This is a genomic window from Tardiphaga sp. OK245, from assembly GCF_900108575.1.
In the GTDB taxonomy this organism is placed as follows: Bacteria; Pseudomonadota; Alphaproteobacteria; order Rhizobiales; family Xanthobacteraceae; genus Tardiphaga; species Tardiphaga robiniae.
In genome coordinates this window covers 141,975-198,096 of the sequence record NZ_FNWZ01000004.1, presented here as the reverse complement: position 1 = coordinate 198,096, position 56,122 = coordinate 141,975, and the positions used below count along the sequence as shown (strand labels likewise).

Annotated in this window: 54 protein-coding genes (1 of these 54 running past the window's edge); 22 read left to right on the top strand and 32 right to left on the bottom strand. The window is 62.3% G+C overall.

The annotated features are described in order from the left end of the window. From BLW80_RS19515 to BLW80_RS19500, 4 genes are all read right to left on the bottom strand, one after another. On the bottom strand, window positions 1–35 hold the 5' portion of the coding sequence (locus tag BLW80_RS19515; RefSeq protein WP_231077883.1) for a response regulator. The gene continues 358 nt to the left of window position 1, outside the view; only the first 35 of its 393 coding nucleotides appear in the window; it begins with the start codon at window positions 33–35; its stop codon lies off the left edge, out of view. 11 nt (window positions 36–46) lie between these two features. Further along, a complete protein-coding gene (locus BLW80_RS19510) occupies window positions 47–1,399 on the bottom strand; it encodes an HWE histidine kinase domain-containing protein (protein ID WP_139285863.1) in 1,353 nt (450 codons plus the stop codon). Window positions 1,400–1,600: 201 nt separating this feature from the next. After that, window positions 1,601–3,490, bottom strand: coding sequence for a CHASE2 domain-containing protein (locus BLW80_RS19505; protein ID WP_349633109.1), 1,890 nt, complete (start codon window positions 3,488–3,490; stop codon window positions 1,601–1,603). A 37-nt stretch (window positions 3,491–3,527) separates the two neighbouring features. Next, complete coding sequence (locus BLW80_RS19500) at window positions 3,528–4,049, bottom strand: FecR domain-containing protein (RefSeq protein WP_093759273.1); 522 nt, start codon at window positions 4,047–4,049, stop codon at window positions 3,528–3,530. Between the two features lie 473 nt (window positions 4,050–4,522). Between BLW80_RS19500 and BLW80_RS19495 the strand changes: the two genes are divergently transcribed. Next, window positions 4,523–5,815 carry an adenylosuccinate synthase gene (locus tag BLW80_RS19495; RefSeq protein WP_089261652.1) on the top strand — a complete coding sequence of 431 codons (1,293 nt, stop codon included), beginning with the start codon at window positions 4,523–4,525 and terminating at the stop codon, window positions 5,813–5,815. Window positions 5,816–5,868: 53 nt separating this feature from the next. After that, the gene (locus BLW80_RS19490; protein WP_093759272.1) at window positions 5,869–7,488 is read left to right on the top strand and encodes a hypothetical protein; all 1,620 of its coding nucleotides are present in this window, start codon (window positions 5,869–5,871) and stop codon (window positions 7,486–7,488) included. Between the two features lie 256 nt (window positions 7,489–7,744). Here the strand turns inward: BLW80_RS19490 and BLW80_RS19485 are convergent, their stop codons facing one another. Both BLW80_RS19485 and BLW80_RS19480 read right to left on the bottom strand, forming a co-directional pair. Continuing rightward, entirely contained in the window at window positions 7,745–9,940 is a 2,196-nt protein-coding gene (locus BLW80_RS19485) for a TonB-dependent siderophore receptor (protein ID WP_170849739.1), read from the bottom strand. Window positions 9,941–10,263: 323 nt separating this feature from the next. Next, the gene (locus BLW80_RS19480) at window positions 10,264–12,126 is read right to left on the bottom strand and encodes a tannase/feruloyl esterase family alpha/beta hydrolase (protein ID WP_170849738.1); all 1,863 of its coding nucleotides are present in this window, start codon (window positions 12,124–12,126) and stop codon (window positions 10,264–10,266) included. Between the two features lie 209 nt (window positions 12,127–12,335). Here BLW80_RS19480 and BLW80_RS19475 point away from each other — a divergent pair, with 209 nt between their 5' ends. After that, complete coding sequence (locus BLW80_RS19475) at window positions 12,336–13,310, top strand: VOC family protein (protein WP_093759965.1); 975 nt, start codon at window positions 12,336–12,338, stop codon at window positions 13,308–13,310. A gap of 67 nt (window positions 13,311–13,377) precedes the next feature. Here the strand turns inward: BLW80_RS19475 and BLW80_RS19470 are convergent, their stop codons facing one another. From BLW80_RS19470 to BLW80_RS19455, 4 genes are all read right to left on the bottom strand, one after another. Next, window positions 13,378–13,566 (bottom strand): hypothetical protein, encoded by a 189-nt coding sequence (locus tag BLW80_RS19470; RefSeq protein ID WP_068731284.1) that lies wholly within the window; start codon window positions 13,564–13,566, stop codon window positions 13,378–13,380. Window positions 13,567–13,688: 122 nt separating this feature from the next. Next, window positions 13,689–13,907 carry a hypothetical protein gene (locus BLW80_RS19465; protein ID WP_068731389.1) on the bottom strand — a complete coding sequence of 73 codons (219 nt, stop codon included), beginning with the start codon at window positions 13,905–13,907 and terminating at the stop codon, window positions 13,689–13,691. A 324-nt stretch (window positions 13,908–14,231) separates the two neighbouring features. Then, complete coding sequence (locus BLW80_RS19460) at window positions 14,232–14,936, bottom strand: sensor histidine kinase (protein WP_093759269.1); 705 nt, start codon at window positions 14,934–14,936, stop codon at window positions 14,232–14,234. Window positions 14,937–15,236: 300 nt separating this feature from the next. Further along, window positions 15,237–15,674: a lipid-binding SYLF domain-containing protein gene (locus tag BLW80_RS19455; RefSeq protein ID WP_068731288.1), complete on the bottom strand. Its 438-nt coding sequence runs from the start codon at window positions 15,672–15,674 to the stop codon at window positions 15,237–15,239. A 150-nt stretch (window positions 15,675–15,824) separates the two neighbouring features. On the opposite strand from BLW80_RS19455, the gene BLW80_RS19450 reads away from it, so the two are divergent. Next, entirely contained in the window at window positions 15,825–16,844 is a 1,020-nt protein-coding gene (locus tag BLW80_RS19450; protein WP_093759268.1) for an arsenate reductase/protein-tyrosine-phosphatase family protein, read from the top strand. A gap of 29 nt (window positions 16,845–16,873) precedes the next feature. On the opposite strand, the gene BLW80_RS19445 is transcribed toward BLW80_RS19450, so the two are convergent. Next, entirely contained in the window at window positions 16,874–17,107 is a 234-nt protein-coding gene (locus BLW80_RS19445; protein ID WP_139285861.1) for a hypothetical protein, read from the bottom strand. Between the two features lie 189 nt (window positions 17,108–17,296). On the opposite strand from BLW80_RS19445, the gene BLW80_RS19440 reads away from it, so the two are divergent. Further along, entirely contained in the window at window positions 17,297–17,671 is a 375-nt protein-coding gene (locus tag BLW80_RS19440; protein ID WP_093759266.1) for an Imm63 family immunity protein, read from the top strand. A 115-nt stretch (window positions 17,672–17,786) separates the two neighbouring features. On the opposite strand, the gene BLW80_RS19435 is transcribed toward BLW80_RS19440, so the two are convergent. Then, window positions 17,787–18,263 carry a hypothetical protein gene (locus BLW80_RS19435; protein ID WP_139285860.1) on the bottom strand — a complete coding sequence of 159 codons (477 nt, stop codon included), beginning with the start codon at window positions 18,261–18,263 and terminating at the stop codon, window positions 17,787–17,789. Between the two features lie 40 nt (window positions 18,264–18,303). Further along, entirely contained in the window at window positions 18,304–19,149 is an 846-nt protein-coding gene (locus BLW80_RS19430; protein ID WP_093759264.1) for a tetratricopeptide repeat protein, read from the bottom strand. A gap of 479 nt (window positions 19,150–19,628) precedes the next feature. Between BLW80_RS19430 and BLW80_RS19425 the strand changes: the two genes are divergently transcribed. The 5 genes from BLW80_RS19425 to BLW80_RS19405 all read left to right on the top strand — a co-directional run bounded on the left by BLW80_RS19425 (window position 19,629) and on the right by BLW80_RS19405 (window position 24,286). Next, a complete protein-coding gene (locus BLW80_RS19425) occupies window positions 19,629–20,573 on the top strand; it encodes a helix-turn-helix domain-containing protein (RefSeq protein ID WP_093759263.1) in 945 nt (314 codons plus the stop codon). Between the two features lie 101 nt (window positions 20,574–20,674). Continuing rightward, window positions 20,675–21,004, top strand: a complete 330-nt coding sequence (locus BLW80_RS29950) for a hypothetical protein (protein WP_139285859.1) — start codon at window positions 20,675–20,677, stop codon at window positions 21,002–21,004. 122 nt (window positions 21,005–21,126) lie between these two features. Beyond that, window positions 21,127–22,332 (top strand): NAD(P)/FAD-dependent oxidoreductase, encoded by a 1,206-nt coding sequence (locus BLW80_RS19415; protein WP_093759261.1) that lies wholly within the window; start codon window positions 21,127–21,129, stop codon window positions 22,330–22,332. A gap of 155 nt (window positions 22,333–22,487) precedes the next feature. After that, window positions 22,488–23,405, top strand: a complete 918-nt coding sequence (locus BLW80_RS19410; RefSeq protein ID WP_093759260.1) for an MBL fold metallo-hydrolase — start codon at window positions 22,488–22,490, stop codon at window positions 23,403–23,405. Between the two features lie 134 nt (window positions 23,406–23,539). After that, window positions 23,540–24,286 carry an SDR family NAD(P)-dependent oxidoreductase gene (locus BLW80_RS19405; RefSeq protein WP_093759259.1) on the top strand — a complete coding sequence of 249 codons (747 nt, stop codon included), beginning with the start codon at window positions 23,540–23,542 and terminating at the stop codon, window positions 24,284–24,286. Between the two features lie 125 nt (window positions 24,287–24,411). Here the strand turns inward: BLW80_RS19405 and BLW80_RS19400 are convergent, their stop codons facing one another. The 8 genes from BLW80_RS19400 to BLW80_RS19365 all read right to left on the bottom strand — a co-directional run bounded on the left by BLW80_RS19400 (window position 24,412) and on the right by BLW80_RS19365 (window position 30,358). Further along, a complete protein-coding gene (locus BLW80_RS19400) occupies window positions 24,412–25,467 on the bottom strand; it encodes an ABC transporter substrate-binding protein (RefSeq protein ID WP_093759258.1) in 1,056 nt (351 codons plus the stop codon). Between the two features lie 2 nt (window positions 25,468–25,469). After that, the gene (locus BLW80_RS19395) at window positions 25,470–25,802 is read right to left on the bottom strand and encodes a hypothetical protein (RefSeq protein ID WP_093759257.1); all 333 of its coding nucleotides are present in this window, start codon (window positions 25,800–25,802) and stop codon (window positions 25,470–25,472) included. After that, on the bottom strand, window positions 25,799–26,557 hold the full coding sequence (locus BLW80_RS19390) for an ABC transporter ATP-binding protein (protein ID WP_092138834.1): 759 nt from the start codon (window positions 26,555–26,557) through the stop codon (window positions 25,799–25,801). The genes BLW80_RS19395 and BLW80_RS19390 overlap by 4 nt, the downstream gene beginning before the upstream one ends. Beyond that, window positions 26,554–27,360, bottom strand: a complete 807-nt coding sequence (locus BLW80_RS19385; protein ID WP_093759256.1) for an ABC transporter permease — start codon at window positions 27,358–27,360, stop codon at window positions 26,554–26,556. Before BLW80_RS19385 ends, BLW80_RS19390 begins: the two co-directional genes overlap by 4 nt. Further along, complete coding sequence (locus tag BLW80_RS19380) at window positions 27,357–28,178, bottom strand: ABC transporter permease (protein ID WP_244528345.1); 822 nt, start codon at window positions 28,176–28,178, stop codon at window positions 27,357–27,359. Before BLW80_RS19380 ends, BLW80_RS19385 begins: the two co-directional genes overlap by 4 nt. Window positions 28,179–28,294: 116 nt before the next feature. Beyond that, on the bottom strand, window positions 28,295–29,053 hold the full coding sequence (locus BLW80_RS19375; protein WP_093759962.1) for an SDR family NAD(P)-dependent oxidoreductase: 759 nt from the start codon (window positions 29,051–29,053) through the stop codon (window positions 28,295–28,297). Between the two features lie 17 nt (window positions 29,054–29,070). Further along, on the bottom strand, window positions 29,071–29,568 hold the full coding sequence (locus BLW80_RS19370; protein ID WP_231077871.1) for a 2,4'-dihydroxyacetophenone dioxygenase family protein: 498 nt from the start codon (window positions 29,566–29,568) through the stop codon (window positions 29,071–29,073). Beyond that, the gene (locus BLW80_RS19365) at window positions 29,558–30,358 is read right to left on the bottom strand and encodes a FadR/GntR family transcriptional regulator (RefSeq protein WP_244528344.1); all 801 of its coding nucleotides are present in this window, start codon (window positions 30,356–30,358) and stop codon (window positions 29,558–29,560) included. The genes BLW80_RS19370 and BLW80_RS19365 overlap by 11 nt, the downstream gene beginning before the upstream one ends. 270 nt (window positions 30,359–30,628) lie before the next feature. On the opposite strand from BLW80_RS19365, the gene BLW80_RS19360 reads away from it, so the two are divergent. After that, window positions 30,629–30,814 carry a hypothetical protein gene (locus tag BLW80_RS19360; RefSeq protein ID WP_170849737.1) on the top strand — a complete coding sequence of 62 codons (186 nt, stop codon included), beginning with the start codon at window positions 30,629–30,631 and terminating at the stop codon, window positions 30,812–30,814. Between the two features lie 119 nt (window positions 30,815–30,933). Here BLW80_RS19360 and BLW80_RS19355 read toward each other — a convergent pair whose 3' ends face one another. Further along, on the bottom strand, window positions 30,934–31,851 hold the full coding sequence (locus BLW80_RS19355) for an alpha/beta hydrolase (RefSeq protein WP_093759254.1): 918 nt from the start codon (window positions 31,849–31,851) through the stop codon (window positions 30,934–30,936). 212 nt (window positions 31,852–32,063) lie between these two features. Here BLW80_RS19355 and BLW80_RS19350 point away from each other — a divergent pair, with 212 nt between their 5' ends. Beyond that, on the top strand, window positions 32,064–33,125 hold the full coding sequence (locus tag BLW80_RS19350; protein ID WP_093759253.1) for a class I SAM-dependent methyltransferase: 1,062 nt from the start codon (window positions 32,064–32,066) through the stop codon (window positions 33,123–33,125). Between the two features lie 329 nt (window positions 33,126–33,454). On the opposite strand, the gene BLW80_RS19345 is transcribed toward BLW80_RS19350, so the two are convergent. Next, entirely contained in the window at window positions 33,455–33,946 is a 492-nt protein-coding gene (locus tag BLW80_RS19345; protein WP_139285858.1) for a hypothetical protein, read from the bottom strand. 220 nt (window positions 33,947–34,166) lie between these two features. Beyond that, complete coding sequence (locus BLW80_RS19340; RefSeq protein WP_093759251.1) at window positions 34,167–34,445, bottom strand: GlsB/YeaQ/YmgE family stress response membrane protein; 279 nt, start codon at window positions 34,443–34,445, stop codon at window positions 34,167–34,169. A 719-nt stretch (window positions 34,446–35,164) separates the two neighbouring features. Here BLW80_RS19340 and BLW80_RS19335 point away from each other — a divergent pair. Both BLW80_RS19335 and BLW80_RS19330 read left to right on the top strand, forming a co-directional pair. Then, window positions 35,165–35,482 (top strand): hypothetical protein, encoded by a 318-nt coding sequence (locus BLW80_RS19335; RefSeq protein WP_093759250.1) that lies wholly within the window; start codon window positions 35,165–35,167, stop codon window positions 35,480–35,482. A 135-nt stretch (window positions 35,483–35,617) separates the two neighbouring features. Further along, complete coding sequence (locus BLW80_RS19330; protein WP_210185341.1) at window positions 35,618–36,085, top strand: hypothetical protein; 468 nt, start codon at window positions 35,618–35,620, stop codon at window positions 36,083–36,085. 59 nt (window positions 36,086–36,144) lie between these two features. Here the strand turns inward: BLW80_RS19330 and BLW80_RS19325 are convergent, their stop codons facing one another. The 7 genes from BLW80_RS19325 to BLW80_RS19295 all read right to left on the bottom strand — a co-directional run bounded on the left by BLW80_RS19325 (window position 36,145) and on the right by BLW80_RS19295 (window position 43,274). Next, window positions 36,145–37,350 (bottom strand): ABC transporter substrate-binding protein, encoded by a 1,206-nt coding sequence (locus tag BLW80_RS19325; RefSeq protein WP_231081190.1) that lies wholly within the window; start codon window positions 37,348–37,350, stop codon window positions 36,145–36,147. Between the two features lie 315 nt (window positions 37,351–37,665). Then, the gene (locus BLW80_RS19320) at window positions 37,666–38,895 is read right to left on the bottom strand and encodes an ABC transporter substrate-binding protein (RefSeq protein ID WP_093759248.1); all 1,230 of its coding nucleotides are present in this window, start codon (window positions 38,893–38,895) and stop codon (window positions 37,666–37,668) included. Window positions 38,896–38,901: 6 nt separating this feature from the next. Beyond that, a complete protein-coding gene (locus tag BLW80_RS19315) occupies window positions 38,902–39,930 on the bottom strand; it encodes a branched-chain amino acid ABC transporter permease (protein WP_093759247.1) in 1,029 nt (342 codons plus the stop codon). Window positions 39,931–39,932: 2 nt separating this feature from the next. Then, window positions 39,933–40,811: a branched-chain amino acid ABC transporter permease gene (locus tag BLW80_RS19310; RefSeq protein WP_089261600.1), complete on the bottom strand. Its 879-nt coding sequence runs from the start codon at window positions 40,809–40,811 to the stop codon at window positions 39,933–39,935. 10 nt (window positions 40,812–40,821) lie between these two features. Next, window positions 40,822–41,535 (bottom strand): ABC transporter ATP-binding protein, encoded by a 714-nt coding sequence (locus BLW80_RS19305; protein ID WP_089261598.1) that lies wholly within the window; start codon window positions 41,533–41,535, stop codon window positions 40,822–40,824. Then, window positions 41,532–42,344 carry an ABC transporter ATP-binding protein gene (locus tag BLW80_RS19300; protein WP_093759246.1) on the bottom strand — a complete coding sequence of 271 codons (813 nt, stop codon included), beginning with the start codon at window positions 42,342–42,344 and terminating at the stop codon, window positions 41,532–41,534. The genes BLW80_RS19305 and BLW80_RS19300 overlap by 4 nt, the downstream gene beginning before the upstream one ends. 63 nt (window positions 42,345–42,407) lie before the next feature. Next, window positions 42,408–43,274: an IclR family transcriptional regulator gene (locus BLW80_RS19295; RefSeq protein ID WP_093759245.1), complete on the bottom strand. Its 867-nt coding sequence runs from the start codon at window positions 43,272–43,274 to the stop codon at window positions 42,408–42,410. A gap of 161 nt (window positions 43,275–43,435) precedes the next feature. On the opposite strand from BLW80_RS19295, the gene BLW80_RS19290 reads away from it, so the two are divergent. From BLW80_RS19290 to glpK, 8 genes are all read left to right on the top strand, one after another. Beyond that, the gene (locus BLW80_RS19290; RefSeq protein ID WP_093759244.1) at window positions 43,436–45,520 is read left to right on the top strand and encodes a 3-hydroxyacyl-CoA dehydrogenase NAD-binding domain-containing protein; all 2,085 of its coding nucleotides are present in this window, start codon (window positions 43,436–43,438) and stop codon (window positions 45,518–45,520) included. Between the two features lie 166 nt (window positions 45,521–45,686). Continuing rightward, window positions 45,687–47,390, top strand: a complete 1,704-nt coding sequence (gene pimA / locus BLW80_RS19285; RefSeq protein WP_093759243.1) for a dicarboxylate--CoA ligase PimA — start codon at window positions 45,687–45,689, stop codon at window positions 47,388–47,390. Beyond that, window positions 47,387–48,574 (top strand): acetyl-CoA C-acyltransferase, encoded by a 1,188-nt coding sequence (locus BLW80_RS19280; protein ID WP_092138786.1) that lies wholly within the window; start codon window positions 47,387–47,389, stop codon window positions 48,572–48,574. Before pimA ends, BLW80_RS19280 begins: the two co-directional genes overlap by 4 nt. A gap of 28 nt (window positions 48,575–48,602) precedes the next feature. Beyond that, window positions 48,603–49,790: a pimeloyl-CoA dehydrogenase large subunit gene (pimC, locus tag BLW80_RS19275; RefSeq protein WP_089261586.1), complete on the top strand. Its 1,188-nt coding sequence runs from the start codon at window positions 48,603–48,605 to the stop codon at window positions 49,788–49,790. Between the two features lie 222 nt (window positions 49,791–50,012). Then, window positions 50,013–51,155: a pimeloyl-CoA dehydrogenase small subunit gene (gene pimD / locus BLW80_RS19270; protein WP_089261584.1), complete on the top strand. Its 1,143-nt coding sequence runs from the start codon at window positions 50,013–50,015 to the stop codon at window positions 51,153–51,155. A gap of 191 nt (window positions 51,156–51,346) precedes the next feature. Next, window positions 51,347–52,117: an SDR family NAD(P)-dependent oxidoreductase gene (locus BLW80_RS19265; RefSeq protein WP_089261580.1), complete on the top strand. Its 771-nt coding sequence runs from the start codon at window positions 51,347–51,349 to the stop codon at window positions 52,115–52,117. 297 nt (window positions 52,118–52,414) lie between these two features. Further along, window positions 52,415–53,617 (top strand): FAD-dependent oxidoreductase, encoded by a 1,203-nt coding sequence (locus BLW80_RS19260; RefSeq protein ID WP_093759242.1) that lies wholly within the window; start codon window positions 52,415–52,417, stop codon window positions 53,615–53,617. Window positions 53,618–53,708: 91 nt separating this feature from the next. Beyond that, the gene (glpK, locus tag BLW80_RS19255) at window positions 53,709–55,208 is read left to right on the top strand and encodes a glycerol kinase GlpK (protein ID WP_093759241.1); all 1,500 of its coding nucleotides are present in this window, start codon (window positions 53,709–53,711) and stop codon (window positions 55,206–55,208) included. An 86-nt stretch (window positions 55,209–55,294) separates the two neighbouring features. On the opposite strand, the gene BLW80_RS19250 is transcribed toward glpK, so the two are convergent. Continuing rightward, window positions 55,295–55,543: a hypothetical protein gene (locus BLW80_RS19250; RefSeq protein ID WP_089261574.1), complete on the bottom strand. Its 249-nt coding sequence runs from the start codon at window positions 55,541–55,543 to the stop codon at window positions 55,295–55,297. Window positions 55,544–56,122 lie beyond the last annotated feature (579 nt).

Below are 56,122 nucleotides of genomic sequence, written 5' to 3'. Positions count from 1 at the left end.
ATGTCACGTGCATTGAGTTCCTGGAGTGATGCCATAAAAATTGGTGTCACCTTTCGTCGGGCACCGAAGCCAGATCGCTCAATCTGGTTTCGAACCGACATGTGAGCCCTTCGGGCAAAAATTCGATTTTGACGGAACTGCCGAAGTCGGCAGACAGCGTACCTTCGATCAGTCGTGAGCCAAATCCACGTCGCGTCGGCGGCGCCACGACGGGGCCGCCGGATTCGCGCCACACGAAACCTAACGCCGGCCCGTCGCTGCCGGTGTGACAAGCCCAGTCGATAGTGATCGTTCCGTCTGGAACGGACAATGCACCATACTTTGTGGCATTGGTTGCGAGTTCATGCAGCGCGAGTGCCAGCGACAGCGCCTGCTTGGCCGTCAGTTCCACCTCGGGGCCCGAGACGCGAATGCGCTTTTCGCCCGTTCGATGCGGCGCGAGCGCGCCAGCGATCACCGTGGGCATCGACGCGCTGGTCCAGCTCGATTGCGTGAGGATGTCATGCGCCTGGTTGAGCGCGGCCAGACGCGCATCGAAGATCGTGCGCGCCTCTTCCTTGGTCGCGGCAGTCCGGAACGTCTGACTGGCGATGGCGCCGACCATCGCCATGGTGTTCTTCATGCGATGTTCGAGTTCCCGCGTCAGTAATTGCTGCTGTGTCTCGGCACGTTTCAGTTTACCGACGTCGCGAATAGTGCCGATGAAGCGCGTAACGACGTCGTTCTCGAATTCAGCCCTGCCTTTGGCGGAACACCAGCGCTCGATGCCGTCATCGAGACCGATGGTGCGGTATTCGATGTCATAGGCCTGTGGTCCGTCCAGCTTCATGGCGTTCAGGCACGCCTTCTCCGTGACGTCGCGATCGTCGGGATGAAGCCCTTGCAGGAAGACGTCGAACGAGATCGGCTTGCCGAAGGTGAGGCCGAACAATTCGTAGCAGCGCCGGTCCCATTGCAGCACGCCGGTACGCGGGTCGAGATCCCAGGTTCCAGTGTCGGCGGCGTCGAGTGCAAGTCGTAGCTGGCTTTCGCTGGCCTGCAGCGCCACATCCACGGCACGCGATGCAGTGATATCGCGCGACACCGAAAGCAGCTGATGCGGTTTTCCATCGGGGCCGGGAATGGCGGTGACGGTGACATCCCACCATTTCGGCGTGCCGGCCATTGTGGTGGCGAAACCCTGGAAGTGTCCGGTACGCCCAAGCTGAGCGGCTCTTACAGCCGCCTTCGCGTCGATATTGCCCTGATCCTGCCAGAAGTCAGGCCATGGGCAGCCCTTGATCGCGCCGAAGTCCGTGACCTCCATGATGCGCTGGCCGCCCTCGGTCATGAAGATGAGGTTGCCGTCGAAATCGAGAACCTTGATGCAGTCGCCCGATGCTGCGAGCAAACTTCGCAAGAATGAATTGGCGTCCTGAATAGGTCCTAACGATTGATCCACGAATACCCCGGGAGCTGCGGCTCCGATCGCAAAAATACGCTGCAATGAAATACGGCCGCAAACAGATACGGTTGCGGATGTACGCTAACAGGTCTTCGAGCAAACGTGCCAGACCAGACCGGGTTCCGGCTCAATCGCGGCGATGCCGCGTGCGTCGATTTACGCTGAGGTCGATATAGCCTCCGCCGCGCTGCCGTCGTGCCAGAGCCACGCGCTGACCGCGCCGCTGCGGCCGCGGATCTGGACTTCGGTCGGGCCGCTCAGCGCCCCGGTCGCGCGCACCGCACAGTTCGCTCCCGCGGCGCGCAGCAGGTCGTCGCTTAGGGCCACCTTGGCGCCGTGGCTCGCGGCCACCTCCATGAGCCGGCTGGCGACATTGACGGTATCGCCGGTCGCGGTGATGTGCTGGTAGCTGGCGCCGCCGAGACGCGATGCGACGATATCGCCGAAATGTGCGCCGATCTTGAATCCGATCTGGCCGGCGATCTCAGGCGGAAGACCGGCGATCCATGTGCCGGTGCGCGTCGTCAGTTCGATACAGCAGCGCACGGCACGGGCGGCATCGTCATCGGCGACCACAGGCAATCCGAACAGGATCATCGCGCCGTCGCCCATGAAGGTTGTCACCACACCGCCATGGGCGAGGGTCACCTGATCGATCATGGCGTGGAAGGACTTCAGCAATTCGCGCACCGCATCTGCGTCGCGTGTCTCACTGAGTGCGGTGAAGCGCGAGATATCGATGAAGATGACGGCGGCATGCTGATGCACCGGCTGCAACAGATAGTCCGGATCCTTGATCAGCCATTCGCGCAGGCCCGGCGCCTGAAACTGGCGCAGCAGATCGCTGCGGGCGGCGAAATGCTGCACGCTGCGCCGGCTGCTCCAGATCTGCAGCGCGCCGAACGCCATGGCCGGCGGCACAGCCGCGGCCAGCGGCAATGCAGCGCTCATCCAGATGCCATGGGCATAGGCGACGGTGTTGATCACGGCCCACAATGCGACGACGGCGACGATCGCAATGAGGCCGACGGCATTGCGCCGCCAGGCGAGCAGGGCGATGCACAGCATCGCCAGGACGATCGCAAAGCCGGCATCGAACAGCCGGATGGATGTATTGCGCAGCAAGGTGTCCTTGGCGAGCAGATGCGTGATTGCGGTGGACACGACTTCGACGCCGGGCATCACCGGATCGAACGGCGTCGAGAAGAAATCGCCGCCGCCGCTGACGGTGACGCCGATGGCGACGACGCGATCCTCGACATCGGCGCGGCGGAGCTTGCCCGCCAGAACCTCCGATGCGCTGATCGTCCTGATCGTGCCGTGCGGCCCATAGAAAGACATCGGCAGCAAATGGCCGACATCGGTCGGGACATGGGTGCCGGCGAGGGAGAAATTATACTCGCCAATCTGGGCATCGTCGCGCGAGGCGGCGGATGCGACGCGCAGCGGCATCGACACCATCACGCGGTCGGCCGAGCGCATCAGCATCGGCATCGAGCGCGGTACGCCGCTGCTGTCGGTGTTGAGATTGACCACGCCGACCGTGGCCTGATCGGCGAAGACTTTCAGCGGCAGCAGAAATCCCGACGCCACCGGCAGATCCGCAAGCGGCCCGGACTCCTTGGTGGCCACGGTCTGTTTGGACTCGCTGAACAGCGCCGCCGCGGCAATGACGGTGTTGGTCTTGCCGAGCGCCTGTGCCAGTGCGGCATCGCTCTCTGCTGCGCCGGCATCGACCAGCAGCAGATCGAGAGCGAGCACTTTCGGTTTGTAGCGTGCGATTTCCTCGATGATTGTCGTCAGCGTGGCGCGGGGCAGCGGATAGCTACCTTGTTCGCGTGCGACCCGATCGTCGATGGCGATGATGGTGACGAGATCGGGCGGTTTCTTCACGCCGCGGATCTGGATGCGCAGGTCGGTCAGCGTCGCCTCTAACCGGTCGAGAAAGCCGACATCGCCGCGGTTATGTCCAAAGGCCAGCGCCGCCGCCCACACGCCCGCAAGGACCATGGCGAGCGGTGTCTGCAATCTGCTGGCCTTCATCATCGTCGCGTATCCAGGCCTCTTTAACGTCCAAGCCTTGCTAACGACCAAGCCTTGCCATCAATGCGGCGACGCGCGGCGCGGGCCAACGCTTGATGTCGAGTGGTGTCGCTGATGCATCCACATCGACGCCTTCACCGGGGCCGAGGCTCACGCTGCCGGGGCCGGTCACACGCCTGACGCCGACACGACCGGTCTCGACGAAGACGGAGGTCTTGCTGCCCTCGGCGTCCACCGCCCATTTGGTGCCACGCACCGCGGCGATTGCTTGCGGTGTCATCACCTCGAAGGTTTTGCCGGCCTTCTGTTTGGGGGCCTCGATGAAAATGGCCTTGCTTTGCAGGTCGACGCCGTCGATACGGCCGTTGCGGTCGCGATCGAGCAGCGTGAAACGCGCGCCGTTTTCAGCAATGATCGTCACGCCGCCGCAGTGCAGGGTTTGTGGGCCGCCGACCGGTTGGCTCGATGTGCAGCCGGGGCCGGCCTGCTGCGCCGATGCAGCACTGCCATACAGGCACGCCGCAGCGACGATAGCCGCCGCCAGCCTGATTGAATGGGTCATGTTGGTTACTCCTGAACGCCACATCGGTAAGGCGGGCGGCGGGCGATTCCGTTCAACGTCAGCGGGCGAGCGTCGCGATTAACGCTTGGAGGTACCCATATAGGGCGACGCAGCGGCACAACGAGGGCAGATCCAACCGGGATGGCCGATCTCACGACCATGTGAGATTGAGAGGCATTCTCAGTAATCGGGCCGCGAGCGCTGCCGCAATCTCGCCACAACGCCCCGGATTTTCAGGGGATATCAAAGGTTTGCATGAGGCTAACGAGGCCATTTTCGGGGCGTTCGTGCTTGTTTTCCCCCCGCGCTTCCTTTATTCCCGTTTTGCATCGCAGACAGCGTCCTGGAAGACTTGGGTAACCAAGATCATTGGCCGCGTTTAGGCGGATGCCTGGGCGTGATCCGGCAAACGGCAGACCGTTTTCCGCGCTGATCACGCTTCGACGCGTGTATTTTCAGAGGACTAGCGCCAAATGGCCAATGTTGTCGTCGTCGGCGCCCAGTGGGGCGACGAGGGTAAGGGCAAGATCGTTGACTGGTTGTCGGATCAGGCTGATGTCGTCGCCCGCTATCAGGGCGGCCACAATGCCGGTCATACGCTGGTCATCAATGGTCAGACCTACAAGCTGGCGCTGCTGCCGTCGGGCGTCGTGCGCCAGTCCAAGCTCTCGGTGATCGGCAATGGCGTGGTGTTTGACCCGCAGGCCTTTGTCGATGAAGTCGCCAAGCTCCGCGGCCAGGGCGTTGATGTCGGCCCGCACAATCTGCGCGTTGCCGAAAACGTCACGCTGATCCTGCCGCTGCACCGCGAACTCGATGCACTGCGCGAGAATGCCAACAAGGCTACGGCCATCGGCACCACCCAGCGCGGCATCGGCCCGGCCTATGAAGACAAGGTCGGCCGCCGTGCGATCCGTCTGATGGATCTCGCCGATCTCGCCACCCTGCCGCACAAGGTCGATCGCCTGCTGACGCATCACAATGCGCTGCGCCGCGGCCTCGGCCTCGCAGAATTCAACACGGCTGACATCGTGAAGGAGCTCTCCGCATTCGCGCCGGTGCTGCTGCCCTACGCTGAGGCCGTCTGGCGGCTGCTGGACAGCAAGCGCCGCGAAGGCAAGCGCATCCTGTTCGAGGGCGCGCAGGGCGCGCTGCTCGACGTCGATCACGGCACCTATCCCTATGTCACCTCGTCCAACACGGTTGCTGCGCAGGCGGCGACGGGCACCGGCATGGGCCCGGGCGCGGTCGGCTATGTGCTCGGCATCTGCAAGGCCTACACCACGCGCGTCGGCCAGGGTCCGTTCCCGACCGAACTGCTCAACGAGATCGGCGAAGAGATCGGCCGTCGCGGCAAGGAATTCGGCGTCAATACCGGGCGCAAGCGTCGCTGTGGCTGGTTCGATGCGGTGCTGGTGCGACAGACTGTCCGCACCTGCGGCATCAATGGCCTGGCGCTGACCAAGCTCGACATCCTCGACGGCTTCGACACCATCGAGGTCTGCGTCGGTTATAAGCTCGACGGCAAGGAGATCGACTATCTGCCGGCCGGCGAAGGCGCCCAGGCCCGGATCGAGCCGATCTACGAGACCATCGAGGGTTGGAAAGAGCCGACCGCGAATGCGCGCTCCTGGGCCGATCTGCCGGCGCAGGCGATTAAATACGTGCGCCGGATCGAGGAACTGGTGGGCTGTCCGATTGCTTTGCTTTCCACGAGCCCGGAACGCGAAGATACTATTCTGGTGCAAAACCCGTTCGAGGCTTAACGGACTGTTACCGGATAGCCTCCAAATTGATGCACCCGCAACATTGAGTCGAGATGGCTGATTACTACCCGTTGATCGCCCGTGCCATCGCCGGACTGGACCCCAGTGCTCCCGGTGAGCAGCGGCGCGCGCTCTATGAGCGCGCCCGCACGGCTCTGATTGCCCAGTTGCGCAGTGTTGAGCCGCCGCTCAGCGAGTCAGAGATCACTAGGGAGCGGCTGTCGCTCGAAGAGGCCGTCCGCAAGGTCGAATCCGAAGCGGCCCAGCGCGCCCGCGATGCGTCGCGGCCTGCGGGGGCCGGAACGACGGGCGACGGCAAGCCGCGCGCCGGCGATGCTTTCCGCAATGCCGGGCCGCGTGCCGGTGCCACGCCGGCCGAGCCGTCGCCGCGCGGCCGCCAGCCGATTACGCCGACGCCGGCGTCCCCCCGCGGGCCGGAAGAGCCGCGCCCGCCGCGCACCTTGCGCGTCGATCCGCCGCCGATTCCAAAGCAGCAGTCGCCCAATGCCGGCGCGCAGGATCCGAACGGTCCACCAACCCGCGAACGATCAGGCACGCCGCGCCGCTTCGAAAACAATCCGGCGGCACCCCCGCCGGCCCGCAACGACCGCGGCGACCAGGGCGATGCCGCCATGCGCGGCTTCCGTGACGTCACCGCCGATGTCGACGATCTTGGCCGCGCCGCCGCCCAGGCCAACCGCGCGGCGCGCAAGACCTACGCCAACGTGCCGTCGCCGACGCCGGAATTCGATCGTCTCGAACCCAGCATGGAAGCGCGGAGCGAGGCGTTCGGCTACGACGAGACGGCTTACGACGACCAGGACGGCGACGAGTCGCAGGTGCCGCCGTCGCGCATCAAGGATTCCAAGGGCAAGAAGGCGAAGCCGCCCAAGCCTCCGAAGCCGAAGCGCGTCAGCGGCGGTTTCCCGTTCAAGACCGCGCTTCTCATCGGCATCGTGATGATCCTGATCGGCGCCGTGATTCTGGGATGGCCGACGATCAACAAAATGGTGCGCGGTTTCGCCGGCGGTTCGGCGCCCGTCGTCACCGACAACAAGGATGCGCCGCTGGCGCCGCGGCCGAAGATCGCCGATCGCGTCGGTCAGCCGTCGTCGTCGGATCAGATCGCGCCGGTCGCGCAGCGCGTCGTTCTGTATGACGAGGATCCGGCCGAGCCGAAGGGCCGGCAATATGTCGGCACGGTGGTCTGGCGCACCGAGCAGATCAAGGGCACCGGCGGCAAGCCTGGTGACATCGCCGTGCGCGCGGACATCGAGATTCCGGAACGCAAGTTCAAGACGACCATGTCGTTCCGCCGCAACACCGACACGTCGCTGCCTGCCAGCCACACGGCCGAACTCACTTTCGTTCTGCCGCCTGATTTCGCCGGCGGCGGCATCGCCAATGTTCCGGGCGTGCTGATGAAGTCGAACGAGCAGGCCCGCGGCACGCCGCTGGCCGGCCTCGCGGTCAAGGTCACCGACGGCTTCTTCCTGGTCGGTCTCAGCAATGTCGAAAGCGATCGCGCGCGCAACCTGCAGCTCCTGAAGGAGCGGTCATGGTTCGATATCCCGCTGGTCTATGCCAACCAGCGCCGCGCCATCATCGCCATCGAGAAGGGCTCGCCCGGCGAGCGTGCCTTCAACGACGCCTTCGCGGCCTGGGGCGAGTAACAGATCAAGCGCGCTGGTCAGCCGCTCGTGATCTGCACCGATCTCTCCACGTCATGCCCGGCCTTGAGCCGGGCATCCACGTCTTGTCACAGGCGAAGGCGTGGATGGCCGGGTCAAGCCCGGCCATGACGGATGATAGTGCGTCGTCTGGACGGAGCTACTTGCAGCCGAAACTCGCCGCCTGCGCCACCGCTCCGTCGTTTCACGTCATTCCTGCAGCCAGAACTGCTTCATCAGAGGTTTCGCAGCCGCGCTCTCACCATCGCGCTGTCACGCTGCCGAGAACGGTGCGCCCCTGTGTGAAGGTGCAGGTCCCACCGTTGCAGATCGGAACACGCTCGTCCGACAGATTGCGCGCATTCACGGCCAGGCGCATGCCGCGATAATCGTAATGCACACCCGCATCGAACGCCGTGATCGCAGGGTTTCTGAGCGTATTGATGTCGTCAGCCCAGGTCTGTCCGATCCAGCGCGCGCCGGCGCCGACACCGAAGCCCGCGAGCGGGCCGGATTGCCAGGTGTAGTCGAGGAAGATCGCCGCCTGCTGAGTGGGCACGCCGATCGGTACCTTGCCGAGATCGAAGCCATTGCTGCGGGTCACGGTCGCGTCGGTGTAGCTGTAGGAGGCGATGCCCTTCAGCCCCGGCATCAGCGCCATCACCGCCTCCAGTTCGGTTCCGCGTGAGCGTATCTGGCCGGTCTGCACCGAATACAGCGAACCGAAGACCGGATCGGTGGTGAGCACGTTGTCCTTGGTCAGGTTGAACCAGGTCGCCGTGAAGTAACTGTTCCAGCCGAGCGGCTGATACTTGATACCGGCTTCGAACGATTCACCGGTCGTCGGCGCGAAGGGCGTCGCGCCGCGCCCGGGCGCCGTCGTGCCACTCTGCGGCAGAAATGACGTCGCGTAGTTGACGTAAGGCGCGAGCCCGTTGTCGAACAGATACAGCAATCCCGCGCGGCCTGTGAACTTGCTTGGGTCGCTCGTGCTCGTCACGCCTGACAGGTCGTCGTGGTTCGAGAGTTCGGCAAAGTCCTGCCGGCCGCCGATGGTCAGCCGCCAGCCGCCCAGTGCCATCTGGTCCTGTGCGTAAAGTCCGAGCTGGCCGAGCGTCTGGCTGTTGGCGCTCATAATCGACAAAGGCAATGTCGGCACCGAAGTGCTATAAACAGGATTTGTCAGGTCGAGCGACGGACCGGTGCCCGCATAGTAGCCAAAAGTCGTTCCCTGCCGGAAGTAATCGACACCGGCCAGGACCGTATGCTTGATCGGGCCGGTTGCCAATCTGGCTTGGATCTGATTGTCGATATTGAAGGTGTTCAGGCTTTCCTTATAGGTCGACGCGTAACGGTTCAGCGTGCGGCCGTCGGGAGAGAGACTGAGTGCATCGATCATGTTGCCTTCGAACGACACGTGCCCGAGCCGGACGTTCTGCCGGAACGTCACAGCCTCATTGAAGCGATGTTCGAGCCTGTAGCCGACCGAGGCCTGCGACTGCGTGAGCGCATCGAATGACGGATCGCCGAGACGAATATTGGTCACCACGCCCGTTGCCGGGTTGCGTAAATAATACGGCCACATCGACGTCTTGCTGCGCTCGTATTCGGCCAGCACCGTGAGCGTCGTGTCTTCGCCCAGCTTTGCGGTGAAGCTCGGTGCGAGAAACACGCGATCGTCCCAGGTGCCGGGAATCTGCGTGCCGCTGTCACGCACCAGGCCGGTGAAGCGATAGAGCAGCTTGTCGTTGTCGAGCGTCGGCCCGCTGAAATCGAAACGGCCCTGATAGCGATTGAAATTGCCGATATCGAGCCCGGCTTCGTTGAGCCGCTTCTCGAGCGGCATCTTGCTGACATAGTTCACCATGCCGCCGGCTTCGTTGGCGCCATAGAGCACGGAGGACGGACCGCGCATGACCTCGATGCGTTCGGCGCCATAGGGTTCGTTGCGGAAATGGGCGAAGGAACCGTTGCCCTGCCGCAGACCGTCGCGGTATTCGCCGAATTGGTTGGCCGCAAATCCGCGGATCAGGAACTGATCGTAGCGGGGATCGAAGCCATAGGGTTGGGTTTGCACGCCCGCCGTATAGGCCAGCGCCTCACCGACGGTTCGCGCGCCCTGGTCGCGCATCTGCTCCGGCGTTACCACCGAAATCGACTGCGGCGTCTCGATCAGAGGCGTATCTGTTTTGGTGCCCGTGGCACTTCGCGTGGCCACATAGCCTTGAACGGGGCCCCATGCGGATTCCGTTGCGCGGGCGCCCGGCACATTGCTCGGCGTGACCGTTCCCTGACGCGGGGCTGTGCGCGCCTCCCGTGCGGCGGTGCGCGACGCGCTGCTGCGCGCAGTGTTCTTGGGTTTGGCGCGCCGGTCTGCGCTGCCTTGAACGATGACGGGATCCAGCTGCGTGGCCCGCGCTGAAGGCGTCTCCGTGCCGGTGGCTTGCGCCAGCATTTGTGCGCTTGCCTGCGCTGACAGGCCCATCAACAAGACAATAGAACTCGCTGCACCAAGACACATTGCCTTGGTGACTTTTCTTTCGACGATCCCCACCGATAACGCCCCGCATGTCGTTCGAGCTGACCGAGCCCGATTCCTGCGAGGTCTCTAGGACATCAAATCGCGCATGGCATTACCTGCCAAGTTAGAACCTCTACACACTAGAATCGTTAAAATCTCAGGAGTGTGCCGAGCGGCAATTTGCGGATGGCCGGATCAAATCCGGCCATGACGAACGAGAGGCGAGAGCTTTCGCTCTCGCGCCGCCGGAATGACAGCTACTTGCAGCCGAAACTCGCCGCCTGTGTCACTGCTCCACCATTCCACACTGTCCGCGACGGATAGACGCAAGCCGGATAGCTTAACTTGCTGTCGCGCGACGTCAGTGCGATCTCGCCGGGAGCCACACCTTTCTCGACCCAGTCCGTCAGCGCGGTGAAGAACTGATCCTGCTCGCGCGTCGGCGTCTGGTTGGCATTCCCCGGCAGTTTCGGCAGCGGCACGGAATCGTTCTGTCCGCTGACCGTATAGGCCCGGCCCTGCGAGCTGTGGGCCGAGCCGGGCAGCAGATACATCCGCATGAACTTCTGCACCTCCGCGTGGCCGCCCATCTGCACCGCGACGCGCTCGTGATAGTTGACATTGCCGGCGGGCGGGATCGCGTCATCGACGAGGCCGCTATAGACGATGATCTTGCGGCCGAGATCGCGCAACTTGCCGAGATCCGCCTTGTCGGTGCCGAGATTGCTGAACAGGGTGGGTTGCAGGGCAAGGTTCTTGTTCACCGTATCGGCCAGATCGGCATAGCTGAGCTCCTGCCACTTGTTACGTTCGGTGGTCGAGCCGTTGTTGAACGGAATGTCCGACGGGTTGGTGGCGCTGGCATCGGCGGCGTAGCGGACGTCCTGCAGGGCCAGGGCCACGCTGCCGGCGGCTGTACCGGTGATCTGGCTGCCGATCGCCGTGGTCCTGGTGAAGGCCCACCACACCTGTTTCGTGCCGAGCACCTTGCCACTGCGGCTGTCGGAGCTTTGCGCGGCGTCATAGCTGCCATCGGGCGTTGCGCCGAACCAGATCCTGTCGAGCGCCATCGCTTCCTTCAGGCTCATACAGGTTGCCGCATCGGCATTGCTGCCGGTGACGCCCTGGCCAGCCTCGCCGCTGCAGAGAGCTGCGGCATCGCGCGCGGGATCGTAATCGCAGGCGAACGGATCGAGCAGGAAGCCGATCCCGGCTTTGTCGCACGCGGCGAGGGCACGTTTATTGGCGGCGTCGATCTTGGCGGCGAAGGCGGTGGCTTTCGGCTTGTCGAGCGCTGTGAAGCCGAGTTCGGTCTTCATCACGATCTGCGGATACAGCGCGGCCGTGCCGAATTGCGGGATGTTGAGCGCCGGCTGCGCGATCATGTAGCCGTCATAGAGCTCGGGATAGTCCTGGGCGATCTTCATGCCCTGCCGGCCGCCCTGCGAATGGCCATCGTAATAAGCGTAAGCCGGCGCCTTGCCGTAATAGAGCGTGACGAGCGCTCTGGTCTTGACGGCCTGCTCCACCATGGCGCGGACCGAGAAGTCGCGGAACGCCTCGGCATTGACCTTGCCGTCGGAGAGGAATGTGAAGGAGCCGTCCTGATACCAGGGTTGTCCTGCATCGGTGGTGCCCGAGGCATAACCCATATTGGCGTTGACGAGGGCGGGCACCTTGCTGCCGATCTTGTCGACAGTGCGATGGCCACCGCCGACCCAGCCGCCGCCGCCGTAATTGCGGATGCGCGTATTCCAGTTCGCCGGTGTTGGCAGCCAGACCTCGATGCCGATGCCCTCGGACCAGGAGCGCGCAGTCTTGTCCTTTTCCGCCGTGAAGCCTGGCCCGACCAGAAGCTTCACAAGGCACATGTCCGCCGCCATGGTGATCGGGCGAGGCGAATCCTGTGCGACCAGTTCCTCGCCCTTCTTGATCGCCCGCACGGCCACCACGGTGGTGGCCTCATCGGGATGAAATGCAGTCTTGATTCCGTCGTCGCAGGCGAGCTGCTGTGCGGAAGCGGGGGCGGTGGTGCCGCATAACGCAGCAAACAAGGCCAGCGCCGTCACGACGGCACGCGCGCGGTTGTCATCATGGATGATGTGGGGGGCTGTCGACATGGCGTTTCCCGTCTGTTTTATTTTTGAGTTGGGGTGAGTTCTCCTCACTTCGCCTCTGCGATCAACTACCAAAACGATGTCGGAACGTAACATTATGTTAAAAAGGGCCCCGTGGATTGGGCCTACAGCGATGTGATTTGACCCCGTGCGGTCGCCTGCTATCCACAATGATCCGCTCTTGAACCCCTTCTGCCGCCATGGACCCCCGCATGACCACGCGCCGACAGGTGATGAAGCTCGCCGCCTTTGCTGCCAGCCAGACCGCGCTGATGGGCGCGGTGCGTGCCGAGGGCGGTGTCGATCTCGGCGCGGCCGCGTCGGCTGCGCTCCCCTTCGCGCAGCAGACGCCGATGCGTATCGGCGCCGCGGCGCTGCGCGTCCGCGACCTCGGCAAGATGCGGACCTATTACATAGACCTGCTGAAGTTCGACACCATCAGCGCGGACAAGACCGAGGTCGTGCTCGGCGTCGATGGCGTGGCGCTGTTGCATCTGATCCATCGGCCCGATGCGCCACTGGAAGCGCAGACCACCGCCGGGCTTTTTCACACCGCGTTCCTGATGCCGAGCCGTGCCGATTTCGCGCGCTGGCTGGTCCATGCCGCGCTGGCGCGCACGCCGTTCGATGGCTTTGCCGACCATCATGTCAGCGAAGCCTCCTATCTCACCGATCCCGAGGGCAACGGCATCGAGGTCTATTCGGACCGGCCGCCATCGGCGTGGAAATGGACCGGCGACACCGTCACCATGGGGACCGACCAGCTCGACATCGACAACATCGTGGCGCAGACGGACACGACTCGCGATCAGTATCACACCGCGCCGAAGGCGCTGCGTATCGGCCACATGCATCTGCGCGTCGGCGACGTCGCGCGCGGTCGCAGTTTTTATGAGGGGCTGATCGGGATGGAGCCGACGCGGCTCGGGCGGCCGGGTGTCGCCTTTCTGTCGTCAGGTCGCTATCATCACCACATCGGCATCAACACATGGCAGAGCGCGGGCAGCGGTCCGCGCAATGTGCAGGAGACCGGGCTGGCCTGGTTCTCGCTCCGTATTGCCGATGATGCCGTGATGGCCGACCGCAAGCGCCGCCTGGCGGCAGCGGGCCTGTCAGGCGAGTCGATCGCAGATGGCGTTGCGATCGCCGATCCCTGGGGCACTCAGGTGCGGCTCGTGAAAGCGTAACCCCTGGCGGTCGGGTTCGCGACCGTCGCCTGACGGCGCCGCTTCGCGCCCGAAATGACAGCTAACCTCACGCCTCAGCCAATTCGAAATACCGCGGCGCGTCGCGCCAGCCGTGGGCTGCAGCATGGAGCGCCTTGGCGCGATAATCCAGTTCGAGATCGCAGAGCATGCCGCGCATTTCCAGATCGCTCTCCTCGCGGGCGAGGCGGTTGCAATCGTCCGCGCGGTCTCTGAAATAATTTTCTGACATAATCATCGGTATCGTTTTCCATCGGCTTCGATGGAACTTCGCTGTCCGGTTTGGCGAAGACGTGGCGGCATGCCATCAAATACGTGGCAGTTCCCGCTTTTCGCGTCGCGAAAGATTGCGCAGCGATGTTACGGCGCGCCGTTCGCGCCTGCGGTCACGGCGTGCGACACGAGCGCATGGGCATCGGTGATGCCGCCGGCCGCATGGCGCACGATGGTCTCCGCCATCATCGCCTTCGTCGCCGGCGTACGATGCTGCACGGCGATCTGCTGCACAGCGATATCCAGTACCTGGCGCAGCGTGGCCACATAGTTTGCGTCGAACTTCGGTGTCGGGTCGGTTGTCATGCTACACTCCGTCGTCTCGAGCTGCGCGGACCATGCTGGCGCATTGGGGCGTATCTTGGCCCGTGCGATGAAACGTGGATGACGGCTGGTGACATTGTTTTGAAGTGCGGGCGTGAACCTTCACGCGGTGTTGCGCGACATCCCGCCACGCGCAGTACGACTTGCGCATTCGAATAAAACGCAGTGCAAAAATCTTCAGGATTTGTGAAACCGGCGTGACATCGCGTGCACATTCGCGCGATCGATGATGCTGCGGCTTTCTGAATGTGGTGTTTAACTAACGCTCAGTCATTCTTGCGCAGGCTTGCTGCGTGGCACTCGCGCCTAGCGTTCCTGCATGACGCTGAGCGGAATGTTGACCTCGCAACTGAGGCCATCGGGATCGAAGCGCAGGCGTGCTTCGCCCTGCAGTTGCCCGGGCAGCGCCTGTTCGATCAGACGGCTCCCGAAACTCTTCCGTGACGGTTCGATCACCGGCGGTCCGCCACTTTCGATCCAGCGCAGGATGAAGCGCTTCGGCGTATCCTGCGTCGTTGACCACGAGATCGTGACGCGGCCGGCCGGCGTGGACAGCGCGCCATATTTGGTGGCATTGGTGCAGAGCTCGTGGATCACCATTGACAGCGACATGGCAGGCCCGGACGAGATGGCGAGGGTGTCGCCGGTGATCGTGAACTGATCGAGGCTCTTGGATTGGAATGCGCGCACCGCGCTCTCGATCAGCGAACGGCAGCTCGCACCGGTCCAGGTCTCGCGGATCAGGAGATCCTGCGCCACCGCCAGCGCCTGCAGGCGATCGCCGATGGTCTTGGCAGCTTCTTCGAGGCTGCCGGCCGTGCGCAGGCTCTGCGATGTAATGGCCGACACGATGGCAAGGGTGTTCTTGACGCGGTGATGCAGTTCACCGATCACCACTTCCTGCAGCTTGGCCGCGATGGCGAGCGCCTGCGCATCGACGCCAGCCTTCGCGAGCAGTTCCTTGAGATAGTCAGGCTCGTTCTCGATCGAGCGCGGCAAAGGAATGGTCATTCCCCGTAGTAACAGGTTGGCGGAGCGTCGTATATTGCGAAGGTATTGCCAGCTGACCTGCCCATGTGCGTTCGGAACGGGCCACAGGCGACCGGGCTGACTACGGACTGGTGGACGGTCGACCGCTGATCGGGCTTCCGCCGCGAGATTTCCACCATCGAATCAAGCATCCGCGTTGCGCGGCAGTTGCCGTCGGCGCGCAGCCAGCGCACGCGGTCGCCGGCCACGGTCCGGTATTCCGCAAAGAACGGTTCGTCATGTTTGAAACGCGCCGTAGCGCTCCGCTTATGGGCTCGCCGCTTACCTCAGCGAGATGGCGAGGCCCGAGAGATCGGCATTAACCATCAATCCGGTCTGGCGGCCGCTGAGTTCCAGCAGCGCGCCTTTCTCGTTGGTGAGCACGATGGCGCTGACGCCGCGGCCGACGGCAGCCCCCGCGCCGCCTGCGCCATAGACGCCGGCCACATCGCCCGGGCTGTTGATGCGGCTGACGCGGCCGGACAGATAGGTCTGCGACGCGCCGAAGACGAGGCCCGCGCTCAAGCCGCCGATCGACAGCGGATAGGTCCGCCCGCGAAAGGTCAGCGTGCCCGAACCGCCCGACGCGCCGATGAACCAGCCGCCCTTCAGCACATTGATGCGGATCGTGCCGCTATCGGCGAAAGCCGCGGAGGACAGGCTTGCGCCGATCAAGGCGAGGGCGGCGACGAGGGTGGTGCGGAAAAGCGAGCGCGACATGGGGGTGTCCTCCGAGGGATGATTCGTTGGCGCAAGGCGAGGCCGGCACAATCCAGTAAAATGGTTGCGGGGTCCATGGGCCTTCGGCGCTGCGCGGGCGGCGAGGGCGCTGCAATTGACAAATGCAGGCCCGACCAAACACACTCGGCCATGGCCAGGACCGTCCTCTTCCTCTGCACCGGCAACTACTATCGCAGCCGCTATGCGGAAGAACTGTTCAATCACCTGGCGCGCCGTGCCGGTCTGGACTGGGAGGCGACGTCTCACGCCCTGGCCATCGAGCGGGGCAAGGACAATGTCGGCCCGATGGCGCGGCAGACCATCGACGCACTGTCCGTCGATGGCATTGCGCCCCTTGGCGCGTCGCGGATGCCGGCGGTCTGTACGCATGATGCGCTGGAAGCGTCCGATATGGTCGTGGCCGTGAAGGAAGCCGAGCACCGCACCTTGCTGGCGGAGCGCTTTCCGGGCTGGGAAGATCGCGTGACCTATTGGCACGTGCATGACATCGACGTGGCGCCTCCCGACGTCGCGCTGGGCGAGCTGAAAGCGCATGTCGCGCGTCTGGTGCGTGAGCTGGCTGAACCTCCCCATACGAGCCTGATCGCTCCCGCCATGTGGCAACTCGTCGAGCGCCATGTGGGGCAGGTCGGCTATAAAGGCGGCGTCAAGTCCGAAGGACTTGCGTGGGATCCGCCGGTCATCGATTGCTCCGGCTGGGCTGCGCTGCTGCTGTCCAGCGCGATGCAAGCGATGAATGATGCATCCAGAAGCGGCATCTTCAGCGCCGGTGAGATTGCCGGGATTTCGACCTGGTCCGATCGCATGATCGAGGTCATCGAGGCCCGCACCGGGTTTATTCTCGAAGGCGATCGGATCGATCTCGACAGCCTGCCGCGCTTTGCAACGATCGGCTTGCGACAGGGTAGTGGAGCATGGGCCGCGAACCATCCGCGTCCACGCGGGATCACGCATGTGGTCCAGATCGTGCGCCGCCCTCATGACGATGCGCCGTTCGTGACGGAGTCGCAGGGCTGGGCAACGCCCTCTGGTCTCCGGTTGCTGCCGCTGGCGGATTGGCTCGATATCAGCCGCGCGTGGCTCAAATCCGGCGAGGCGTGGGCGGTCGATCCGTTTGCGCCGTGCGTGCATCGCGCGGGCGTGGCGTAAGGCCAACGCCGCGAACCGCGAAGACAGCATCAATTGATGCTGTGAAAGAACCACTTCACCAGCAACACGCCGCTGCCGACCGCCACCACCACGATCCCATAGCCGGTCTGGACGTCGGCCGGCGTGCCGCCAAACGGCCATATCGCGGCAATGGCGATGCCGACGGTGAATGTCAGTATGACGGAAAACAGAATGCCACGCTCTTCCGGCTTTGATGCCAGCGCCTGCATGGTGAATTCCAGAAGGGGACTCGGCTCGGACATCGACATGGCTCCTCGTCCAATATGTCGGCGCGCGCGAAGATCGGGTTCAGGCGTGCTGCTGCCGTCTGGTGCCCTCTGTCTGAGTGAACCTGGTGCGCAGTTATCCCGACTTATCGCCACCGTCCCACGGCCGCATTGGCTAATCACGAGGCCGCTGCCTTGACACCCCTTGAGCAAGTCGATCACCGCATGCGCGTGCTTACCGCACGCATCCATGCGCCCGAGGAGCTGCTGCCGGGGTATCGGCATGTCGATTCCGGCCGTGCGCTGATCGAGCATGACGGGCACTTCCACTACATGTTCGTCGAACGCGGCGAGCGATACGACATGCGGACCACCGACGATCTAGATGAGCTGATGTACTGGACTTTTGAGACCATCACCTCGGCGATGGCCGGAACCTATGAACTCATGCACCGCAATTCCAACGCCGGCGATATTAGGCGCCTGCGTTTTGCGCATCAGCTCGCATTGCTGGGCCGGCTTGATCCTGCATGGGCGGATCGCTGCCGCGCCGGACTCGATGATATCCTCTCGCGGCATCCTTATGTCGACGGGCGTTGATCGACATGCATCGCTCGGAAGCAGGCGTGATGTGAGCAATGGGCGGCGCGACAGGCTTTGTTATGTCGGTCGATCCAAAACAGGCCAATTGTTCTCGTTGGCGGTGTTGCGACGGTCACCGGATGTGACGCTCCGCCAGCCACCAGTAAGCGAGCGCGGCAACGCTTCCGCCGCAGGCCGCTGCGCCGATCAGCCCCCATTCGGTCGGCAGTGAGGAGCCAACGGAGGCGCTGATGCCGAAGAAGCCGCCGCCGGTGATGGCGCCGCCGATCATGCACATCGCGGGCGACATGATCCGGGCCCATCGCGCCAGGAGGATTCCAGGCACGGCGATAAAAACGGCGGCCTTGAACGAACCCGCCACGCCGAAAACGAGAGTCAGCAGAGCCGTCGGGACGACCGCGCCGAGATGCGCGGCGAGTCCATCGGTGGGCCGAAGGCTGAGCTGCAGCAGAATTCCCATGGCCAAAGGCGCGATGACAATCGCCGCGATCAGGCCGACGATCATGCGCCCGATGTCGATCAGGCATCGTGAGACGCGGGACATCGGTGGTGCGGGAATGGGAGACGTCGGAGGCATGACGCTTGGCATGTGCCACTTCCAGACATCAAGCCATGTCAGCGCCGCCCCGTCATATTGCGCTCAATTCTTTCGATACGCGCTTCAGAGCCTTCTGGCCGTCCGGATCGGACGGAGCGAGTCGCGCGTGCATCTTGAAGTCAGCCAATGCCTCTTTCAGACTGCGTTTCATCTCCCGCGCCATGCCGCGGTTGTAATAGGCTTTGGTATCTTTCGGATCGAGCTGGATCGCCTCGTTGAAGTTCGCGATGGCCCGGTCGAAATCGCCTTTGGCGCCCCAGGCGTTGCCGCGGTTGACGTAGGCAGCCCCATGTTTCGGATCGAGCTGGATCGCCTGATCGTAGTCCGCGATGGCCCGATCGAGGTCACCTTTGCCCCTCCAGGCGCTGCCGCGGTTGTAGTAGGCTTCAGCATCTTTCGGATCGAGTTGGATCGCCTGGTCGAAGTCCACGATGGCCCGGTCGAAGTCGCCCTTGGCGCCCCAGGCGCTGCCGCGGTTGGCGTAGGCGTAGCCATATTTCGGATCGAGCCGGATCGCCTGGTTATAGTCTGCGATGGCCCGATCGAATTTTCCGCTGTGGTACCAAGCGTTGCCGCGATTGTTGTAGGCAGACGGATAGGTCGGATCGATCCGCATCGACTCGTTGTAATCCGCCATGGCGTGGGTGAGGTCGCCCTGTGCCCGGTACGCCCCGCCGCGACGCGCATAGACCCGCGCGAGGCTTCGACCCGTGTATTGGTGCGAGTCGATGGTGCGCGTGCACCCCGCGACCGCGAGGTCATCCGACAGCTTTATGCAGGAATCCGACTCGTCTGCGGCGGCCCCTCCCGGCAACCCGGCGAGAAGCACCACGCCCATGCATGCGAACAACCGGTATGTTGAGAAGCGCATCTGCATCGCATGTGGTCTCCTCACCTTGTCCGGAGCAGCCGGGATACCCGACCGCCATTCCCCGGACGCTCATTTGTCCCTTGGTCGGGGTCGCAGATCAAATAGTTCATCAGCGATGATTGGATCCTCGGTTTCCGCTTCGGGGCATTGTTCGGGACCGGAAAGAGCAGCAGATCGAACGGCTTCGGTCCAGCAGCGACGAGTTCGGGCGCCTCGCTTGAGCTCGGGCTGATCGGCGTCCAGGCACTCATTTTTGAATGAAAACTGCACGTCCGCGCGTCGATTGCACAAGAAGCCAAGGAAAACTCAACGGCAATTCAAGGTGCCTACAAGGCTTTCCGGCCCGTATGCGCGCATTCTGGCAGTGCTTTCAGGAGCAAGGCCACGGATGGCCCGAACAATCGGAGGAAAGTCATGAGGATTATCGTCATGGGCGGTACGGGTCTCATCGGACGCACACGAATGCCTGATGCGGGTACACGTCCATGACCAAGCCTCACGATCGTTCGAATGACCCGGCAGCCGCATCTGAGGCGCCCCAGGACACTCCGTCCCATGCCGAGCGGCGTTCTGCCGGTGCGGAGATGTCCCGCGTGCTCGGGACCACACCATTTCATATGGCTTTGGATTCCTCCGGTGCCGGAATCACCCACTGGAAACATGAGCCATTGCACGACGTCGTCGAGCCGATGACCCATCACGTCATCATGGCTTACAACGGTTCGATGCAGCGCATGGAGCGGCGGTCGGGAAGATCGGTTGCGATTGGAACGTTTCGTCCCGGTGTTGTGATCATCATTCCAGAAGGATCAAGCTCCCGATGGGATATTCCGAAACCTGTCGATGTCGTTCAGCTCTATCTTCCGCACAAAATACTCGAGCGCGTTGCCCACGAAGCCGACATCGCCGCTCCCGGCGACCTTCTGGAGCGAACGGCGCATCCCGATCCCATCACATCGCGGTTGCTCATAAGTGCGGCGGACGTCCTGGAGGGCAATGCGGCCCTGGATGCCCTGTTCAGGCAGCAAGTGACGGATCTACTGGCCACGCGCCTGCTGGCTGCGCATACCGGCGCGCCAACCACGTTCCAGCAGACCATGGGCGGGCTGGCGCCGAAGACGCTGCTACGTGCCATCGAACGTTTGCGCTCGGACAGCGATACAGACGTCTCTCTCTCCGCCCTGGCCTCGGATGCCGGCCTGTCGCGTTTTCACTTCTGCCGCGCCTTCAAGGAAAGCACCGGGCTTTCGCCACATGCCTGGTTGCGCCAACACCGGCTTGAGCAGGCCATGAACATGCTGCGCGACACCGACGCATCGGTCGTGTCGGTGGCTGCGGCGCTTGGCTATGCCTCGCAGACGGCCTTCGCAGCGGCGTTCAGGAAGCTGACCGGCGAAAGTCCCAGCGATTGGCGCCGACGGACGCGTTAGCCGCAATCTCTCGACAGGTACGTCAATCGCTCTGGGGCAGTTGCAGATCCGATCAGCTAGATCATCACCGTGCCCACGCCAATAACGGACGGAGACAGACAATGGCCTGGAAGACCTTCGTCGACCCACTTGCAATGATACCGCGACGGAGGGTCGTCACGAGCTCTCTGATATATGGACTTTCACTGACCATTCGACTGACGACATCGACGGGCGAAGAGGCCGAGAAGCCAGCGCAGCCCGCCCAAGACAGCACCCCCTCGTTGTCCATCATCGTGAGCGATGACATCCAGGCTTTGAACGACCGGCCGCTGACGTTCGCACAGCCGATCATCTTTCATCGTGACCGGCCGCTGGTTCCGCGAATCTGCCGCGCCGAATGTGAACGTCCCATGCAACTGGCGTCGATGCTGGACTGTACCCCTCCATAGGGGCTCACCTCGTCGTTTCCCGTCTTCGCGTCATCGTTGATCGCAACAAATTTGCCGCAGGTGAGAAGCGGCGGCGGTGACGCGCGTACTGCCGAGCAACTTAAACCCAAGGAGAACATCACATGCGAATAGTCATCATAGGCGCCGGCTTCGCCGGCATGTACGCCGCATTGTCCGCAGCCCGCCTGCGCGACATCAAGGGCGTCTCGCCCGAAGAGCTCGAGATCGCGCTGGTCGCACCCGAGCCGACACTGGTCATTCGCCCGCGGCTCTATGAGCCGAAGCCCGAAACCTTGACGGCGCCTTTGCTGGACGTCCTCAAGGCCGTCGACGTCGTCTATATCAAAGGCAGCGCCGAGACGATCGACACCGCATCCCGCATCGTGCAGGTCGCGACCGCCAACAATAAGCGACAGTCGCTGTCATACGATCGGCTGGTCGTGGCGACCGGAAGCCGGTTGTTTCGTCCGAATATTCCCGGCCTCGCGGAGCATGGTTTCAGCGTCGACAATCTCGACGATGCGATCGCGCTCGACAAGCATCTGCACGGCCTGGCCGATCGGCCGGCGTCGAGCGGACGCGACACCATCGTCGTAGCCGGCGGCGGCTTCACGGGAATTGAAGCAGCGACCGAAATCCCGGCGCGGCTTCGCACGATCCTCGGCAAGGATGCCAAGCCGCGCGTCATCATTGTCGAACGAAACAGTGCGATCGCCCCCGACATGGGCGAGGGTCCGCGTCCCATCATCGAGGAGGCGCTGCGCAAGCTCGGTGTGGAGACCCGGCTCGGTGCCGGCGTTGCCTCGCTGGATGCATCCGGGATCACACTGTCCGACGGCGAACGTATCGAAACCGAGACCGTGATCTGGGCGGCAGGCATTCGCGCCGCGCCGCTGACCACGCAGATCCCCGCCGAGCGCGACAATTTCGGCCGGCTGCTGGTCGACCGCGATTTGCGCGTACCCTCGGTGCCCGGCGTCTTCGCCACTGGCGATGCCGCCAGAGCGGCCAGCGACGATGTCGGCAACTACGCGCTGATGTCGTGTCAGCATGCGACGCGGATGGGCGCCTTTGCCGGCAACAATGCCGCCGCCGAATTGTTGCGCATGGCGACCAGGCCATATCACCAGAAGGGCTACGTCACCTGCCTCGACCTCGGCGAAGCCGGCGCACTGTTCACGCGCGGCTGGGATCGCAAGGTCGAGATGGTTGGCGACGTCGCCAAGAAGACCAAGAAGGAAATCAACACCGTCTGGATTTATCCGCCGAAGCCCGAGCGTGCCGCCGCTCTCGCCTCGGCCGATCCGGAGCATGTGACCGAAGTCTAGCCGCTCCACACAAGAAAGGACCGTGCTCCATGCCGGAGCGCGGCCAGCTCTCGCAACCGATCAACCAGGAGGACTCACAGATGGCACAGACGATTCAAGCCACTCGGAAAAACACTCAGCAAAATACCCAGCAAAATGCTCAGAAGGAGAAACACATGAACCTTGATACGACATCTGCCCCCGTCAAGTCGGGGCGTAACGAACTGGTCCCCTCGCGCTATGCAGTGAAGATCGGCGACATCGACGTGCTGGTGGTCAGCGATGGCGTGTTGCCACTCCCAACCTCCATGTTGGGACATAACGCAGACCCCGCCGTCCGGGCCGCCTGGATGCGCGACATGTTCCTGCCGCCGGACGCTTTCGACTGGCCGCTGAACGTCGTCGTCGTGCAGAGTGGCGAGCAGACCATTCTTGTCGACGCCGGGTTGGGATTGGACCCGGACCTGCATTTGCCGCGGGCCGGACTACTGATCCAGCGATTGGCCGCTGCCGAGATCGATCTTGCATGCGTCACCGATATCGTGCTGACGCACTTGCATATGGACCATATCGGCGGACTTCTCGTCGAAGGGGTGAAGGATCAACTACGTTCGGATCTGCGGATCCACGTCGCTGCCGCCGAGGTCGAGTTTTGGAAAGCGCCTGATTTCTCTCACACCCAAATGCCGCCGGGATTCCCGGACGCGCTGCGGGCGACCGCCAAGCGGTTCATGGCCGAATATGGAAAGCATTTTCGGACATTCACGGATGAGCACGAACTGGCGCCGGGAGTCATCGTGCGTCGGACCGGCGGCCACACGCCTGGACACAGTGTCGTCCGCCTGGCATCCGGCGGTGACGCACTGACCTTCGCCGGCGACGCCGTGTTCACGGTCGGGTTTGACCAACCCGATTGGCACAACGGTTTCGAGCACGACCCCGAAGAAGCAGCGCGCGTTCGGACCCGTCTGTTGCGGGAGCTGGCGGCAACAGGCGAATTGTTGGTCGCGACCCATCTGCCATTCCCGTCCGCCGGCCACGTGGCGATCGATGGCGACGCGTTTCGCTGGGTTCCGATCTCCTGGGACTACTGATCGTTTGCCGGGTTAGGACCGGGGCGCGCCCTCTTCGCTAATGAGAGCGCGCCCTGGTTTTAGCAGCGCCGATTCAGATGGACTGCAGAGTCGTGGGGCCAAGCCGCGTCATCTTGGCAAGAAGGAGATTGAAAATGCAGAGTGAAAAGGTCGTGATTGTAACGGGCGGCAGCTCCGGCATAGGGAAGGCGGCGGCGCTGCGCTTCGCAAGGGAAGGCAACAAGGTGTTCGTGACGGGTCGTCGCCCAGGCCCTATCGAAGAAACGATTGCCGAGCATGCGAACATAGCCGGCATGGTGGCGGATGCAGCCTCCGCCGAAGATGCCAAGCGCACAATCGCCAAGACGGTCGATCTTTGGGGCAGGGTTGATGCCTTGGTCAACAACGCGGGCGCAGGCGCCATCCTTCCGCTGGCAGACGCGACAGCCGATCGGATCGTGGACATTTTCTCCGTCAATGTGCTCGGCCCAAGTCTCCTCGCCTCTGCTGCTCTTCCTCACCTAAAGGCAACACGGGGCACGATCGTTAATGTCTCGAGCACTTTCGGCCACAAGCCGGTGGCTGGACTGTCTCATTACGCCGCCAGCAAGGCGGCTTTGGAGCATTTGACCCGCTGCTGGGCGCTGGAGCTTGCACCACTCGGCATACGCGTGAACGCCGTGGCGGCGGGGCCTACGGAATCAGGCGCGCTGACTGGCATGATGGGGCTCTCCCTGGAACAGGCTGCGGCAATCAAGGAGCAGGAGCGTGCGCGCATACCGCTCGGGCGGCGCGGCGTTCCTGACGACCTGGCGGAATGGATCGTGAGGCTTTCAAGTCCCGCTTCGGAATGGATGACGGGCCAGGTTGTTGCTGTTGATGGCGGCCTGGGACTGGCTTAGTTGCAGTTGACGTTGCGGGAAAACGTGAGCCAGTCGCAAAAGCGCGACGCTGCTGGCTAGTGTTTTCGAATGATGCATCGATCTGAAGAAAGGCGGTCCGCAATTGGGCAGACCGCCTCCTTTATTCATGGCTTGAACGTGAAGTCCGGCCCGAGCGCGACGTCCGCCGGAATGGGTGGCAGATCGGCGAATAGTTCGGGATGCTTCTTCATGACGTTCAGCATCGGCTTGGCGTCGATGTTCTTGTTGACGTCGAATGTCGCCTTCAGCACGCCCAGCCGCTGAAGCCGGTCCTGCGCGCTCCAGAGTGCCTTGTAGCTATTTGCCGAAAGACGTCGATCAAGTTGCTGGACATTGAATTCCATGGCGGCTTCGGCGATCTCCGGCTTCAGGCCGGGAATCCAGCGGGTGCCGATCTGCGCGGCGGCCTTGGGATTTTTGCGCATCCACTGGTCGGCCTGTGAGGTCGCGGCCAGGAATTTCTCCGTCGATTCCGGATTTTTCTCGACCCAGGACCGAAGCGAGACGACATAGCCGAGATAGGCGATGACATCACCGCCGCGGATCACTTCGAAGGCACCGGGGACGTCCTTCTGCGCGATGATCGGCCACGGATCCCAGCCGGAAAACGCATCGATGCCCTTGGCGAGCAGCGCGACCGTCATATCCGGCGGCGGCGTGTTGACCAGCTGGACGTCGTCGGGCTTGAGCCCGGCCTTTTCCAGCAGTGCCAGGATATAGAGATGGTTGATGGTGCCGAAGGAGGTCGCGATCTTCTTGCCCTTGAGGCTCTTGAGGTCACCCTTGACGATGCCCGATCCCTCACGGGCGATGATCGCCATGGTCGCATCCGAACCGGACTTGGTGGCGCTGCCGCTGTAATTGCCGAGCGCCACGAGATCCATGCCGCGCAACACGGCGCCGATCATCGGAACGCCGACCTGCAGGATCTCGGTCTCGCCAGCCTGCAGCGCATTCAGCGCATCAACGCCGGTTGCGTAGGGGCGCGCAATGGTGACATCGAGACCCTGCTTCTCGAAGTAACCGCGCTCCAGCGCCACCGGGATCGCCAGCATGTCGATGGCGCTGACCATGCCGACATTCAGTTTCGTCAATGTCTGCGATTGTGCGGGCACGCAAGCCAGCATCACGGCGGTTAAGGCCCATAATATGCGTTTCAAAATCAGTCCTCCTCCTTGATTGGCCCCACGCTCGTGACCCAGTAAGGCCGGGCAACCGCGTTGAGGTCCGTTCGTTTCACACCCCTTAGTCCGATGGAATGATCGTCAGCTCCGGCGATCCGCCCATACTTCTGAAACGCCAGAACGTGAAAACGCTCGGGCGTAAACGGCATATCGATCTGGATATTGACCTTGTCGGACGCGCCGGCGAGCTCCTTGGAGATCTTGCCCGGCGCCTCGATGCTCAGCCAGCCCTGAAACGCGGCCCACACGGTGATGACAGCGAGCACCACACGCCCGCGTGTCGAACGAATGACATCTCGCGCGATGCTCATGCGGCCCGCACCATTTGCAGCACCTGCGCCGATAGACGCTTGAACGTTTCATCCTCGATCAGTTGATCCCAGACGCGCGGACGCGGCAGATCGACCTTGATCTGATCGAGCACGCGGCCCTTGGACAGCACGACGACGCGGTTGGCGAGGAACACGGCCTCCGCCACATCGTGTGTGATGAAAATGACGGTCGGCTTGCGCTCCTGCCAGATACGCGTCAGCTCCTCCTGCAGTGTCATGCGGGTCTGCGCATCGACGCTGGCGAACGGCTCGTCCATCAGCAGCACGGCCGGATTGTTGGCCAATGCGCGGACGACGCCGACGCGCTGCTGCATGCCGCCGGACAATTCGTTCGGGTAGCGATCCGCGGCATGCGAGAGACCGGCGAGCGCGAGATATTCCCGAGCAGTGCGGTCGCGCTCGTCCTTTGGTACGCCCCGCATCTTCGGGCCGAAGCCGACATTCTCCAGCACCGTCTTCCACGGGAAGAGGGCGAACGACTGGAAAACAACGCCGCGATCCGGACCCGGTCCCTTGACGAGATTACCGTCAATCAGGATTTCACCGCCCGTATAGGGGATGAAGCCCGCGATCATGTTCAGGATCGTCGTTTTGCCGCAGCCGGAGGGACCGACGACGGAGACGAATTCGCCCTGCTCGACGTCGAGCGAGACGTCCTGGACGGCGGTGACCTGCGATCCCGCATAGGGATCGAAATAGGTCTTGCGAAGATTCTTGAGCGACAACGTTTTCATGACGTAACCAATCCCCACCGCTGGCCCGTTGCGCGCTCGATCGGCGCAAGGATCCAGGCATCGACGATGTACCAAAGAGTGCCGAGAACGATCATGCCGAGCAGGATCTCGACCGTTGAGCCGGCACGACGTGCATCGAACATCATGAATCCGATGCCGCTGGTGCCGACGATGATCTCCACCGCGATCAGCGCGCGCCAGCCATAGCCGAGGCCGTTGCGCAGGCCGGTAATGATATTCGGCAACGCACCGGGCAGCGTCACTTCCCACAATACCCGCATCGGCGACGCGCCGAGGCTCTGCGCCGCACGGGCCAGATCGCGGTGCACCGACTGCACGCCGAGCACGGTGCTCAGCACGATCGGGAACAGCACGGTGTAAACGATGACAAAGGTCATGGTGGTGAGGCCGAAGCCGAACCAGATCAGCAGGATCGGCAGCCATGCAATGTCGCCGATGGCCTGAAAGAACAGCAGCACTGGCCAGCAGATGCGATGCGCGAGGCGGCTGGAGCCGATCAGGATGCCGAGCGGAATGCCCAGCGCGACGCCGATGGCTGCACCGAACAGCAGCCGGATCAGACTGTCCTGCAGATAGTCCGGCAGAATTCCCTTGTAGGTGAGGGAGATGAACGACCGTATCACATCCACCGGCGCCGGGAAGAAGGCGCGCGGAAACATGCCTGAATTGGCGACAATGCTCCAGATCGCCACCACGGGAATAAACGGCACGATGGTCGCGATAATTGGCCACCGATGCGTCGTGCGCACGTAACCGCTCCAGAATTTCAGTGCAATGTTCATGTGCGCCTCACCAGTCCCCATCGCTCGATCGTCGCGCGTTCCAGCGGAACGAGCAGCAACCGGTCGATGAATAGCCACAACACGCCGATGACGATCATGCCGAGCACGATCACTTCGGTGCGATAGAAGTCACGGGCGACGAACAGCATGTAGCCAAGTCCGACATTGGTCGCGATCATCTCCGCCGCGATCAGGCCGCGCCACGCGAAGCCGAGCCCGGTGCGCACGCCTGTCACGATATTGGGGAGCGCACCCGGCAGCAGCACTTCGGTAAGCAAGGCCCATCGTCCGGCACCGAGCGAGGCGGCCGCATTGCGGATCGTCATCGGAATGGTGGAGACACCGAGCAGCGTGTTGTAGGCGACCACAAAGAAGACGGCGTTGAAGATCACGAAGATGATGGCGCCGAAGCCGTAGCCGAACCACAATGTTGCAATCGGTATCCAGGCGATGCCGGCAAGCACCGAGAAGAAGCGAAACAGCGGCGTCAGGAACGCCGAGACCGCAGGGCTCACGCCCATGGCGACGCCAAGCGGAACAGCGACGAGCACGCCGAGAAACGTGCCCAGTCCGACACGCAGCATGCTCGCGCCGATATGGCGGATGAGTGAGCCATCGCCGATCGCGGCAACCGCTGCTTCGGCAACCGAGCCGACCGAGGGGAAAATCCGCGGATTGACATTGAACAGCGGGACCACGATCGCCCAGATGGCGACGAGCACCAGCAAGGGCGCCACGAACAAGGCTGCGCCCACCAGCGAGTTCATGCCGCGCCAGGCGACGCGGGACCGCACTTTTTGACCGGGCGCAACGAGCACGCGACCTCCCTTTGACCAGCGTTCTGGCCGTTTTATTTTTATCTGCGAGGCTCTCGGCTACGCAGTTTAGTACTCAAATCTCGTCTGCGAACGGCGGCACTTCGCCGCCGTCCTGGTCACGTCACGGCATATCCGCCGTCGATGACGAGGATCGTCCCCGTCACGAAAGATGCCGTCGGCGAACACAGATAGAGCACGCCACCCAAGAGGTCCGATGGCTTGCCCCAACGGCCCAACGGCGTGCGCCCCAGAATGACCTGGCTACGTTCCGGGCTGGCCTGCAGATCGGTCGTCAGCGGCGTCGCGATCCAGCCTGGCGCGATCGCGTTGACGCGAATGCCGTCATTCGCATAGGCGATCGCCAGCGATTTCGTCAGTTGTGCAATACCGCCCTTGCTGGCGGCATAACCGGGAACGAGACCGCCGCCGAAGAACGACAGCATGGATGCCAGATTGACGATCGCGCCCTTGGAGCGCGCCAGCAGTGGCCGCGCGGCGGCGCACATCCGCATGGTGCCGTTGAGATTGATATCGACCACCGACTGGAAAACCGCGGGGTCGAGTTCTTCGCTGCGACGAATGACGCCGGCGCAATTGACGATCACGTCGAGCTCGCCGAGCGAGCCGACAAGGGACTTGATCGCGCTGTCGTCGCGAACGTCGAGCTGATGTGCCTGAGCCTCGCGCAACACCGAATCCGAACGTGCCCGCTCGATCTCCGCAGCATTCACGCCGGTCGCGATGACCTCCGCGCCGGCCTCAACGAAGCCGCGCGCGAGGCCCGCGCCGATCCCTGACGTTCCGCCCGTCACCAGCACGCGTTTTCCCGCATACCAGATCGACGCCCATGCGGCCGACGGAATCTCCTCGATCATGTTGGCTCCGTCTGCCATCAGCGCACAAACTGGTCGACGTAGTCACGGCCAAGGCCGACGGACTCGTAGTGGGCGCGGCACATATCGATCTTGGTGAAGACGTCCTCATAGCCGACGTGCTTGTTGTTCTCATCGAGATACAGCATCGATCCCTGGATGTTGAAGAAGGTGATCATCTCGGAAACGTCCTCTGGGACGACCAGCGTGTGGATCTCACCCGGAGGCTCGAACACGTAGGAGCCTTCCGTCGCCACCCACTGGTGTTCGCGGTAGAACCACTTGCCGCGCAACACGAAGCCGTGCACCGGATTGGGATGCAGATGTCGCGATAGCACGCCGGCGCGTCGCACGCGCAGCAGATTGCACCACTGCCCCTGTCGTGTGTTCAGCATCAGCGGACGAAACCAGACATCCGGCGCCTGCGGCACCCAGACGCGCTCGTCCTCGGGAATGGCGACGACGGCGATTTCCGGCGATGCAAGGACGTGCGTCGATCCAATCATGTCACGATACATGGGGCTTCCTCTTTCTTTTTTTCGCCGTCGCGGTTGAGACCCGCGTTATGCCTTCAGGCGTCGCAGTCGCGCGACGCTTCGAGAGTTTGAATTGCGTGTAGCCAAGCACCTGTTCCATGGCGGTCTTGGCCTTCTTTGCATCACCCGCGGAAATCGCGCGCGCAGCGGCCGCGTGGTTTGGCAGATTGTCTTCGAACCAGCCGGGGCTGCCGACCGCGACAAGAAATACCGCGCTCAGAATGGTATCGATGGCGCCGCGAAAACCCTGCAACACGGGGTTATGCGTCGCATCTAGAATGGCGAGGTGGAATGCCTTGTCCGCCTTGATGGCGCTTTCCTGATCGTGCGAGGTTTCCATGCCGACCAGCGCGGCTTCGATGCGTAACCTGTCCTGCTTGGTGCTCCGCGTTGCCGCGAGCGCGGCTGCTGCCGGCTCGATGATCAGTCGGACTTCCTGAATGGCCATCAGAAGATCGCGGTCCGGTTCGCCGCCGCCGACCAGCCATCCCAGCACATCGCGATCGAGCAGGCTCCAGTCGCGGCGCGGCAAGACGTGCGTACCGTAACGCGGACGCACGCTGACCATTCCTTTCGCAGCAAGGGTTTTGATCGCTTCCCGGATGACGCCGCGCCCAACACCGAAGCGCGCCTCCAGTTCCGGCTCTGGGGGGAGGGTTGCGCCAATCGGGATAATATCCTGCGCGATTTCGCAGCCGAGCGTGGTCAAGACCGAATTGATACGGCCTGGCTTGCTTCCCCGCTCCAGCGATTTCGTAGGACTTCGTGCCACGAGTGTTCTTTCCCCGCTTGTTTGCTCAGTGGCCTATCTCACGTTTTCAGAGCGAATGCAATCATCCGATGTTTAACATCGGATGATTGATTTGCGGCGCACAATGCTTTGCCCGATCGCAATTCGAGTTTGAAATTCGTGGCAAAGCGGTGGCGATAGACGCCTGTTCCGGGAACGAGATTGGCTGTTCCACCGTTTTCAGAGACACCGGGCCGGTTCGGTTTCAGCAGGACCAGTTTTCTTTGGCTCGTGAAAATCAGGAGAAAGCAAATGATGTCCGAGACTCAAGTCCACACCATCGCCCGGCAGATGCTTGATCGGCACGGCGCCGTGGCCATCGCTCATGCCGCTCAGAATGCACTGACATGCGAGCAAAAGGGGCAGGTGGAAGAAGCAAACGAGTGGCGCCACGTGAAGGATGCCATGAAAATCATGCAAGGCCCGCATCAGAGCTGAGGTTGCGATGCCGCCTTGCGAATGCGCGCAGTGCCGTCCGTAGTGTCGTGGCGGCAATGGCGCCTTGATGTCCTGCGATGCGGCGAACTCCCTCCGATGTCAGAGTGAAGAATCATGAATCACGAAGACTTGGAACTGATTTGAACTAGATCAGACAATTGATGCTTGATGAATTGTCCAGCTGACCTGAGCGCCAACCTTGCGTCTGTAAGACCGCCATTCCACAGAGGCCATGCATGGATCATGTCGGGCCATACCTCCAACGTCGTCGCGACGTCGGCTATCGCGGCAGCCTCCGCGAAACGCGTCGAGTCTGCGAGCAAAGTTTCGGCTGACCCGACCTGAATGAGTGTTGGTGGAAATCCGATGAGGTCCGAGAACAGCGGAGACAGAAACGGGCTCCTGCGGTCGAGCGATGCCGGAGCAAAGGCGTCAGCCAGTTCCTCGAGGTAGCCACGGTGGATGATCGGATCGATCTGATCCTTGCTTTGCAGCGTCGTCCCGGACATTGAAAGATCGGTCCAGGGCGAAATAAGCCAAGCGCATGCCGGCGACTCTTCATTGGCTCCGCGCAAGGCGTTGATCAGGGTAATTGTGAGATTGCCGCCAGCGCTGTCACCGCCAACTACGATATTGCTGGCGTTTATGCCCTGCTGGCGCAGATATCGCCAAGCGCTCATCGCGTCGTCGTGAGCGGCAGGAAACGGGTTTTCCGGCGCGAGCCGATAGTCAATCGCCAGGGTGCTTATGCCAGCAGCCCGCCCCGCCTCTGTCACGAGGCGTCGATGACTGAGGATTGATCCCGAACAAAAACCGCCGCCATGAAAATACAGAAGCACGCGCGTCGTATCTGCCCCCGGTGAGAAGGACCATTCCCCCGCGACATTTCCGCAATCGACAGTCCGCAGCTCGACATCGTCGGCCACCGGCCAGATCGACCCGACTTCGTCAAGTCGCTGCCGGCGCTGATCCCACCCGACCGGGCGGGGCTTTGACAACAGTACTGCGCGAATATTCGCAATCCCACTTTCGGCCAAGGATACTTTCCCCCGAAAATTCGTGAAAATCGAGCGGCAATTTCAAAACTTCGCAGAAGCAAGTCTAGAGGGAACGCGGGGATTGCGCCAGCAGCGGACAATTCCGCATAATTCTGAATCTGACATCGCGTGGCGCTCGGCTCCCACTTGTAATTCGCCAGTCGTGCTTAACTAGAGCGAGGGCTGTTCTTCACAAAGTGGAGGATGCTGCAATGCGTGAACCAAATCCTGAAAAGCTGAACGCACTCGTAGGAAAGCTGGTCAACGACCTCGGCATTTCACTCGGCGGTGCCAGTATACTGCTCGGCGATCGCCTCGGCCTCTACAAGGCAATGGCGAATGGAGATATCTTCACGCCTTCGGAGCTTGCCAAGAAGACCGGCCTGCATGAGCGTTATGTCCGCGAGTGGCTCTCCGGCCAGGCCGCCTCTGGTTACATCGATTATCACCCTGAGAAAAACGCGTTCTCGCTCTCGGCCGAACAAGCGATGGCATTCGCCGAGGAGGGGTCGCCAGCTTTCTTCGCCGGTGCATTCGATGTCGTGCAGTCCACCTATCTCGACGAACCCAAGGTCGCCGAAGCATTTCGAACAGGGAAGGGCGTTGGCTGGCATGAGCATTCGAAGTGCCTTTTCTCGGGCACCGAACGCTTCTTCAGGCCGGGCTATAACGCCAATCTCGTCTCAAACTGGATTCCGACGCTCGAAGGCGTCGAAGCCAAATTGAAAGCTGGCGCCAAGGTGGCCGATGTCGGATGCGGCCACGGCGCCTCGACCATCGTGATGGCGCAGGCGTATCCCAAATCCAGGTTCTTCGGGTTTGATTACCACAAACCTTCGATCGATCGCGCGAAGGTCCTGGCCCAGGAAGCGGGGGTCGGAGACCGAATTGAATTCGCGCAGGCCAGTGCCAAGGATTTTCCGGCAAAAGACTACGATCTGGTCGCGTTCTTCGATTGCCTGCATGACATGGGCGACCCCGTTGGTGCGGGCAAGCATGTCAAGGAAACACTGGCCAAAGACGGGTCGTGGATGATCGTCGAGCCATTCGCTCATGACAATCTCAAGGATAATCTCAACCCGATCGGGTCCATTTTCTATCACGCCTCGACATTCATTTGTACGCCTGCGTCGCTCTCTCAGGAGGTGGGCTTGGGGCTCGGTGCCCAGGCAGGTGAAAGCAAATTGCGTCAGGTCGCGACTGAGGCAGGATTCAAGCGCTTCCGCCGCGCGACTGAGACGCCTTTCAATATGATCTTCGAAGTACGTTCCTGATCGATCAGATCAACGGTGCGGAGCGACCCGGATGCCGCGGGAAATGCGGCTTCTAGGGGCGGCGTCGCTCTGGATTGATGTCACCTGTCGACAGGAGCGCTGCAGATTCGAAAAGGAGCCGCTGCAAAAATCTCTCGATTATAAGACGTCGCGTAATATGCGGAGTTTTCAATCGGACGCGCGGAGCGACACCCCGGCTACGGTTGCTGCTACTGGCGGATTGGCTTGATATCAGTCAGACGTGGCTCAAGTCCGGCGGAGGCGTGGGCGGTCGATCCGTTTGCGCCAGTAGCACGGCTGACGTGCCGATCGTCAGGGACGGTAACGGGTCATCGCCGCAGCGCCAGAGCTTCTTTTGTCCGCAGCGGACGCTCCGCCAGCCACCAGTAAGCGAGCGCCGCGAGGCTTCCGCCATACGCTGCCGCGCCGATCAGCCCCCATTCGATCGGCAGCGGCGATCCAACGAAGGCGCTGATGCCGAAGAAGCCGCCGCCGGTGATGGCGCCGCCGATCATGCACATTACCGGCGACATGATGCCGGCCCATCGCGCAAAGAGGATTCCGGGCACGGCGATCAGCACGGCGGCTTTGAATGAACCCGCCACGCCGAAAACGAGAGTCAGGAGAGCCGCGGTGGCGACCGCGCCGAGATGCGCGGCGAGTCCGCCGGTGGGCCGAAGGCTGAGCTGCAGCAGAACTCCCATGACCAAAGGCGCGATGATGATCGCCGCGATCAGGCCGACGATCATGCGCCCGATGTCGATCAGACATAGCGAGACGCGGGACATGGGAGGGGTGGGGATATCAGACGTCGGAGGCATGGTGGTGTGTCAGCGAAGCGCGGCTGAACGTTCAATGCCGAATGTGTAGCCCAGATGCACATTGCAACAGCCGGGTTATGCTGTTGAGGCACAATCTGAAAAGAGAGAAGGATCGCTACGATCCTCCGAAATATCTGAAGCCGGAAGCGCGGTAACGTTAGGCTAGGGATCATTCCTCAGGCGTGCTGCGCCTTGCGGAACCGATCGGGGCGCTTCATCGCTAGTAGCGACGCGCGAACCCACCGCCACGCACGAGCCGGATGATGAGAAGCAGGACGATCGCGCCGAGTGTTGCGTTGATGATTGCGCGGACGATTCCAGCTCCAAGATGAATACCGAGCTTGGGCAGAAGCCAGCTTCCGATAAATGCGCCGAGAATGCCGATGATCAGGTCGCCGATCAGGCCAAAGCCTGCGCCACGAACGATCTGGCCTGCGAGCCAACCCGCGACGATGCCAACGATCAGGATGACAAGAAGACTTTCGCCGGACATGTTCATTGGAAGTCTTCTCCCGAGGCAGCGGATGCTGATGGAAAGAGAAGTCGTACCGCGGTCAAGAGTTCCAGCTCGCAGGATGGAATAGCGCCGTGTCATTCGCCATCGATCACGTGGAGCGGGGTAGCGCAATCCCTGGAGTGTATCGCTGGGCGCATGACGCGTGATCCGTCGGCGCTAGCGCCCCGCGAGTATTTTGAAAATAATCCTTGACGCCATTCCAGTACAGATTATATTCCCCTGCATCCCGTCCCACTTTGAGGGGCGTTGCCAGGGACGCTTGTTAGCGCGGGGCGGGATGTGGCGCCTGCGGGCGGGAGGGAGACGTTTGCTCACGCACTCGGGAGGCCTTGGGTCACCGTCCGGCCCCACTACGGGGGTCTGCCACTCATGCTGGCTGGACGTGGCATTGGTGAACGGCGGGAAACCGTCGGGATAAGCGGACTGCGGAAGTCTGCGCCTTTGCCCGGAAGAACGGTCCCGGGGACAGAAATCGCCACGATGGAGCGTCGAAAGGCGTTTCCGCGGCCTCTGCTGTCCGGCGATCCGGACACTACGCTGCGGCACTGTACCCAAGTCGCGCCTTTCGGCGCTTCATCTCCCTCATTCTTGAGGGAGCCCCCCGGGACTGCCACGCACGCGCTCAGGCGCGGGCAAGAACGGCGCGTGGCCGTCACCCAAGTCACTCATATCCAGTCATCATCGTCACAACGGGAGTTCACATGATCATCTCGCAACACGACGCCTGGCATCTCGCGCAGCGCGCCAGGGACAAGAGCGACCTGGCGGCCAAGCGGCTGTCTGATATGATCGTCGCCGCCTGCATCGAGGAGATCGAGCGCGGCAATGCGAACATCCTTCGCACCCATCGCACTTGCTTCATCAAGGCCTGTCGTCGTGCACACCATTGCACAGGCAGCCGGCCGATCTGTCTTCTGTTTCAACGACGACGTGTTCTGAATGCAGAGCAGCAGCAAGCGACGCTGGACGAAATGTATTGGCGCGTCCTGGAGGCGCTCGTCGCCAGCGAGGCGGCGTGATGGATTTGTTAACCGGCCTTGCTTCCTGCCGCGGCGCTGCCGTGACACCGCAGGCGGGGTCCGTTAGTGTCGCGCGCAATAGTGCGCGCCGATGCGCGCTCATAGCCGGGGTTTCGCGACATGCGCGCAGTGACGATGACGACGTTTTGGCGCCCGCGCGGCATCGCACTCGCTGTCATCGCGGTGCTGGCGCTGCTCGATGTCACGCTGCTGGTGGCGCGCGAACTGCCGAGCGTGCCGGTGCTGCAGAAGGTCGGATTCGACATGGAGTCCGCCGGCTTCAAGGCGCGCTTTGCCAACGATGCCGCAGGGAAGGCGGCCTTAAGCAAATTACCGGCCTATCGCTTCGTCGTCCACAATACGCCGAACGGCCCGCGCTATCTCTATGCCGATCCCGCCAAATGCATGTGCACCTTCGTCGGCAATCGCGACAATTATCTGAACTATCAGGATATCGTGCGCCGTGGCCTGCCGCAGGCGGATTACGTGGCGCCGGACTACAAGACGCAGGCGAGTGCGCTGCTCTCGGACGATCCGATCGCGTCGGACCAGATCGACTGGCAGCCCGACAGTCTCGCGGATGCGTTCCGGGATTATTACTGATCGCGATCTCTCCCCGCGCGGCGAAGCTTGGCTCCGACCGGCGGGGAGAGATCAGAACATCAGCCGTCGATCTTGCCCGCGATGATCGGGCCGAACAGCTCCCACTTCTCGCCCTTGAAGCGCTGCATCTGCAACTGCTCGATCGGGTAGAAGTCGGTGGCCGAGGTCGAGATGGTCACGCCGGGCAGCAATGTGTCGGGCGCGAATTCCTTGAGGTTGGCTGCTTCCTTCATGATGTTCGCGCGGGTCAGGTTGTCACCGGCCTGCTTGAGCACCTGAACGATGGTCTGCGCCTGGCCATAGCCATAGACGACCGAGCCGTCGCTCCTGTCCATGGTGGGCGCATATTTGGCGAGGAAAGCGTAGAATTTCTTCATGCCCTCGTCATTGTCCCAGCTGGAATCAGCGCCGTCCTTGGCGTAGTTCGCCGACAGGATGCCCTGGGCGATCTCATAACCCGCCGGCTTCATCACGCCGCCGACCGAAGAGCCGACATTGCTCTGGATGAAGGTTGGTTTCCAGCTGAGCTCCGCCACTTTCTTGATCGCCTGCGCAGCGAATTTCGGCGTGGTGAAGCTGACAAAGGTATCGGCATTGGTCGACTTCAGCTTGACGATGTGGGACTCGATGGTCGGCTCCGACACTTCATAGCTTTCCTCGGCGACAATCATCGATGCCGCCTTGGCGCCGAGACCATCCTTCAGACCCTTCAGCATGTCTTTGCCGAAATCGTCGTTCTGATACATGACCGCGATCTTGGCGTCGGGCTTTTCTCTCAGCAGATAGGCCGCATAGATCCTGGATTCGCTCTGATAGGCAGGCTGCCAGCCCATGGTCCAGGGGAAGTCCTTGTAGTCGCCGAACTTGGTGGCGCCAGTGGCCACGAACAGTTGCGGGACTTTCTTGGCATTCATGTATTTCTGAATGGCAGAGTTCGACGGGGTGCCGAGCGAGCTGGCGATGAACAATACTTCGTCCGACTCGACGAGCTTGCGGGCCTGCTCAACGGCCTTCGGCGGCGAGTAGCCGTCGTCATAGGTGATGTAATTGATCTTGCGGCCGTTGATGCCACCCTGATCGTTGATCATCTTGAAATAGGCTTCTTCCATCTTGCCGATCACGCCATAGGCGGATGCGGGCCCGCTATAGGGCATGATGTTGCCGATCTTGATCTCGGTATCGCTGGCGCCGGTGTCGTATTTTTTCTGGGCGAAGGCAGTACCGCCAAGGGCCGCACTGAGGGCTGCGGCAACCGTGAACGTCATTGCACGCGAGCTGAACGAAGGCATTTCTGATCTCCCTGATCTCTGGATAAAACCGCGCGTATTCTTGTTTTTATTGAATGCTGCGGCGCGCCGGATTGAATACTCTTCCACTGCAACTAGCAAGAAAAAGCCCCTCACGACTTTCGTCGTAAGGGGCTGTTTTATTGGGCATTATCGCTGTCGTTCCGGGGCGTACGCGCGCCTTCGCGCGTGCGAACCCGGAACCTCGTATTGTTCATCACTCATGTCGAGATTCCGGGTCTACCCTTCAGTCGACTTCGTCGCCTTTCGGGCATCCCGGAATGACGGTTGAGTTTACCCGCCGAGCTTGCTGTCGATCGGCGGGCCGAACACGTCCCACTTCTCGCCGGTGAAGCGCATCATGCGCAGTTGCTCGATCGGGTAGAAGTCGGTCGCCGAGGTGTTGATCTTGACGCCCGGCAGCAGCGTGTCGGGTGCGAAGTCCTTCAGGCTGGCGGCCTGTTTCATGATATTGGCACGGGTCAGATCGTCGCCGGCCTGCTTGAGGACCTGAACCACGGTCTGTGCCTGGCCGTAGCCATAGGCGGCCGAGCTTTCGGCCGGATTGGCGAAGGGAGCGTATTTGGTGAGGAAGTCGAGATACTTCTTCATGCCCTCATCGTCCTTCCACTGCGGGTCGATGGCATCCTTGGCATAGGCCAGCGACAGCACGCCCTGCGCGTTGTCGATACCCGCCGGACGCATCACTGCGCCGACCGAGGAGCCGACATTGCTCTGGAAGAACATCGGCTTCCAGCCGATCTCGGCCACCTTCTTGATCGCCTGCGCGGCGAATTTCGGCGTCGAGATCGAGACGAAGATGTCGGCGCCCGAGGCCTTCATCTTGACGATGTGCGAGTCGATGGTCGGCTCGGACACTTCATAGCTGTCTTCGGCCACGATCATCGAGGCCTTCTCGCCGAGGCCGTCCTTCAGGCCCTTCAGCATGTCCTTGCCGAGGTCGTCGTTCTGGTAGAACACGGCGATCTTGCCGTTCGGCTTCTCGGTGATGGCGTATTGCGCGAAGATGCGGCCTTCGCTCTGATAGGCTGGCTGCCAGCCCATCGTCCATGGCGCGGTCTTATACTCGCCGAACTTGGTCGCGCCGGTGGCGACGAACAGCTGCGGGATCTTCTTGGCGTTCAGGTACTTCATGATAGCGGTGTTCGACGGCGTGCCGAGCGGACCGAACACGAACAGAACTTCGTCGGATTCGACCAGCTTGCGGGTCTGTTCCACGGCCTTGGCCGGGCTGTAGGCATCGTCATAGCTGACGAAGGTGATCTTGCGGCCGTTGATACCGCCCTGATCGTTGATCATCTTGAAGTAGGCTTCTTCCATCTTCCCGATGATGCCGTAGGCCGAAGCCGGGCCGCTATAGGGAATGATGTTGCCGATCTTGATCTCGGTATCGCTCGCCCCGGTGTCGTATTTCTTCTGGGCATTCGCGGAAGTTGAGAAGGCGAGAAACGCAAACGCCGCGCTCGAGAGCGCGGCGGTGCGCAGAAAGTTTCTGCAGTTCATAGGTCCTCAGTGTTTACGTAGTTTGCCTATCAAGCCCTGTGCCAAATAGGCGAGTTGCCTGGCCCCGTTCGGGAGCAGGAAGATGATGATGATCAGGATGACACCAAACACGGCACCAGACAGACCCTTCGAGACGTGTTCCGCAATATTCGGAACGAAGACGATGAAAGCCGCACCGGCGAGCGAGCCCGGAAGCCAGCCAACGCCGCCGACGACCATGCCCAGGAACAGCGCAATAGCGAGCTGGATGGTGTAGCCATCCGGCGCCACGAACTGCACGGCGATGGCACCGAGACCGCCAGCAACGCCGGTGATGCCGGCGCTGACGCCGAAGGCCAGCGTCTTGTAGAGCGAGACGTCCACGCCCATCGCCGAGGCGGCGATTTCGTTGTCGCGGATCGCCATCATGGCCCGGCCCGACCGCGACTTCAGCAGGTTGACCGAGAGGATGTAGATCAGGATCGTGACCGCGAGGGTGAAGAAGTACAGCCACATGTCCTGCGACACTTTCAGGCCCAGCGAGGCCAGGATTTCCGGTGCATCAGGCTTGGTGACGACAAGGCCCTGCACGCCGCCGGTCCAGTGTTCGAACACGCCAAGCTTCAGGAGCTGTGGCATCGCCACCGCGAGGGCGAAGGTCGCCAGCGCGAGGTAGATGCCGGAGAGCCGAAGCGCCGGCAGGCCGAATAGGAAGCCGGCGATGAAGCAGACCAGACCAGCCACAGGAAGCGTCAGTGCGTAGTTGACGCCGACATGTTCCATGAGGATTGCCGACGTATAGGCGCCGAGGGCGTAGAACGCGCTCTGGCCGAGCGAGAACTGGCCGCTGGCGCCGGTCAGGATGTTCAGTGCGAGAACCGCGATGGCGTAGATCAGCCACATCGTCATCTGGAAGATGATGAAGTTTTTCACGAACAGTGGTGTGACGATGAGCAGCGCCAGGATGATCAGCGATGCCAGCGGGCCGAGCGCCATTGCCTTTTTGGGAACGGCAGCGACCGCGGGAGCGGCGGAGACGTCTTGAACGGTGCTCATGATCAAACTCGCTTCACGATGGCACGGCCGAACAGGCCATTGGGTTTGACGACCAGCACGGTGATAATCAGCGCCAGGGCGATGGGCAGTTTCAGCTCATTGCCGACACCCGGGATATAGGTGCCGACGAGGTTCTCGAAGACGCCGACGAGGAACCCGCCAATAACAGCACCCAGTGGGCTCGTGAGTCCGCCGACGACGGCCGCGGCAAATCCGTAGATCAGCACGCCGCCCATCATGTTGGGCTCGAGGAACACGACGGGGGCGATCAGCATACCGGCGATCGAACCGATCGCAGCTGCCATGCCCCAGCCGAGTGCAATCATCCATGACGTGTTGATGCCGACCAGCCGCGCCGATTCAGGCATCGACGCCGCTGCCCGCATCGCAAGGCCCACGCGGGTGTAGCGGAAGAAGATGAACAGCAGGACGAGCAGGATGATCGTCACGCCGATCATGCCGGCCTGATGCGTCGAGATCAGCTGGCTGCCCAGGAAGGGCGACGAGCCGAACGGCGAGGGAAACTGCTTGATGGTGAAGTCCCAGGTCAGGCCCGCGACGCTGTTGATGATGGCGAACAGCGCGATGAAACCTGCGACGTGGGTCAGCACCGGCGCCTTGGCGAGCGGCTTGAACAAAGCCCGCTCGATGACGATGCCGCCGACAAAGGAGAAAATCAGCGTCAGCGCGAATGCGCCCCAATAGGGTATGCCCCACTGCATCATCTGCCAGGCGACGAAGGTCGAGAACATCGCCATTTCGCCCTGGGCGAAGTTCAGGTGGTCGATCGCCTGGTAGATCATAACCACGGCGAGCGCCATACAGGCGTAGATCGCGCCGGTGGCGATGCCAGCCAGGACTTGGTTGGTAAAGAGTTCCATGGCCGCCCCCTCAATATCCCAGATACGATTTACGGACGTCTTCGTTGTTCGCGATCTCGTCGGCAGTGCCGGACATCACGATGCGTCCTGTTTCGATGACATAGGCCTTGTCGGCGAGTTCGAGCGCGAGCTGCGCGTTCTGTTCGACCACAAGAATGCTGACCTTGTCCTCGCGGTTGATCTTGCCGAGGATCTTGAACAGATCCCGCACGATCAGGGGCGCAAGGCCGAAGGACGGCTCGTCCAGCAGCATCAGGCGGGGACGCAGCATCAGCGCGCGGGCGACCGCGAGCATCTGCTGTTCACCGCCGGACAGCGTGCCGGCCTGCTGGGTATGGCGCTGCTTGAGCACCGGGAAGTGGGCATACATTCGCTCGATGTCGTCACTGATCGCCTTGGTATCCTTGCGACTGATCGCGCCGAGCTGCAAGTTCTCTTCCACCGTCATGGTGGTGAAGGTGCCGCGGCCCTGCGGCACATGGGCGATGCCCAGCCGCACGATGCTTTCGGTCGACTTGTTGTCGAGCTTCTTGCCCTCGAACTCGATCGAGCCCGTGGAGCGGATCATGTTGCAGATCGAGCGCAGCGTGGTGGTCTTGCCGGCACCGTTGGCGCCGAGCAGGGTGGTCAGGCTGCCTTCCTGCAGTTCGAATTCGAGGCCGTGCAGTGCCTGGACCTGGCCGTAATACGCACGCAGGTCTTTTACGTGAAGCATCGCGGTCATGAGTCTTTGTCTCCCAGATAGGCCTTGATCACAGCAGGGTCTTTCTGGACGGCAGCAGGTGTGCCTTCAGCGAGCTTCTTGCCGAAATTCAATGCGACGACATGGTCGGCGATCGACATCACGAGACCCATGTGATGCTCGACCAGGAGCACCGTCACGCCGCGATCGTCGCGGATGCGGCGGATCAGGTCGCCAAGAATGTAGACTTCCTCATGGTTGAGACCGCCTGCGGGCTCGTCGAGCAGCAGGATCTTCGGTTCGGCGGCGAGCGCACGCGCGAGTTCGACGCGCTTCTGCGTGCCGAACGGAAGACCGCTGACGATCGTATCGGCAACGCTGTGCAGATCGAGATAATCAAGGATGTCGTTGACGTCCTTGTTGATCGCAGCTTCGCCTGATCGAACCCATGGCAGCTTCAGCGAGTCGCTGATGATGTCGCTGTTGGTGCGCGCATGTTTGCCGACGCGGACATTGTCACGCACGGTCAGGTTCGGAAACAGCGCGACGTTCTGGAAGGTGCGGCCGATGCCGATCTCGGAAATCTTGTGGGCCGGACGATTCAGGATCGTCTGGCCGTCCATCAGGATATCGCCCTTGCTCGGCTGGTAGAGCCGGCTGAGACAATTGAACAGCGTGGTCTTGCCGGCGCCGTTCGGTCCGATGAGGCCGAGGATGTGACCCTTCTGCATGTCGAACGAGACGCCGTTCAACGCGATGATGCCACCGAACACAACGCTGACGTCGCGAACCGAAAGCAGCGGCGCCGTCGATGCGACGGGCGCGCGCTCTGCGAGTTGTGCCTGTGTCATGTGCGGTGATCCTCGATCGTCGGCTGCGGCGAAGTCTTGCGCAGGTCACGACGATGAAGGCTGTCAGAGCCCTTCAACAATGCGTGCAACTTTCCCTCCTGATTTGATTTTTTTGCTGTCGAGTTTTTTGGATTGTGGTGCAGCTGTTCCCCCGAGCGCCGCTTCGATGTTTCTTACCATCGCCAATAGCCGAGGTCCAATATCGTTGAGCAAGCGCTCTTCCGTGAAACGGAACGCGGGCGCGCCGCAATTAAAGGCATAAGGACCGGTGCCGTCATTCAATGTCATCGCAACACCGGCAGCGTGCACATCGTCCTGCCACTCGCCAGCCGAGATGACGAAGCCGTGGCGTGCGACCATTTCGCCCGCACGTTCGAGTCCATCACGCATCTTCGACCAGCGATGTCCGTAATGTTCGCGAAATTCGCGCAATAATTGGGCACGTTCTTCCGCAGGCAATGCCCAGAAATAAGCGCGGCCCATCGCCGTGGTTGCAATGGGAATGCGCGAGCCGACGTCGAGTTGAACGCCGACAGTGAGACTGGAACGGCTCTGCCCGAAATAGATCATGCTCAATCGATCGCGCGCGCCTACTGCGCAGGCACCGCCGGTCTGCCGCATCAATTCGTCGCGAAATGATTCCGAGAGATGCTTAACGCCTAAGTTCGCAAGTGCAGCATACCCCAGGGCCATGGCTGCTGGCGCGAGTTGATACTTCTCGAAGCGTGGCACGGGTGTAAGGTAGCCCAACTTCGTGAGTGTGTAAGTCAATCGCGAGATGGTTGGCTTCGGCAATTTGGTGCGGGCGGCAATCTCCTGATTGCCGAGAAGCCCGTCATTGGGGCGAAATGCACGCAAGACATCCAGGCCGCGAGCCAATGCGACGACGAAATTGCGATCTGTCGCCACATTCTTCGCTGGACGTTTCATGCTTCCCGAAATTTGGTTTTGTCAGTTTCATACGATTGCACCACGGCCCTCGTTGACAAGGGACGCTCTTCAAAATAACCCTCCGTGTCAAGATGTGGAATTAAATTTCGCAGTGCGAAACTAAGAAAATCAGACCGGTAAACGTAGCCAAGGAGAATGCCGTGAGCGATGTCGTAAAGCTTGAACGTCATGATGAAGTCGCCATCGTCACGATCAACTCTCCCCCTGTAAATGCGCTGAGTGCGGCGGTTCGCCGCGGCATTTTTGAGAACGTCAAAACGGCCGCTGCCGATCCTGCCGTGAAGGCGATCGTCATCGCATGCGCAGGCCGTACCTTCGTTGCCGGCGCTGACATCACCGAATTCGGCAAGCCGCCGCAGTCGCCCGGATTGAGCGAAGTCATCTCGGAAATCGAGAATTGTTCCAAACCGGTGATCGCCGCGATCCATGGCACCGCGCTCGGCGGCGGCCTCGAGCTCACACTCGGCTGTCATTTCCGCGTGGCGACAAAAGAAGCCAAGCTCGGTCTGCCCGAAGTGAAGCTCGGCCTCCTGCCGGGTGCCGGCGGCACGCAACGCCTGCCGCGCGCAGTCGGTCCTGAACTCGGCGTCAAGATGGTCGTCACCGGCGATCCGATCAGCGCTGCTGAAGCCTTGAAGAACGGTCTGATCGAAGAGATCGTCGAGGGTCCGGCCTCGGGCGCAGAAGCTTTTGCGCGCAAGGTGATCGCCGAAAAGCGTCCGCTGCGCCTGCTGCGCAACGACGATTCCAAGCTCGCCGCCGCTCGCGCCGATCGCACCATCTTCACCAACGCCGCCGCAGCCGCCAACAAGAAGAACCGCGGCATGAATGCGCCGCTGGCCTGCGCCGAAGCCGTCAGCTGGACGCTCGATGTGCCGTTCGACGAGGCGCTCAAGAAGGAGCGCGAGATGTTCCTCAAGCTGGTCGCCGACGACCAGTCCAAGGCGCAGCGTTATGCGTTCTTCTCCGAGCGCGAAGCCGCCAAGGTCCAGAACGTGCCGGAAGGCGTCAAGCCGCGTCCGGTCGAGCGCGTCGCCATCATCGGCGCCGGCACCATGGGCGGCGGTATTGCGATGTCCTTCGCCAATGCCGGTATTCCCGTCACGCTGATCGAGACCGGCGAGGAGCAGCTCAAGCGCGGCCTCGGCATCATGCAGAAGAACTATGAAGCCACTGCAGCCCGCGGTGGCATTCCTGCCGATGCGCCCGCCAAGCGCATGGCACTGATCAACGGCGTCGTCGGCCTCGAAAACGTCAAGGATGTCGATCTGGTGATCGAAGCCGTGTTCGAGACCATGGCGATCAAGAAGGAAGTGTTCACCGCGCTGGATGCCTATGCCAAGCCGGGCGCCATTCTCGCCAGCAACACGTCCTATCTCAACATCGACGAGATCGCAGCCGTCACCAAGCGTCCGCAGGACGTGCTTGGCATGCACTTCTTCTCGCCGGCCAATGTCATGAAGCTGTGCGAAATCGTCCGCGCCGACAAGACCGCGCCGGACGCGCTCGTCACCGCTGTCGCTGTCGCCCGCAAGATCGCCAAGGTGCCGGCCGTGGTCGGCGTCTCCGACGGCTTCGTCGGCAACCGCATGCTCGCGGCCCGCTCCAAGCAGTCCGAGAAGTTGCTGTTCGAAGGCGCGCTGCCACAGCAGGTCGATGCCGTCGTCACCAAGTTCGGCATGCCGATGGGTCCGTTCGCCATGGGCGATCTCGCCGGCCTCGATATCGGCTGGCGCTCGCGCAAGGATCGCGGCATCACCTCGCCGATCGCCGATGCGCTCTGCGAAGCCGGCCGCTTCGGCCAGAAGACCGGCAAGGGCTATTACAAGTATGAAGCCGGCTCCCGTGCGCCGGTGCCGGATCCGGACGTCGAGAAGCTCATCGACGATACCTGCCGGAGCCTGGGCCTGACGCGCCGCGCCGTCAGCGATCAGGAGATCCTGGAACGCATGATGTATCCGATGATCAACGAGGGTGCCCGCATCCTCGAGGAGAAGGTCGCCTCGCGTCCGAGCGATATCGATGTGATCTGGCTCTATGGCTATGGCTGGCCGATCTATCGCGGCGGCCCGATGTTCTATGCCGATCAGGTCGGCCTCAAGCAGATCGTCGAGCGCCTGCAGTTCTACGCCAAGCAGACCAACGATCCGTCGCTGGAGCCGGCCGCGCTGCTGAAGAAGCTGGCGGATGAAGGCAAGACGTTTGCGTCACTGGCGAAGGGCTAGTTGTGGTGACGCGAGCACGATGTGCTCCCCTCCCCCTTGCGGGGAGGGGCCGGGGGCGCGGGTCCCCGGGCGACGTCACTTGTGGCTTACCCCCCTCCCTGACCCTCCCCCGCAAGGGTGGAGGGAACATTGGCGCCGTGCGCTCCTTATGTAAGCAGGCCACGCCATGACCCATCCCGGCGAACAGCACTACCCACCGGGCGTCACCTGGGACGCGCCGATTGCGCGTGGGTCGCTGCCGGGTCTGCTTGCCGACTCCATTGCAAAACATGGTGACCGCACCGCCATCGAATTTCGGGATCAGCCGATCTCGTTCAATGATCTGCAGGCGCGCGTCGATGTCGTCGCCGCCGCGCTGATGCGCGCCGGCTATGGCAAAGGCTCCTCCATCGGCATCTTCCTCGGCAATACGCCGGATCATCCGGTGCATTTCTTCGGTGGCCTCAAGGCAGGCGCGCGGCTCGTGCATCTGTCGCCGCTCGATGGCGAGATCGCGCTGTCGCACAAGCTCAAGGATTCCGGCGCGCGCGTGCTGGTCACCAGCAACCTTGCGGCGTTGCTGCCGATGGCGCTGAAGTTTCTCGACAAGGGGCTGCTCGACAGGCTGATCGTCTGTGAAGACAATGACTGGGGCGCTGTGAACAATCCGCAGCTGCCGCTGCCGGAAAATCCCGCGATTGTCACTTTCCGCAATTTCACCGCGGGCGCCACGCCGCCGACGCAGTGGCCGGAGATTTCGGCCGATGACGTCGCGCTGCTGCAATATACCGGCGGCACCACCGGCCTGCCCAAGGGCGCGATGCTGAGCCACGGCAATCTCACCTCGGCGGTCTCGATCTACAATCTATGGGGCGCGCCGGCACGCGCCGGGCGCAATAGGATCGAGCGCGTCATCTGTGTGCTGCCGCTGTTTCATATCTATGCACTGACCGTGATCCTGCTGAGCCGCATCAGCCTCGGAGACACCATCTCGCTGCACCAGCGCTTCGATGTCAGCCGCGTGCTCGACGATATCGAGAAAAAGAAGGCCACCGTCTTTCCCGGCGTGCCCACCATGTGGATCGCCATCGCGGCCGATCCGTCGCTGGAGACCCGCGATCTGTCGTCGCTGGTGTCGGCGGCCTCTGGCGGCGCGCCGTTGCCCGATGAAGTGGCGCGTCTGTTCGAGCGCAAGACTGGCCTGTCGCTGAAGAGCGGCTGGGGCATGACCGAAACCTGCTCGCCCGGCACCAGCCATCCGCCCGGCGGTCTCGACAAGCCGGGCTCGATCGGCCTGATGCTGCCGGGGATCGACATTGACGTTGTGTCGCTCGATGACCCGACCAGGGTGCTCGGCACCGGCGAGACTGGTGAAATTCGCATCAAGGGGCCGAACGTCACCAAAGGCTACTGGAACCGCGCGCAGGAGAGTGCCGAGTCATTCGTCGGCGATCGCTTCCTCACCGGCGATATCGGCTACATGGACGAGGACGGCTTCTTCTATCTGGTCGATCGCAAGAAGGACATGATCATCTCCGGCGGTTTCAACGTCTATCCGCAGATGATCGAGCAGGCGATTTACGAACATCCGTCGGTGCAGGAAGTGATCGTCATCGGTGTAACCGATCAGTATCGCGGCGAGGCGGCCAAGGCCTTTATCAGGCTGCGCAATGGCGCGGCGCCGTTCACCATCGACGAGCTGCGCGCGTTTCTCACCGGCAAGCTCGGCAAGCATGAACTACCGGCCGCCCTGGATTTCGTCGACGATTTGCCGCGCACCGCGGTCGGAAAACTCTCGCGCCACGCCTTGCGCGGGTTGCAACCCACGCCCATCATGAACCAAGAAACAACCTCGCAACAACAAACCGCCTCTGGAGGACTCCGCCCATGACCGAAGCCGTTATCGTTTCCACCGCTCGTACGCCGATCGGCAAGGCCTTTCGCGGCGCCCTCAATGCCACCGAAGGCGCGACGCTGCTCGGCCATGCGATCGAGCATGCCGTCAAGCGCGCCGGCATCGATCCCAAGGAAGTCGAAGATGTGGTGATGGGCGCAGCCCTGCAGCAGGGCGCGACCGGCGGCAACATCGCACGCAAGGCGCTGCTCCGCGCCGGCCTGCCGGTCACGGTTGGCGGCACCACTATCGATCGTCAGTGCGCTTCGGGCCTGCAGGCGATTGCGCTCGCAGCGCGTTCGGTGATTTTCGACGGCGTCGAGATCGCGGTTGGCGGCGGCGGCGAGTCGATCTCGCTGGTGCAGAACGAGCATGCCAACAAGTTCCACACCGTCGATCCCGAACTGATGAAGATCAAGGGCGACGTCTATATGCCGATGCTCGACACTGCCGAGACGGTGGCCAAGCGCTACAACATCTCGCGCGAACGCCAGGACGAGTATTCGTTGGAGAGCCAGCGCCGCACCGCAGCCGCGCAGCAGGGCGGCAAGTTCAACGATGAACTGGCGCCGATCTCCACCAAGATGGGGGTCGTCGACAAGGCGACCGGCGAAGTCTCGTTCAAGGACATCACGCTGTCCAAGGATGAAGGCCCGCGTCCAGAAACCACTGCCGAAGGCCTCGCCGGTCTGAAGGCCGTGCGCGGCGATGGCTTCACCATCACCGCCGGCAATGCCTCGCAGCTTTCGGACGGCGCCAGCGCCACCGTGATCATGAGCGACAAGCTCGCCGCCCAGAAGGGCCTCAAGCCGCTCGGCATCTTCCGCGGCTTCGTCTCCGCCGGTTGCGAGCCGGATGAAATGGGCATCGGTCCGGTGTTCGCCGTGCCGCGTCTCTTGAAGCGTCATGGCCTCAAGATCGAGGACATCGATCTCTGGGAACTCAATGAGGCCTTCGCCGTGCAGGTTCTGTATTGCCGCGACAAGCTCGGCATCGATCCGGAGAAGCTCAACGTCAATGGCGGCGCGATCTCGGTCGGCCATCCCTATGGCATGTCGGGCGCACGTCTCGCTGGTCACGCACTGATTGAAGGCCGTCGCCGCAAGGCGAAATATGCCGTCGTCACCATGTGCGTCGGCGGCGGCATGGGCTCCGCCGGCCTGCTCGAAATCGTTCAGTAATTACAAATCTGCTCACAAGGAGGATCCGATGGATCTGAGCTTCAGCAAAGAAGAAACAGCATTCCGCGACGAGGTGCGCACCTTTTTCCGCGAAAGCCTCGACCCGGCGGTGCGCAAGAAACTGCAGGAAGGTCACCACACCAGCAAAGACGACCTGGTGAACTGGCAGCGCACGCTCAACAAGAAGGGCTGGGCCGTCCCGCATTGGCCGCAGGAATATGGCGGCACCGGCTGGAGCGCCGCCAAGCAGTACATCTTCCTGGAAGAGCTGCAGAAGACCCCAGCGCCGCCGCCACTGCCGTTCGGCGTCAACATGGTCGGTCCGGTGATCTACACTTTCGGCAATGAGCAGCAGAAGAAGCACTTCCTGCCGCGCATCGCCAATATGGACGATTGGTGGTGCCAGGGCTTCTCGGAGCCGGGCTCGGGTTCGGACCTTGCCTCGCTGAAGACCACAGCGAAGAAGAAGGGCGATACCTATATCGTCAACGGCCAGAAGACCTGGACCACGCTCGCGCAACATGCCGACTGGATCTTCTGCCTCTGCCGCACCGACCCCGATGCGAAGAAGCAGTCGGGCATCTCCTTCATCCTCATCGACATGAAGTCGAAGGGCATCACCGTCCGTCCGATCCAGACCATCGATGGCGGCGTCGAAGTCAACGAAGTGTTCTTCGATGAGGTCGTGGTGCCGGCCGAGAATCTGGTTGGTGAAGAGAACAAGGGCTGGGACTACGCGAAATTCCTGCTCGGTAACGAGCGCGTCAACATCGCGCGCGTCGGCATGTCGAAGGAGCGCATCCGCCGCATCAAGGAGCTGGCGTCCAGCGTGATGTCCGGTGACAAGCCGCTGATCGAGGATCCGCAGTTCCGCCAGAAGCTCGCGGCTACCGAGATCGAGCTCAAGGCGCTCGAACTGACGCAGATGCGCGTCGTCGCCGCCGAAGGCAAGCACGGCAAGGGTAAGCCGGATCCGGCCTCGTCGATCCTCAAGATCAAGGGCTCGGAAATCCAGCAGACGCTCACCGAGCTGCTGCTCGAAGTCACTGGCCCGTTCGCATTGCCGTTCATGCCGGAAGGCGAGGGGCAGAACGAAGAGGGCGACTGGGCCTCGCCGATCGCGCCGACCTATTTCAACTACCGCAAGGTGTCGATCTATGGCGGCTCCAACGAGATCCAGCGCAACATCATCGCGAAAGCGGTGCTGGGGCTTTGATGTCTTCCTTCTCCCCGCTTGCGGGGAGAAGGTGGTCCGATTGCGCGTAGCGCATTCGGACCGGATGAGGGGGAGCCTCCGCCGGCTCGGGGCCCGCGGATAGTCCCCCTCACCCGAAGGCTCCGCTTCGCTCGCCCTCGACCTCTCCCCGCAAGCGGGGAGAGGTTAGGGAGCTTAAACACATTCACACGCGCGTTACGCGCGATCCGAGAGAGAAAGACCATGGATTTTGATTTGTCGGAGGAGCAACGCCTCCTCAAGGACAGCGTCGACGGCCTGCTGAAATCGTCCTACGAATTCGAGGCGCGCAAGAAGTATCGCGCCGAGAAGGGCGGCTGGAGCCGCGATGTCTGGGGCAAGTTTGCCGAACAGGGCCTGCTCGGCCTGCCGTTCTCCGAGGACGATGGCGGCTTCGGCGCCGGTCCGATCGAGACCATGATCGTGATGGAAGCGCTGGGCCGTAATCTCGTGGTCGAGCCCTATCTTGATACGGTCGTGCTCGGCGGCGGTTTCCTGCGCCGCGCCTCTGCGGAGCAGCGTGCTGCGCATCTGCCCGGGATCATCGACGGCTCCAAGACCATGGCTTTCGCACAGGTCGAGCGTGATTCACGCTATGACCTCGGGGACATCAAGACGTCGGCCAAGAAGAGCGGTTCGGGCTACACGTTGTCCGGCGAGAAGTTCGTCGTCGGTCACGGCGATACTGCCGATACGCTGATCGTCACCGCGCGCACTGCCGGTGGCCAGCGCGACGCCAAGGGCGTCGGCGTGTTCCTGGTGCCCGCCAATGCCAAGGGCGTCGACATCAAGGGCTATGAGACGCAGGACGGCAGCCGCGCCGCCGATATCAAGCTGAACAATGTCGAGGTCGGCGCAGATGCTGCGATCGGCAATGCCGAGGATGGCTTGTCGATCGTCAATCAGGTCGTCGATGACGCGCGCATCGCACTGTGTGCCGAAGCGGTCGGTGCGATGGAAGAGGCGCTGAAGATCTCCGTCGAATACATCAAGGAGCGCAAGCAGTTCGGCGTCGCCATCGGCTCGTTCCAAGCGCTGCAGCACCGTGCGGCCGACATGTTCACCGCGCTGGAGACTGCGCGCAGCATGTCGTTCCTGGCCTCGATGGCGTCGAGCTTCACCGATCTCGACGAACGCACCAAGACGGTCGCCGCTGCCAAGGTGCAGATCGGCCGCTCCGCGCGCTTCGTCGGCCAGGGCGGCGTGCAGCTGCATGGCGGCGTCGGCGTGACTATGGAATACAAGATCGGCCACTACTTCAAGCGGCTGACCATGATCGAGCAGCAGTTCGGCGATGCCGATTATCACCTGCGCCGCGTCGCGCAGGCGGGCGGGATCACGGAGTAACGACACGCGCGTCGTTCCAGCCACATACTCGTCATTCCGGGGCGCGCGAGCGTCAAGCTCGCGCGAACCCGGAATCCCGAGATGGAAGGCTTCGTGCAAAACACGTCGAGATTCCGGGTTCGCGTCCGGCAAGCGCCGGCCACGCCCCGGAATGACGAGCTAGAGACTCAAAACCATCAAGGAGACCGCCCGTGAAAAATCCATTCGATCTCACCGGTAAGGTCGCCGTCATCACCGGGTCCAGCCGCGGCATTGGCAAGGCCTCCGCGGAATTGCTCGCCAGCCTCGGTGCCAAGGTTGTCGTCTCCAGCCGCAAGGCCGATGCCTGTCAGGCCGTGGTCGATGGCATCAAGGCCAATGGCGGTGATGCCCATGTCATTCCCTGCAACATCTCGCGCCGCGACGAGGTCGAAGCTTTGATCGATGGCACCGTGAAACATTACGGCCCGATCGATATTCTGGTCTGCAATGCCGCGGTGAATCCCTATTACGGTCCGCTGCTCGATATTGCGGATGAGGCCTTTGACAAGATCATGGGATCCAACGTCAAGAGCAACATCTGGCTCTGCGCCAAGGCGATCCCGGCCATGGCCGAGCGCGGCAAGGGCTCTGTCGTCATCATCTCATCCATCGGCGGTCTGCGCGGGTCCACGGTGATTGGCGCCTACGGCATCTCCAAGGCTGCCGACTTCTCCCTGTGTCGCAGCCTCGCCGGCGAATGGGGACCGAAGGGCGTGCGCGTCAATTGCATCGCGCCGGGTCTGGTGAAGACCGACTTCGCGAAAGCGCTGTGGGAAGACGAGGCCAATCTCAAGCGCCGCACCGCGACCACGCCGCTGCGCCGGATCGGTGAGCCCCACGAGATCGCCGGCGCCGTCGCCTATCTCGGCTCGGATTCCTCCACCTTTATGACCGGCCAGACCATCGTTATCGATGGCGGCGTAACGACCGCATCGGTGTAAGTATCGCCTGACCCACGCTCGTCATTCCGGGGCGCGAGCGCCGTTAGGCGATCGCGAACCCGGAATCTCGACATCGGAGTCTCCGTCGAGCCAAGCCACTCAGGGATTCCGGGTTCGCGTCCGGCTCGCGCCGGCCGCGCCCCGGAATGACGGACGTGAATGCTGCGCTCCGTCCGGACTACGGCACGTGAAGTCGCTCGAAACAATTCTCCCGCGGTAACTCCCCACCGCCTGCCTCAATCCTTTCCCGTTTTTTAACACTTAGGGCGCACGGATAGCCGCAGCTGGAGAGTTCCCGTGCGGCAGACGGATATCGCGATCATTGGTGGCGGCCTCGCCGGGTCGACGGCTGCGGCGATGCTCGGTCGCGCCGGTGTGTCTGCAATCCTGATCGAGCCGCATCAGGTCCATCCGCCCGAACTCCGCTGCGAGAAGATCAGCGGCGGCGTCCAGCTCGAGCGGCTCCGCAAGACGGGTCTCGTCGATGCGGTGCTCGGTGCCGCCACCCATGACGACGAGATCTGGATCGCGCGTTTCGGCCGCGTGATCGACAAGCGCCCCAGCCAGCAGCACGGCTTTCTCTATGACACGCTGGTCAATACCGTGCGTGGCCAGATCCCGTCATCTGTCGAGACCATTCACGCCAAGGCGACGTCGATCGCCACATCGGATGACCGTCAGACCATCGGCCTGTCCAATGGCGAGGAGATTTCCGCGCGTCTCGTTGTGCTCGCCAACGGCGCCAGCGTCAGCCTGCGCAATCAGCTCAATATCGGCCGCCCGGTCATCTCGGCCAATCATTCGATCTCAGTGGGTTTCGATATCGCGCCCGTCGGCCGTGAACGTTTTGCCTTTCCGGCGCTCACTTATTTCGCGGAAACCACGGTTCATCGCACCGCCTATGTCACGCTGTTCCCGATCGGCGACACGATGCGCGGCAATCTGTTCGTCTATCGCGAGACCGACGATCCCTGGATTCGCCAGATGCGCCGGACGCCCGAGGCGGCGCTTGACGCCTGCCTGCCGAAACTGCGCGCGCTGATCGGCGACTACAAGATATCCGGCGATATCAGGATCCGCCCCATCGATCTCTATGAGAGCGACAATGTGGTCCAGCCTGGCGTCGTGCTGGTTGGCGATGCCTTTGCTTCGCCGTGCCCGGGCAGCGGCACCGGCACCGACAAGGTGTTCACCGATGTCGCGCAGCTCTGCAGCGTGCATATCCCGAACTGGCTAGCGACTTCAGGCATGGGCGCCGACAAGATCGCGCAATATTACGCCGATCCGTTGAAGCTGGAATGCGACGCCTGGGCCACCGGCAAGGCGTTCAAGCTGCGCTCAGTCACTGTCGAGAATTCGCTGTATTGGCGCACACAGCGCTGGGCACGTTTCTTCGGCCGGCTGGGCGAGGGCATGGTGCGGCGGGCCCGCGAGACGCTGCCGCGCGAACTGGCGATGGTCGCGTCCGCTCTGGTCATGATGATCGACTCGGCGACCTGACCGCCGGCGCTGCCGCTTGACGCGCCCGCGCTAATCCGGTTGCCTGCGCCTCCCAACACAACGCGACCACAATCTTTCGGGAAGAAACGTCATGTCTTTCGTGATGGCCATCGATCAGGGCACCACATCCTCGCGCGCGATGATCTTTCGCGCCGACATCTCGATCGCGGCCTCCGCGCAGCAGGAATTCCCGCAGCATTTCCCGGCCTCCGGCTGGGTCGAGCATGAGCCGGAGGATATCTGGACCTCGACGCTGGCCGTTTGCCGCGAGGCGATGAAGAAGGCCGACGTGACCGCGAAGGATATTGCCGCGATCGGCATCACCAATCAGCGCGAGACCGTGGTGGTGTGGGACCGCGTCACCGGCCAGGCTGTGCACCGTGCCATCGTCTGGCAGGACCGCCGCACCGCGGAGATCTGCGCGCAGATGAAAGCCGACGGCCATGAGCCGTTGATCACGCAAAAGACTGGCCTGATCATCGATCCGTATTTCTCCGGAACGAAAGTGGCGTGGATTCTCGATCATGTCCCCGGCGCGCGCGACCGCGCCGAGCGCGGCGAATTGCTGTTCGGCACCGTCGATTGCTATCTGCTGTGGCGGCTGACGGCGGGGAAGGTGCATGCCACCGACGCCACCAATGCCTCGCGCACGCAGTTGTTCAACATCCACACCGGTGAATGGGACGATGAGCTGCTGAAGCTGCTGCGCGTGCCCAAGGCGATGCTGCCCAGGGTGCAGGACTCTTCGTCGGATTTCGGCAGCACCGATCTGTTCGGTGGCACGATCATCATCGGCGGCATTGCCGGGGATCAGCAGGCTGCAACCATCGGGCAGGCCTGTTTCGCGCCGGGCATGATCAAGTCGACTTATGGCACCGGCTGTTTTGCGCTGCTCAACACCGGCACGACGCCGGTGCAATCGAAGAACAAGCTGCTCACAACCGTGGCGTATCAACTCAACGGCGTGCGCACCTATGCGCTGGAAGGTTCGATCTTCGTTGCCGGCTCCGCCGTGCAGTGGCTGCGTGACGGGCTCGGCATCATCAAGAGCGCGGCCGAAAGCGGGCCGCTCGCTGATCAGAACGATTCTTCGCAATCGGTCTATCTGGTCCCGGCCTTTGTCGGCCTCGGCGCGCCTTACTGGAATCCCGATGTGCGCGGAGCGCTGTTCGGACTGACGCGCAACACCGGCCCGGCCGAACTCGCCCATGCCGCGCTGGAAAGCGTCTGCTATCAGACGAGGGATCTCTATGCGGCGATGCGTGCTGACTGGCCCGATGTCTCCGCTGCGACTGTCGTGCTGCGCGTCGATGGCGGCATGACCGCATCGGACTGGACCATGCAGCGTCTCGCCGATCTCCTGAATGCACCAGTCGATCGCCCGATGATCCAGGAAACCACCGCGCTGGGTGCTGCCTATCTCGCCGGTCTCACGGCCGGCGTATTTCCGGAGCCTGCCAAATTCGCCGACAACTGGCGGCTCGAACACCGCTTCAAGCCGGCCATGAGCGAAGCCACACGGACACGAAAACTGAAGGGCTGGGCGCAGGCAGTGAAGGGCGTATTGGCGAGCGATCCGGGGAAAGATTGAAAGCTTGCTCACCAAACAGAAAGAGCCGCCTGTGCGGGCGGCTCCTATAATGGTCATGTCAGGCTGACCGTGCCTGTTGTTGGTTGTTAGCGCCAGCCGCGATGCCGTCCGCGCGACCAGCCATAATGATGGCCGCGTCCGCGGCCCCAGCCGTAATGATGTCCACGCCCGCCGCGGTGCATGCCGTGATGTCCGCCGCCATGGCCACGAATCTGGATGATGTCGCTGGCGGTGCTCGCAGGTGCAAGCCCACCGACCGGCATGGCGTTCGCTGGAAGCATCAGGCCCAGACCCAGGAGTGCCGCGGCTGCCGTCGCGATCATGGTACGTTTCATTTCAACCCTCCAAACGCAAATATTGCGCATACGACAAGCTGCGGCCTTCCTGATCGTTCCGTCGCCACGGGATTGAAACGATAACTTTGCCGGGACCGGAATTCGTCGCGGCAGTGGTAGAGAGAAAATAATCCCTCGCGCTCTATTGACGAAAATCCTATATGGGTCTATATGCCTTTTATCTCGTTCGCGAGGGGCGCTTCTAGAGGCGTCTTGAAGTGGGACTGGGATGCGGCGCCTGCGGGTGTGGGGTGACGTACCCTGCGCACTCGGGAGGCCTTGGGTCACCGTCCGGCCCCACTACGGGGGTCTGCCACTCATGCTGGCTGGACGTGGCATTGGTGAACGGCGGGAAACCGTCGGGATCAGCGGAGTGCGGAGCTCTGCGCCTTTGCCCGGAAGAACGGTCCCGGGGACAGAAATCGCCACGGTGGAGCGTCGAAAGGCGTTTCCGCGGCCTCTGTTGTCCGGCGATCCGGACAGTACGCTGCGGCACTGTACCCAAGTCGCGCCTTTCGGCGCTTCATCTCCCTCATTCTTGAGGGAGCCCCCCGGGACTGCCACGCACGCGCTCAGGCG

Excerpts from the sequence above, each read along its gene's own strand:
- BLW80_RS19500 (WP_093759273.1), bottom strand. The coding sequence starts at position 4,049 with ATGACCCATTCAATCAGGCTGGCGGCGGCTATCGTCGCTGCGGCGTGC.
- BLW80_RS19300 (WP_093759246.1), bottom strand. The coding sequence starts at position 42,344 with ATGACACAGGCACAACTCGCAGAGCGCGCGCCCGTCGCATCGACGGCG.
- BLW80_RS19370 (WP_231077871.1), bottom strand. The coding sequence starts at position 29,568 with ATGTATCGTGACATGATTGGATCGACGCACGTCCTTGCATCGCCGGAA.
- BLW80_RS19340 (WP_093759251.1), bottom strand. The coding sequence starts at position 34,445 with ATGAACATGTCCGGCGAAAGTCTTCTTGTCATCCTGATCGTTGGCATC.
- BLW80_RS29950 (WP_139285859.1), top strand. The coding sequence starts at position 20,675 with ATGGCCTGGAAGACCTTCGTCGACCCACTTGCAATGATACCGCGACGG.
- BLW80_RS19310 (WP_089261600.1), bottom strand. The coding sequence starts at position 40,811 with ATGGAACTCTTTACCAACCAAGTCCTGGCTGGCATCGCCACCGGCGCG.
- BLW80_RS19410 (WP_093759260.1), top strand. The coding sequence starts at position 22,488 with ATGAACCTTGATACGACATCTGCCCCCGTCAAGTCGGGGCGTAACGAA.
- BLW80_RS19360 (WP_170849737.1), top strand. The coding sequence starts at position 30,629 with ATGATGTCCGAGACTCAAGTCCACACCATCGCCCGGCAGATGCTTGAT.
- BLW80_RS19485 (WP_170849739.1), bottom strand. The coding sequence starts at position 9,940 with ATGCTGGCGCAAGCCACCGGCACGGAGACGCCTTCAGCGCGGGCCACG.
- BLW80_RS19330 (WP_210185341.1), top strand. The coding sequence starts at position 35,618 with ATGACGACGTTTTGGCGCCCGCGCGGCATCGCACTCGCTGTCATCGCG.
- pimC (WP_089261586.1), top strand. The coding sequence starts at position 48,603 with ATGGATCTGAGCTTCAGCAAAGAAGAAACAGCATTCCGCGACGAGGTG.
- BLW80_RS19345 (WP_139285858.1), bottom strand. The coding sequence starts at position 33,946 with ATGCCTCCGACGTCTGATATCCCCACCCCTCCCATGTCCCGCGTCTCG.
- BLW80_RS19440 (WP_093759266.1), top strand. The coding sequence starts at position 17,297 with ATGCGCGTGCTTACCGCACGCATCCATGCGCCCGAGGAGCTGCTGCCG.
- BLW80_RS19395 (WP_093759257.1), bottom strand. The coding sequence starts at position 25,802 with ATGAGCATCGCGCGAGATGTCATTCGTTCGACACGCGGGCGTGTGGTG.
- BLW80_RS19475 (WP_093759965.1), top strand. The coding sequence starts at position 12,336 with ATGACCACGCGCCGACAGGTGATGAAGCTCGCCGCCTTTGCTGCCAGC.
- BLW80_RS19490 (WP_093759272.1), top strand. The coding sequence starts at position 5,869 with ATGGCTGATTACTACCCGTTGATCGCCCGTGCCATCGCCGGACTGGAC.
- BLW80_RS19320 (WP_093759248.1), bottom strand. The coding sequence starts at position 38,895 with ATGAACTGCAGAAACTTTCTGCGCACCGCCGCGCTCTCGAGCGCGGCG.
- BLW80_RS19415 (WP_093759261.1), top strand. The coding sequence starts at position 21,127 with ATGCGAATAGTCATCATAGGCGCCGGCTTCGCCGGCATGTACGCCGCA.
- BLW80_RS19405 (WP_093759259.1), top strand. The coding sequence starts at position 23,540 with ATGCAGAGTGAAAAGGTCGTGATTGTAACGGGCGGCAGCTCCGGCATA.
- BLW80_RS19465 (WP_068731389.1), bottom strand. The coding sequence starts at position 13,907 with ATGACAACCGACCCGACACCGAAGTTCGACGCAAACTATGTGGCCACG.
- BLW80_RS19250 (WP_089261574.1), bottom strand. The coding sequence starts at position 55,543 with ATGAAACGTACCATGATCGCGACGGCAGCCGCGGCACTCCTGGGTCTG.
- BLW80_RS19390 (WP_092138834.1), bottom strand. The coding sequence starts at position 26,557 with ATGAAAACGTTGTCGCTCAAGAATCTTCGCAAGACCTATTTCGATCCC.
- glpK (WP_093759241.1), top strand. The coding sequence starts at position 53,709 with ATGTCTTTCGTGATGGCCATCGATCAGGGCACCACATCCTCGCGCGCG.
- BLW80_RS19460 (WP_093759269.1), bottom strand. The coding sequence starts at position 14,936 with ATGACCATTCCTTTGCCGCGCTCGATCGAGAACGAGCCTGACTATCTC.
- BLW80_RS19450 (WP_093759268.1), top strand. The coding sequence starts at position 15,825 with ATGGCCAGGACCGTCCTCTTCCTCTGCACCGGCAACTACTATCGCAGC.
- pimD (WP_089261584.1), top strand. The coding sequence starts at position 50,013 with ATGGATTTTGATTTGTCGGAGGAGCAACGCCTCCTCAAGGACAGCGTC.
- BLW80_RS19455 (WP_068731288.1), bottom strand. The coding sequence starts at position 15,674 with ATGTCGCGCTCGCTTTTCCGCACCACCCTCGTCGCCGCCCTCGCCTTG.
- BLW80_RS19350 (WP_093759253.1), top strand. The coding sequence starts at position 32,064 with ATGCGTGAACCAAATCCTGAAAAGCTGAACGCACTCGTAGGAAAGCTG.
- BLW80_RS19495 (WP_089261652.1), top strand. The coding sequence starts at position 4,523 with ATGGCCAATGTTGTCGTCGTCGGCGCCCAGTGGGGCGACGAGGGTAAG.
- BLW80_RS19470 (WP_068731284.1), bottom strand. The coding sequence starts at position 13,566 with ATGATTATGTCAGAAAATTATTTCAGAGACCGCGCGGACGATTGCAAC.
- BLW80_RS19480 (WP_170849738.1), bottom strand. The coding sequence starts at position 12,126 with ATGTCGACAGCCCCCCACATCATCCATGATGACAACCGCGCGCGTGCC.
- BLW80_RS19445 (WP_139285861.1), bottom strand. The coding sequence starts at position 17,107 with ATGTCCGAGCCGAGTCCCCTTCTGGAATTCACCATGCAGGCGCTGGCA.
- BLW80_RS19315 (WP_093759247.1), bottom strand. The coding sequence starts at position 39,930 with ATGAGCACCGTTCAAGACGTCTCCGCCGCTCCCGCGGTCGCTGCCGTT.
- BLW80_RS19505 (WP_349633109.1), bottom strand. The coding sequence starts at position 3,490 with ATGATGAAGGCCAGCAGATTGCAGACACCGCTCGCCATGGTCCTTGCG.
- BLW80_RS19375 (WP_093759962.1), bottom strand. The coding sequence starts at position 29,053 with ATGATCGAGGAGATTCCGTCGGCCGCATGGGCGTCGATCTGGTATGCG.
- BLW80_RS19295 (WP_093759245.1), bottom strand. The coding sequence starts at position 43,274 with ATGAAACGTCCAGCGAAGAATGTGGCGACAGATCGCAATTTCGTCGTC.
- pimA (WP_093759243.1), top strand. The coding sequence starts at position 45,687 with ATGACCCATCCCGGCGAACAGCACTACCCACCGGGCGTCACCTGGGAC.
- BLW80_RS19280 (WP_092138786.1), top strand. The coding sequence starts at position 47,387 with ATGACCGAAGCCGTTATCGTTTCCACCGCTCGTACGCCGATCGGCAAG.
- BLW80_RS19325 (WP_231081190.1), bottom strand. The coding sequence starts at position 37,350 with ATGACGTTCACGGTTGCCGCAGCCCTCAGTGCGGCCCTTGGCGGTACT.
- BLW80_RS19385 (WP_093759256.1), bottom strand. The coding sequence starts at position 27,360 with ATGAACATTGCACTGAAATTCTGGAGCGGTTACGTGCGCACGACGCAT.
- BLW80_RS19335 (WP_093759250.1), top strand. The coding sequence starts at position 35,165 with ATGATCATCTCGCAACACGACGCCTGGCATCTCGCGCAGCGCGCCAGG.
- BLW80_RS19430 (WP_093759264.1), bottom strand. The coding sequence starts at position 19,149 with ATGCAGATGCGCTTCTCAACATACCGGTTGTTCGCATGCATGGGCGTG.
- BLW80_RS19435 (WP_139285860.1), bottom strand. The coding sequence starts at position 18,263 with ATGCCAAGCGTCATGCCTCCGACGTCTCCCATTCCCGCACCACCGATG.
- BLW80_RS19425 (WP_093759263.1), top strand. The coding sequence starts at position 19,629 with ATGACCAAGCCTCACGATCGTTCGAATGACCCGGCAGCCGCATCTGAG.
- BLW80_RS19305 (WP_089261598.1), bottom strand. The coding sequence starts at position 41,535 with ATGACCGCGATGCTTCACGTAAAAGACCTGCGTGCGTATTACGGCCAG.